Annotated in this window: 56 protein-coding genes and 1 pseudogene (1 of these 57 running past the window's edge); 28 read left to right on the top strand and 29 right to left on the bottom strand. The window is 70.1% G+C overall.

Going from position 1 to position 54,847, the window contains the following annotated elements:
* Positions 1 to 1,456 carry the 5' portion of a flavin-containing monooxygenase gene (locus tag ACGF7Y_RS03930; protein ID WP_393228885.1) on the bottom strand. Its footprint begins 104 nt before the window's first position, so 1,456 of the gene's 1,560 nt are visible here — the first part of the coding sequence; the start codon lies at positions 1,454 to 1,456; its stop codon lies beyond the left edge, outside the window.
* Positions 1,457 to 1,514: 58 nt separating this feature from the next.
* The gene (locus ACGF7Y_RS03925) at positions 1,515 to 2,747 is read right to left on the bottom strand and encodes a cytochrome P450 (protein WP_393228883.1); all 1,233 of its coding nucleotides are present in this window, start codon (positions 2,745 to 2,747) and stop codon (positions 1,515 to 1,517) included.
* A 169-nt stretch (positions 2,748 to 2,916) separates the two neighbouring features.
* Here ACGF7Y_RS03925 and ACGF7Y_RS03920 point away from each other — a divergent pair, with 169 nt between their 5' ends.
* Both ACGF7Y_RS03920 and ACGF7Y_RS03915 read left to right on the top strand, forming a co-directional pair.
* Complete coding sequence (locus ACGF7Y_RS03920; protein ID WP_393228880.1) at positions 2,917 to 4,146, top strand: MFS transporter; 1,230 nt, start codon at positions 2,917 to 2,919, stop codon at positions 4,144 to 4,146.
* A gap of 225 nt (positions 4,147 to 4,371) precedes the next feature.
* Positions 4,372 to 4,911, top strand: a complete 540-nt coding sequence (locus ACGF7Y_RS03915) for a GNAT family N-acetyltransferase (RefSeq protein WP_393228878.1) — start codon at positions 4,372 to 4,374, stop codon at positions 4,909 to 4,911.
* Between the two features lie 7 nt (positions 4,912 to 4,918).
* Here the strand turns inward: ACGF7Y_RS03915 and ACGF7Y_RS03910 are convergent, their stop codons facing one another.
* The 3 genes from ACGF7Y_RS03910 to zapE all read right to left on the bottom strand — a co-directional run bounded on the left by ACGF7Y_RS03910 (position 4,919) and on the right by zapE (position 7,602).
* A complete protein-coding gene (locus ACGF7Y_RS03910) occupies positions 4,919 to 5,671 on the bottom strand; it encodes an alpha/beta fold hydrolase (protein WP_393228876.1) in 753 nt (250 codons plus the stop codon).
* A 64-nt stretch (positions 5,672 to 5,735) separates the two neighbouring features.
* Positions 5,736 to 6,518, bottom strand: coding sequence for a tyrosine-protein phosphatase (locus tag ACGF7Y_RS03905; protein WP_393228874.1), 783 nt, complete (start codon positions 6,516 to 6,518; stop codon positions 5,736 to 5,738).
* Between the two features lie 67 nt (positions 6,519 to 6,585).
* Complete coding sequence (zapE, locus tag ACGF7Y_RS03900; RefSeq protein ID WP_357115782.1) at positions 6,586 to 7,602, bottom strand: cell division protein ZapE; 1,017 nt, start codon at positions 7,600 to 7,602, stop codon at positions 6,586 to 6,588.
* A 35-nt stretch (positions 7,603 to 7,637) separates the two neighbouring features.
* On the opposite strand from zapE, the gene ACGF7Y_RS03895 reads away from it, so the two are divergent.
* The 4 genes from ACGF7Y_RS03895 to msrB all read left to right on the top strand — a co-directional run bounded on the left by ACGF7Y_RS03895 (position 7,638) and on the right by msrB (position 11,843).
* Positions 7,638 to 8,399 (top strand): pyrimidine reductase family protein, encoded by a 762-nt coding sequence (locus tag ACGF7Y_RS03895; RefSeq protein WP_393228872.1) that lies wholly within the window; start codon positions 7,638 to 7,640, stop codon positions 8,397 to 8,399.
* Positions 8,400 to 8,430: 31 nt separating this feature from the next.
* On the top strand, positions 8,431 to 9,978 hold the full coding sequence (locus ACGF7Y_RS03890) for an alpha/beta hydrolase (protein WP_393228869.1): 1,548 nt from the start codon (positions 8,431 to 8,433) through the stop codon (positions 9,976 to 9,978).
* A gap of 81 nt (positions 9,979 to 10,059) precedes the next feature.
* Positions 10,060 to 11,403, top strand: a complete 1,344-nt coding sequence (locus tag ACGF7Y_RS03885; RefSeq protein WP_393228866.1) for a glycosyltransferase family 87 protein — start codon at positions 10,060 to 10,062, stop codon at positions 11,401 to 11,403.
* Positions 11,400 to 11,843 carry a peptide-methionine (R)-S-oxide reductase MsrB gene (msrB, locus tag ACGF7Y_RS03880; RefSeq protein WP_357034243.1) on the top strand — a complete coding sequence of 148 codons (444 nt, stop codon included), beginning with the start codon at positions 11,400 to 11,402 and terminating at the stop codon, positions 11,841 to 11,843. The genes ACGF7Y_RS03885 and msrB overlap by 4 nt, the downstream gene beginning before the upstream one ends.
* Positions 11,844 to 11,928: 85 nt before the next feature.
* Here the strand turns inward: msrB and hemQ are convergent, their stop codons facing one another.
* The 4 genes from hemQ to hemE form a co-directional block, all read right to left on the bottom strand.
* Entirely contained in the window at positions 11,929 to 12,624 is a 696-nt protein-coding gene (gene hemQ, locus ACGF7Y_RS03875; RefSeq protein WP_062976055.1) for a hydrogen peroxide-dependent heme synthase, read from the bottom strand.
* Between the two features lie 4 nt (positions 12,625 to 12,628).
* Positions 12,629 to 13,117 (bottom strand): hypothetical protein, encoded by a 489-nt coding sequence (locus tag ACGF7Y_RS03870; RefSeq protein ID WP_393228863.1) that lies wholly within the window; start codon positions 13,115 to 13,117, stop codon positions 12,629 to 12,631.
* Positions 13,118 to 13,286: 169 nt separating this feature from the next.
* Positions 13,287 to 14,648, bottom strand: a complete 1,362-nt coding sequence (locus ACGF7Y_RS03865) for a protoporphyrinogen oxidase (RefSeq protein ID WP_393228861.1) — start codon at positions 14,646 to 14,648, stop codon at positions 13,287 to 13,289.
* A 365-nt stretch (positions 14,649 to 15,013) separates the two neighbouring features.
* The gene (hemE, locus tag ACGF7Y_RS03860) at positions 15,014 to 16,069 is read right to left on the bottom strand and encodes a uroporphyrinogen decarboxylase (protein WP_393228859.1); all 1,056 of its coding nucleotides are present in this window, start codon (positions 16,067 to 16,069) and stop codon (positions 15,014 to 15,016) included.
* 132 nt (positions 16,070 to 16,201) lie between these two features.
* Here hemE and ACGF7Y_RS03855 point away from each other — a divergent pair, with 132 nt between their 5' ends.
* Positions 16,202 to 16,840 carry a DUF3000 domain-containing protein gene (locus tag ACGF7Y_RS03855; protein WP_084499271.1) on the top strand — a complete coding sequence of 213 codons (639 nt, stop codon included), beginning with the start codon at positions 16,202 to 16,204 and terminating at the stop codon, positions 16,838 to 16,840.
* 139 nt (positions 16,841 to 16,979) lie between these two features.
* The gene (locus ACGF7Y_RS03850) at positions 16,980 to 18,218 is read left to right on the top strand and encodes an HRDC domain-containing protein (protein WP_393228857.1); all 1,239 of its coding nucleotides are present in this window, start codon (positions 16,980 to 16,982) and stop codon (positions 18,216 to 18,218) included.
* 19 nt (positions 18,219 to 18,237) lie between these two features.
* On the opposite strand, the gene dxs is transcribed toward ACGF7Y_RS03850, so the two are convergent.
* Complete coding sequence (dxs, locus tag ACGF7Y_RS03845; protein ID WP_393228855.1) at positions 18,238 to 20,136, bottom strand: 1-deoxy-D-xylulose-5-phosphate synthase; 1,899 nt, start codon at positions 20,134 to 20,136, stop codon at positions 18,238 to 18,240.
* A 325-nt stretch (positions 20,137 to 20,461) separates the two neighbouring features.
* Between dxs and ACGF7Y_RS03840 the strand changes: the two genes are divergently transcribed.
* Positions 20,462 to 21,136, top strand: coding sequence for an SIMPL domain-containing protein (locus ACGF7Y_RS03840; protein ID WP_393228853.1), 675 nt, complete (start codon positions 20,462 to 20,464; stop codon positions 21,134 to 21,136).
* A gap of 25 nt (positions 21,137 to 21,161) precedes the next feature.
* On the opposite strand, the gene ACGF7Y_RS03835 is transcribed toward ACGF7Y_RS03840, so the two are convergent.
* A complete protein-coding gene (locus ACGF7Y_RS03835; protein ID WP_357034226.1) occupies positions 21,162 to 21,461 on the bottom strand; it encodes a DUF1330 domain-containing protein in 300 nt (99 codons plus the stop codon).
* A gap of 122 nt (positions 21,462 to 21,583) precedes the next feature.
* On the opposite strand from ACGF7Y_RS03835, the gene ACGF7Y_RS03830 reads away from it, so the two are divergent.
* Positions 21,584 to 22,387 carry an enoyl-CoA hydratase gene (locus tag ACGF7Y_RS03830; protein WP_393228851.1) on the top strand — a complete coding sequence of 268 codons (804 nt, stop codon included), beginning with the start codon at positions 21,584 to 21,586 and terminating at the stop codon, positions 22,385 to 22,387.
* 4 nt (positions 22,388 to 22,391) lie between these two features.
* Here ACGF7Y_RS03830 and ACGF7Y_RS03825 read toward each other — a convergent pair whose 3' ends face one another.
* A complete protein-coding gene (locus ACGF7Y_RS03825; RefSeq protein WP_393228849.1) occupies positions 22,392 to 23,804 on the bottom strand; it encodes a class I SAM-dependent RNA methyltransferase in 1,413 nt (470 codons plus the stop codon).
* Positions 23,805 to 23,823: 19 nt separating this feature from the next.
* The gene (locus ACGF7Y_RS03820; protein WP_391462426.1) at positions 23,824 to 25,812 is read right to left on the bottom strand and encodes an APC family permease; all 1,989 of its coding nucleotides are present in this window, start codon (positions 25,810 to 25,812) and stop codon (positions 23,824 to 23,826) included.
* A 161-nt stretch (positions 25,813 to 25,973) separates the two neighbouring features.
* On the opposite strand from ACGF7Y_RS03820, the gene ACGF7Y_RS03815 reads away from it, so the two are divergent.
* Together ACGF7Y_RS03815 and ACGF7Y_RS03810 are read left to right on the top strand one after the other, a co-directional pair.
* Complete coding sequence (locus ACGF7Y_RS03815; RefSeq protein WP_040867803.1) at positions 25,974 to 26,639, top strand: TrkA family potassium uptake protein; 666 nt, start codon at positions 25,974 to 25,976, stop codon at positions 26,637 to 26,639.
* A gap of 2 nt (positions 26,640 to 26,641) precedes the next feature.
* Positions 26,642 to 27,313 carry a TrkA family potassium uptake protein gene (locus ACGF7Y_RS03810; protein ID WP_357034218.1) on the top strand — a complete coding sequence of 224 codons (672 nt, stop codon included), beginning with the start codon at positions 26,642 to 26,644 and terminating at the stop codon, positions 27,311 to 27,313.
* Between the two features lie 50 nt (positions 27,314 to 27,363).
* On the opposite strand, the gene ACGF7Y_RS03805 is transcribed toward ACGF7Y_RS03810, so the two are convergent.
* The 3 genes from ACGF7Y_RS03805 to ACGF7Y_RS03795 all read right to left on the bottom strand — a co-directional run bounded on the left by ACGF7Y_RS03805 (position 27,364) and on the right by ACGF7Y_RS03795 (position 29,231).
* Positions 27,364 to 27,990, bottom strand: a complete 627-nt coding sequence (locus ACGF7Y_RS03805; protein WP_357034216.1) for a sigma-70 family RNA polymerase sigma factor — start codon at positions 27,988 to 27,990, stop codon at positions 27,364 to 27,366.
* A 167-nt stretch (positions 27,991 to 28,157) separates the two neighbouring features.
* Positions 28,158 to 28,850 (bottom strand): DUF3159 domain-containing protein, encoded by a 693-nt coding sequence (locus ACGF7Y_RS03800; RefSeq protein ID WP_393228846.1) that lies wholly within the window; start codon positions 28,848 to 28,850, stop codon positions 28,158 to 28,160.
* Between the two features lie 3 nt (positions 28,851 to 28,853).
* On the bottom strand, positions 28,854 to 29,231 hold the full coding sequence (locus ACGF7Y_RS03795; protein WP_040867807.1) for an OB-fold nucleic acid binding domain-containing protein: 378 nt from the start codon (positions 29,229 to 29,231) through the stop codon (positions 28,854 to 28,856).
* A 132-nt stretch (positions 29,232 to 29,363) separates the two neighbouring features.
* On the opposite strand from ACGF7Y_RS03795, the gene ACGF7Y_RS03790 reads away from it, so the two are divergent.
* Positions 29,364 to 30,059 carry an alpha/beta fold hydrolase gene (locus ACGF7Y_RS03790; protein WP_393228844.1) on the top strand — a complete coding sequence of 232 codons (696 nt, stop codon included), beginning with the start codon at positions 29,364 to 29,366 and terminating at the stop codon, positions 30,057 to 30,059.
* A gap of 10 nt (positions 30,060 to 30,069) precedes the next feature.
* On the opposite strand, the gene ACGF7Y_RS03785 is transcribed toward ACGF7Y_RS03790, so the two are convergent.
* Positions 30,070 to 30,939: a DUF3710 domain-containing protein gene (locus ACGF7Y_RS03785; RefSeq protein ID WP_393228842.1), complete on the bottom strand. Its 870-nt coding sequence runs from the start codon at positions 30,937 to 30,939 to the stop codon at positions 30,070 to 30,072.
* Between the two features lie 5 nt (positions 30,940 to 30,944).
* Positions 30,945 to 31,445, bottom strand: coding sequence for a dUTP diphosphatase (gene dut, locus ACGF7Y_RS03780; protein ID WP_393228840.1), 501 nt, complete (start codon positions 31,443 to 31,445; stop codon positions 30,945 to 30,947).
* 79 nt (positions 31,446 to 31,524) lie between these two features.
* Here dut and ACGF7Y_RS03775 point away from each other — a divergent pair, with 79 nt between their 5' ends.
* Complete coding sequence (locus tag ACGF7Y_RS03775) at positions 31,525 to 32,010, top strand: DUF3093 domain-containing protein (RefSeq protein WP_393230927.1); 486 nt, start codon at positions 31,525 to 31,527, stop codon at positions 32,008 to 32,010.
* A 23-nt stretch (positions 32,011 to 32,033) separates the two neighbouring features.
* Here ACGF7Y_RS03775 and ACGF7Y_RS03770 read toward each other — a convergent pair whose 3' ends face one another.
* Complete coding sequence (locus ACGF7Y_RS03770; RefSeq protein WP_014986697.1) at positions 32,034 to 32,336, bottom strand: DUF4193 domain-containing protein; 303 nt, start codon at positions 32,334 to 32,336, stop codon at positions 32,034 to 32,036.
* A 376-nt stretch (positions 32,337 to 32,712) separates the two neighbouring features.
* Between ACGF7Y_RS03770 and cei the strand changes: the two genes are divergently transcribed.
* A complete protein-coding gene (gene cei, locus ACGF7Y_RS03765) occupies positions 32,713 to 33,390 on the top strand; it encodes an envelope integrity protein Cei (RefSeq protein ID WP_393228838.1) in 678 nt (225 codons plus the stop codon).
* On the opposite strand, the gene ACGF7Y_RS03760 is transcribed toward cei, so the two are convergent.
* On the bottom strand, positions 33,391 to 34,323 hold the full coding sequence (locus ACGF7Y_RS03760) for an inositol monophosphatase family protein (RefSeq protein WP_062977981.1): 933 nt from the start codon (positions 34,321 to 34,323) through the stop codon (positions 33,391 to 33,393).
* A gap of 167 nt (positions 34,324 to 34,490) precedes the next feature.
* Between ACGF7Y_RS03760 and ppgK the strand changes: the two genes are divergently transcribed.
* The 3 genes from ppgK to ACGF7Y_RS03745 all read left to right on the top strand — a co-directional run bounded on the left by ppgK (position 34,491) and on the right by ACGF7Y_RS03745 (position 37,826).
* Positions 34,491 to 35,249: a polyphosphate--glucose phosphotransferase gene (gene ppgK, locus ACGF7Y_RS03755; protein WP_393228835.1), complete on the top strand. Its 759-nt coding sequence runs from the start codon at positions 34,491 to 34,493 to the stop codon at positions 35,247 to 35,249.
* A gap of 193 nt (positions 35,250 to 35,442) precedes the next feature.
* The gene (locus tag ACGF7Y_RS03750; RefSeq protein WP_063050143.1) at positions 35,443 to 36,807 is read left to right on the top strand and encodes an RNA polymerase sigma factor; all 1,365 of its coding nucleotides are present in this window, start codon (positions 35,443 to 35,445) and stop codon (positions 36,805 to 36,807) included.
* Positions 36,808 to 37,061: 254 nt separating this feature from the next.
* Positions 37,062 to 37,826: a rhomboid-like protein gene (locus ACGF7Y_RS03745; RefSeq protein ID WP_393228833.1), complete on the top strand. Its 765-nt coding sequence runs from the start codon at positions 37,062 to 37,064 to the stop codon at positions 37,824 to 37,826.
* Here ACGF7Y_RS03745 and ACGF7Y_RS03740 read toward each other — a convergent pair whose 3' ends face one another.
* Both ACGF7Y_RS03740 and ACGF7Y_RS03735 read right to left on the bottom strand, forming a co-directional pair.
* Positions 37,827 to 39,011 carry a cation:proton antiporter gene (locus ACGF7Y_RS03740; RefSeq protein ID WP_393228831.1) on the bottom strand — a complete coding sequence of 395 codons (1,185 nt, stop codon included), beginning with the start codon at positions 39,009 to 39,011 and terminating at the stop codon, positions 37,827 to 37,829. It abuts the gene before it with no gap.
* A gap of 3 nt (positions 39,012 to 39,014) precedes the next feature.
* Entirely contained in the window at positions 39,015 to 39,497 is a 483-nt protein-coding gene (locus tag ACGF7Y_RS03735; RefSeq protein ID WP_040867823.1) for a cation:proton antiporter regulatory subunit, read from the bottom strand.
* Positions 39,498 to 39,590: 93 nt separating this feature from the next.
* Between ACGF7Y_RS03735 and ACGF7Y_RS03730 the strand changes: the two genes are divergently transcribed.
* Both ACGF7Y_RS03730 and ACGF7Y_RS03725 read left to right on the top strand, forming a co-directional pair.
* On the top strand, positions 39,591 to 40,781 hold the full coding sequence (locus ACGF7Y_RS03730; RefSeq protein ID WP_393228829.1) for a sensor histidine kinase: 1,191 nt from the start codon (positions 39,591 to 39,593) through the stop codon (positions 40,779 to 40,781).
* A pseudogene (locus ACGF7Y_RS03725) lies at positions 40,778 to 41,426 on the top strand (response regulator). The gene ACGF7Y_RS03730 and the pseudogene ACGF7Y_RS03725 overlap by 4 nt, the downstream one beginning before the upstream one ends.
* On the opposite strand, the gene ACGF7Y_RS03720 reads toward ACGF7Y_RS03725, so the two are convergent.
* Positions 41,427 to 41,786: a DUF952 domain-containing protein gene (locus tag ACGF7Y_RS03720; protein ID WP_393228827.1), complete on the bottom strand. Its 360-nt coding sequence runs from the start codon at positions 41,784 to 41,786 to the stop codon at positions 41,427 to 41,429. It lies immediately after the preceding pseudogene.
* Positions 41,787 to 42,062: 276 nt separating this feature from the next.
* Here ACGF7Y_RS03720 and ACGF7Y_RS03715 point away from each other — a divergent pair, with 276 nt between their 5' ends.
* Positions 42,063 to 42,257: a hypothetical protein gene (locus ACGF7Y_RS03715; RefSeq protein ID WP_036538000.1), complete on the top strand. Its 195-nt coding sequence runs from the start codon at positions 42,063 to 42,065 to the stop codon at positions 42,255 to 42,257.
* A gap of 106 nt (positions 42,258 to 42,363) precedes the next feature.
* On the opposite strand, the gene ACGF7Y_RS03710 is transcribed toward ACGF7Y_RS03715, so the two are convergent.
* Entirely contained in the window at positions 42,364 to 43,080 is a 717-nt protein-coding gene (locus tag ACGF7Y_RS03710; RefSeq protein ID WP_393230925.1) for a TetR/AcrR family transcriptional regulator C-terminal domain-containing protein, read from the bottom strand.
* A 158-nt stretch (positions 43,081 to 43,238) separates the two neighbouring features.
* Here ACGF7Y_RS03710 and ACGF7Y_RS03705 point away from each other — a divergent pair, with 158 nt between their 5' ends.
* On the top strand, positions 43,239 to 44,996 hold the full coding sequence (locus ACGF7Y_RS03705; protein ID WP_393228825.1) for a DEAD/DEAH box helicase: 1,758 nt from the start codon (positions 43,239 to 43,241) through the stop codon (positions 44,994 to 44,996).
* Positions 44,996 to 45,550: an SWIM zinc finger family protein gene (locus ACGF7Y_RS03700; protein ID WP_393228823.1), complete on the top strand. Its 555-nt coding sequence runs from the start codon at positions 44,996 to 44,998 to the stop codon at positions 45,548 to 45,550. Before ACGF7Y_RS03705 ends, ACGF7Y_RS03700 begins: the two co-directional genes overlap by 1 nt.
* A gap of 246 nt (positions 45,551 to 45,796) precedes the next feature.
* Here ACGF7Y_RS03700 and ACGF7Y_RS03695 read toward each other — a convergent pair whose 3' ends face one another.
* Positions 45,797 to 46,366 carry a class I SAM-dependent methyltransferase gene (locus tag ACGF7Y_RS03695; protein WP_393228821.1) on the bottom strand — a complete coding sequence of 190 codons (570 nt, stop codon included), beginning with the start codon at positions 46,364 to 46,366 and terminating at the stop codon, positions 45,797 to 45,799.
* Positions 46,367 to 46,421: 55 nt separating this feature from the next.
* Here ACGF7Y_RS03695 and ACGF7Y_RS03690 point away from each other — a divergent pair, with 55 nt between their 5' ends.
* Positions 46,422 to 47,189 carry a helix-turn-helix domain-containing protein gene (locus ACGF7Y_RS03690; protein ID WP_393228819.1) on the top strand — a complete coding sequence of 256 codons (768 nt, stop codon included), beginning with the start codon at positions 46,422 to 46,424 and terminating at the stop codon, positions 47,187 to 47,189.
* Here the strand turns inward: ACGF7Y_RS03690 and ACGF7Y_RS03685 are convergent, their stop codons facing one another.
* A complete protein-coding gene (locus ACGF7Y_RS03685) occupies positions 47,190 to 47,930 on the bottom strand; it encodes an SDR family NAD(P)-dependent oxidoreductase (RefSeq protein ID WP_393228817.1) in 741 nt (246 codons plus the stop codon).
* A 105-nt stretch (positions 47,931 to 48,035) separates the two neighbouring features.
* Between ACGF7Y_RS03685 and ACGF7Y_RS03680 the strand changes: the two genes are divergently transcribed.
* Positions 48,036 to 48,632 (top strand): TetR/AcrR family transcriptional regulator, encoded by a 597-nt coding sequence (locus ACGF7Y_RS03680; protein WP_393228815.1) that lies wholly within the window; start codon positions 48,036 to 48,038, stop codon positions 48,630 to 48,632.
* Positions 48,633 to 48,638: 6 nt separating this feature from the next.
* On the opposite strand, the gene ACGF7Y_RS03675 is transcribed toward ACGF7Y_RS03680, so the two are convergent.
* Positions 48,639 to 50,390, bottom strand: a complete 1,752-nt coding sequence (locus ACGF7Y_RS03675) for a DEAD/DEAH box helicase (RefSeq protein ID WP_393230922.1) — start codon at positions 50,388 to 50,390, stop codon at positions 48,639 to 48,641.
* A 192-nt stretch (positions 50,391 to 50,582) separates the two neighbouring features.
* Here ACGF7Y_RS03675 and ACGF7Y_RS03670 point away from each other — a divergent pair, with 192 nt between their 5' ends.
* On the top strand, positions 50,583 to 51,743 hold the full coding sequence (locus ACGF7Y_RS03670) for a YihY/virulence factor BrkB family protein (protein WP_393228813.1): 1,161 nt from the start codon (positions 50,583 to 50,585) through the stop codon (positions 51,741 to 51,743).
* A 3-nt stretch (positions 51,744 to 51,746) separates the two neighbouring features.
* On the opposite strand, the gene ACGF7Y_RS03665 is transcribed toward ACGF7Y_RS03670, so the two are convergent.
* Complete coding sequence (locus tag ACGF7Y_RS03665) at positions 51,747 to 51,983, bottom strand: DUF3039 domain-containing protein (protein WP_040867979.1); 237 nt, start codon at positions 51,981 to 51,983, stop codon at positions 51,747 to 51,749.
* Between the two features lie 239 nt (positions 51,984 to 52,222).
* On the opposite strand from ACGF7Y_RS03665, the gene ACGF7Y_RS03660 reads away from it, so the two are divergent.
* Positions 52,223 to 52,576, top strand: coding sequence for a DUF3099 domain-containing protein (locus ACGF7Y_RS03660; protein WP_040867981.1), 354 nt, complete (start codon positions 52,223 to 52,225; stop codon positions 52,574 to 52,576).
* 19 nt (positions 52,577 to 52,595) lie between these two features.
* Here ACGF7Y_RS03660 and ACGF7Y_RS03655 read toward each other — a convergent pair whose 3' ends face one another.
* Positions 52,596 to 53,906 carry an MFS transporter gene (locus tag ACGF7Y_RS03655; protein WP_393228811.1) on the bottom strand — a complete coding sequence of 437 codons (1,311 nt, stop codon included), beginning with the start codon at positions 53,904 to 53,906 and terminating at the stop codon, positions 52,596 to 52,598.
* A 182-nt stretch (positions 53,907 to 54,088) separates the two neighbouring features.
* Here ACGF7Y_RS03655 and ACGF7Y_RS03650 point away from each other — a divergent pair, with 182 nt between their 5' ends.
* Entirely contained in the window at positions 54,089 to 54,832 is a 744-nt protein-coding gene (locus ACGF7Y_RS03650; RefSeq protein ID WP_393228809.1) for a VOC family protein, read from the top strand.
* Positions 54,833 to 54,847: the final 15 nt, after the last annotated feature.

The following is a 54,847-nucleotide window of genomic DNA, read 5'->3' as shown; positions in this document are numbered from 1 at the left end:
CCAGTCCCCGGTAGGACTCCGGCTTGATCCGGCGGAACACCTGCGCCAGACGCGTGTGCAGGGGCAGACGGAACTTCAGGTCGCCGAGCATCTCGTCGATATTCTGGATGGAGAACGGGACGACCGCCGTGCCGTGTGCGTGGTGGCCGGGCGTACGTTCCTCCATCCAGCGCAGGCGGGCGTCGATCTGCTCGTCGAGTTTCTCGGCGGGCGGCAGATCGAGCCTGCCGGTGAGCAGCGCGGCGGTCCAGTGCGCGGCGACCTCGGCGTTCAGCGTGCTGATGACCGACGAGTTGTAGCCGGCGAAGGTGAGGTTCGGGACCTCGAGCGGCAGGATCTGGCGGTGCAGGCGGAAGTTGCCGTGCTCGTCGGTGAGCCTGCGCTGGATATACGGCGTGAGGAAGGGCACGCGCTGCTGGAATCCGGTCGCGCAGATCACGACGTCGGCCTGCAGCACCTGCCCGGTGGACAGCCGGAGCCCGGGCGCCGCCTTCGGACCGCCGCCCATCTCGGTGATCGTCGTGTCCCGGTGCACCGTGATGCGCCCGTTGGCCACCTGCTCGTAGAAGCCCTCGCTCACCAGGCCGACGGTGCTGTCGGCGATCTCCTCGAACCGCCCGCCGGGCACCAGACCGAGTTCGCGCAGGTGGGAGTGCTTGGTGACCAGCTCCTGGATCAGGTCGAAGTTGCTGATTCGCACCGATTCCCCTGGTCCGTCCAGGAATCGGTCCATCCAGCGCGGCCGCAGGTAATGGAAGTGCGCCTCACCGAAGCGAGTCAGCATCAGCCGTTCGTAGTCGATCACCCGGGCCAGCTTGCGCGGCATCTTCCACAGCAGCCGCCGGGCCACCACCGAGGTGGAGGCCGCGACCTCGCTGACCGCGGTGGCGATGTCGCAGGCGGACTTGCCGTAACCCACCACGACGACCGACTTGCCGCGCACCGACTCCAAATCGGTGAACTCCGAGGAGTGGCACAGGCGACCGCCCGCCGCGCGGAACCAGTCCGCGCCGCGATACTCCGGCATCGCCGGGTCGCTGAAGATGCCGTTGGCGATCACCAGGTGGTCGCACGAGGCCCGATGAATTCCGCTCTCGTCGCGAATTTCCAGCAACCAGCCACTGTCCACCGGATCGGCGGCCACCACTTCGGTGCGCAACCGCAGGTGCTCGGTCAGCCCGAAGTGCTCGGCGTAGGCGGCCAGATAGGCCTGCATGTGCGGCCCGTCGAGGACGCGCGGGTAGTCGGCGGGCATGGGGAAGTCGGAGAAGTGATACGTGTCCTTGGAGTTCTGCGTTTGCAGTCCCGGGTATCGCCGGGTCGCGCTCCACACGCCACCGATATCGGGTGCGCGGTCGAAAATCTCGACCGGAAAACCCTCCTGTTTCAGCACTTTCGCGCAGGCGAGACCTGCGATACCCGCACCGACGATCCCGATGCGGCTTCCGCTTGTCATGCGCAGGAGACTACGTCGCCCGCGGCGCGCAGCAAAGTCGGTCGACCGAATCCGCTCTTCAGCGTACTGCGGGCGCACTCGCCGCAACGACGGGAAGCTCGAGCAGCCCGCGGATCAGGATGCTCTCCCGCCACCGCAGGTCCATGTCGTCGAAGGCGGGCCGCAGCAGCGGATAGTGCCGCACCAGACTGGTCAGCGCGACGCGGGCCTCGAGCCGGGCCAGACCCGCCCCGAGGCAGTAGTGGATGCCGTGGCCGAAGGCCAGGTGACCGTTCGCGCCGCGATCCGGGTCGAATGCGCCGGGCGCGGTGAAGTGCTGTTCATCGTGATTGGCCGAGGCCACCGAGACCAGCACCAGCTCCCCCGCCGGGATGACGCTGTCACCCAGCCGCACCGGCGCGGTGGTGTACCGCAGGGTGGCCACATTGACCGGTCCGTTGTAGCGCAGCATCTCCTCCACCAGCGGTGCGACGCCCGCTGGGTCCTCGCGCAGGGCCTGATAGCGGGACGGATCGGCCAGAAGTTCCAGCACGCTGTTGCCGATCAGGTTCACCGTGGTCTCGTGACCGGCCACCAGGATCAGGAAGGCCATGGAGATCAGCTCGTCGTGGCTGAGCCGGTCCCCCTCCTCGGTGACGAGCAGCAGCTGCGAGATCAGATCCTCGCCCAGACCCTCCGCGCGCCGTCGGGCGATCAGCCCATCGAAGTAGTCGACGATGGCGTCGGTCGCGGTGCGCATACTCTCCGGCGTGGACATGGGACTGTCCACCACGGCCGCCGACCACTCCCGGAACCGCGCGCGGTCCTCGACCGGCACGCCGAGCAGTTCGCAGATCACGGTGATGGGCAGCGGGAAGGCGTACTCCGCGAGCAGGTCGACGGGCCCTGCGCCCGCGGTGCGGTCCATCGCGTCGAGCAAATCCTCCGCGATCGCCACGATCCGTTCCGCCAGGGCCTCTGTTCGCGCGGGTGCGAACGCCGGGGTGACGAGTTTGCGCAGCCGCGAGTGCCGGGGCGGGTCGGCGTTGAGCAGATGGTGGCTCAGGCGCTGGTTGACCGCGGTGAGGCCGCTGTCGCCCGAGGCTGATCGCCGTGCGTGGGCGCCCACCGGAGTGCGCGGGTCCTTGCGGACGTCGGGATGGCGCAGTACCTGCTTGGCGGCGTCGTAGTCGACCACCAGCCAGGCGCGAACGCCGGTACGCAAGCGGATCCGGTGCACCGGCCCCTCGGCGCGCAACTGCTGGTAGAAGGCATGCGGGGTGTGAAAGAAGTCCGCGGGCAGCTCTCTCATCCGGTCGGTTCCCCCTCGGTTCGCGAGTGTTGTTGCGGCCCTTCGATAGTGACACCGATCACCGGCGGCGGCCAGGCCGCGCGCCCGGACGTGCCGTCCGATCACCGTGGCCGATCGCCCCGGCCGGGGTCGCCGCGCGCCGTCGCCACTGCCCGGCTACCCTGCGCCCATGAGTTCGATCGCGCCCGTCCTGCGGCGCGCCCGGATCGCGAACTCGCTCGCGTTCGGTTCGCAGGGCTTCTTCCTCGCCGTCGTGCTGACCGAATTGCCGCAGCAGAAGGAGCATTTCGGCCTTTCGGACGGGGTGATCGCCGTCTCGGTGGTGCTGATCTCGCTGCTGGCGGGCGGCGGCAGCGTGCTGGCGGAGCGGCTGGCGCTGCGCTGGTCCAGCCGCGCGGCGGTGCGGATCGGGCTGCTGCTCGTGGCCGTCACCGGCTCGGCGGCGGCGTTCGCCCCGAACACGGCCCTGCTGGTGGCAGCGCTCGGCTGCTACGGGACCGCGGTGGGGATCGTCGACGCGGGCACCAACATGCAGGCGGTGTTCATCCAGCACGGGTACGGGACGTTCATCCTGTCGTCGTTCTACGCCGCGTGGAGCGCCGGGACCATTGCCGGGGCGCTGTTCGTCTCGGGGTGCGAGGCGCTGGAGGTGACGCTGCGGGAATCGCTGCTCGTCGCAGCGGCGATCGTGCTACTGCTCGGCTGGGCGCTGGGGCCGAGGCTGCTCGGCGCGCGGGACGCGGAGACCAGTCCCATCGAGACCGCCGCACCCGGGCCGGCCGTCGCGTTGCGCGCGTATCTCGCACTCGGGATCGCGGCGGCGTTCGTCTTCGCCGTCGACCTGGCGGTGGGCAACTGGTCGGCCCTGTACCTCACCGATGACCTGCTCGCCGGTTCGGCGACCGCGGCACTCGCCTTCGCGGCGTATCAGGGGACGTCGCTGGTCGCCAGGGTCGCGGGCGATGCGCTTGTGCGCCGTTTCGGCCCGCGCAAGGTGGTGCGGACCGCGGCGGGCATGGGGGTTTTCGGCCTGGCGCTCGTGGTGGCCGCGCCGAGTCCGGCCGTCGCGATCGCGGGCTTCCTCGTGGCGGGTGCCGGGCTGCCCGTGATCGCGCCGTTGTGCTTCAGCGCTGCCGGGCAACTGGCGACGGGGCGGGAACTCGACGCACTGATCGCGCGTCTCAACCTGTTCAACTATGCGGGGACCCTGCTGGGCGGCGGCGTGGTCGGTGCGGTCGCGGCGAGTGCCGGGCACCGCGCGGGCTTCGTGATCCCGCTGCTGTTCGCCGTGGCTTTGATCGCCCTGTCCCGCGTCTTCCACTCCCAGCGCGTCGCGAGCGCGCCTACCGCTCCCCGCCCGGAGACGCTGGACCAGCCCACCGAGTCCGGCGCGGGGTAGGCCGTGGCGGGCGTCGTCGGCGCTGATCGGGTGGCCGCGGGTGGATTCCGCGTGACGCTCAGCGGTGCAGGTACCGGCCTTGTCGCCCGCCACGAATCTCGGCGTCGATCGCCCCGGCACCGCCGCGGGCGCATCACACCCTGCGGAAGCGACCGGATCACGTGAGGGCGAACGCGGTGGCCATGAAATGACATTCTCATCTGGTCATGTGCTCTGATGGAGGGTATGAGCAACCTCCCCGTCATCGTCGACCGGGCCGGGCTGTGGGACGCGGAAGCGCTCAGCGACGTCGCGGCGGCGACCTTTCCGCTCGCCTGTCCGCCCGAGGCGACGCCCGACGACATCGATGTCTTCGTCGGCGAAGCGCTGTCGGGCGAACGCTTCGGCGAATACCTCAACGACCCGGCCAGGATCGTGCTCAAAGCCGTCGCGGACGACGAGATCGTCGGATACGCGATGCTGGTCACGGGCGACCCGGCCGACCCAGCGGTGGTGGAATCGGTCAGGCTGCACCCGATGGTGGAGATCAGCAAGATGTACGTGCTACCCGGCCACCACGGCACGGGGGTCTCCACCGCGCTGATGAAGGCCGCGCTGGACTGGGCGCGCGCCGAGGGGCATCCCGGCGTCTGGCTCGGCGTCAACCAGGAGAACGCGCGCGCCCGGCGCTTCTACGCGAAGCACGGCTTCGCCGAGGTGGGCACCAGGACATTCACCGTCGGCAACCAGGTGCATCACGACTACGTGCTGCGGCTGGTCTTCTAGTTCCGGCTCAGCGCAGGAAATCCACGAGCGCGGTGTGGAACGCGGGGTTCATCACCGCCATCAGGTGATCGCCGGGCACCACGGCGAGCGCGCCGTTCGGCAGCGCCGCGGCGAGGCGCTCGGGTTCGGCGGCGAACGGGTCGTCGGCACCCGCCAGCACCAGTGCGGGCACGGTGACGTCCGCCAGGGTCTCGATGGGTCGGTCGTCGAGACCCGTCGCCACGGCGTGGATGGCGTCCACGTCGGCCCCCACCGCGTCGGCCAGCACCCGGAACATCTTCGCGGTCGGTGACGCGCCCGCGCCGTCGCCGGTCATCGCGGCCTGCAGGTCGGGCAGGTCGATCACGCGGCGGTCGACGCCGCCGCAGTCCAGCACACCCGAACCGATGCCGCCGACGGCCAGCCGCCGCACCCGCCGGTCGGTCGCGGCCACCATCAGCGAGATCACTCCGCCCATCGAGTATCCGACCTGCGCGACTTCGTCGAAGCCCAGCTCGTCGTAGAGCGCGCGCACGTCACGCGCCATGGTCTGCCACGAGTACCGCGCCGCCTCGTGCGGCTTGCCGGAGCGACCGTGGCCCCGCGCATCCAGGGAGACCACGGTGCGCCCGGCGGCTTGCAGGGCCCCGACCACGCCGGTGCTCATCCAGTTCGCATTGGTGTCCGCGACCACCCCGTGCTGCAGCACGACCGGGACGCCCTCGCCCTCCCAGACCCGGTAATTGAGTTCCAGGCCGTCCCATGTCTCAAACTTCGCCATGCCGGGATCGTAGTGCACGCCACGCCCCGGGACCGCCGAAGTGAAGGTTCGGCCGAGACGCCGCTCAGCCCAGCAGTCGGGCCCGCAGGGCGCCGATCTCGCCGTCGGTGAGCCTCAGTCCGTTCCGGACGTAGGCGTCGAAACTGCCATAGGTCTGGTTCGCCTGGTCGAAGGCGGCGTCGAGCCAGGACTCCTGGACACCGTTGAGCGGATCGTCCTGGCTCGCGTTGCGGAACCGGTTGGACAACAGGAAGTCCTCTGTGACGGTGGCCCGATCCACCCCGAGCAGGGTGAGCAGCACCGCCGCCGTCCAGCCGGTGCGATCCTTGCCCGCGGTGCAGTGGAACAGCACCGCCCCGTCTGCGCCGGTGATGTCGCGCAGCACCGACGCGAACGCCTCGTTCGCGCCCGGCGCGGTGATGAACGCGCGATACAGCCCATCGCCTCCGGTGAGCGTGGTGGCGATGACCTCCGGCGGAGCATGGCCGATCACGTCGGCCCAGTGCGCCGTCGCGCCAGCGGGTAGCCGGTCGGGCCCGAGCGCCCGCTCGTAGACCGTGCGCAGGTCGTGAACGGAGCGCACACGGCGATCGCTCAGCGCGGCCAGATCCTCCGGCGTCGCGTTGTTCAGCTGCCCGGTGCGAAACACCAGACCGGTGCGCACGATCCGGCCGACGACCGTGCGGTACCCGCCGATGTCGCGGGCGTTCTGCACCCCCCGCAGATGCAGGGCGGGATCGGCTACGACGGCCGCGGGCGGGTCGGCCTGTGCGATGCCTGCTACCGGTCCGAAGGCGACCGCCAGACCGGCTGCCATCGCGACCGGGGCACGGAAACCAGGGGTCATTCGGCTGCTCCGATCATCGGTTCTCGGGCTCGCATCCGTCGTTCTCGTCGGAGGGTCGAGGTCGGCGTCAGGCCGCGACTTCGAACCGCGACAGCGCGAGAAGGCGCGAGATGGCGCGCAAGTACTTCTTGCGGTAACCACCCTCGAGCATCTCTGCGGAGAAGATCTCGTCGAGTTTCGCACCCGACACCGTCACCGGGATGCTCGCGTCGTAGAGCCGATCGGCCAGCACCACGATGCGCAGCGCCACGGCCTGATCGGTGACCGGATGCACGTTCGAGACGAACACCGACGACACTCCGGAGATCAGCGCGCCGTACTTCGACGGATGCAGCGTGCTGAGGTGCTTCAGCAGCGCGTCGAACTCGTCGAGGGTGGCGCCCGGTGTGCTCGCGGCCCGCTCGGCAAGCACCTCCGGCGCGGTGGGCGCCGGGGCGGGCGGCAGGTCGCGGTGGCGGTAGTCCGGCCCGTCGACGCGCACCGCCTCGAAGATGGCGCCCAGCTTCTTGATCTCGCGCAGGAAATCCTGTGCGGCGAAACGTCCTTCGCCGAGCTGACCCGGCAAGGTGTTCGACGTGGCCGCGATCGAGACGCCGGCGGCGGACAGTTCGGTGAGCAACCGGGATACCAGCATGGTGTCGCCGGGATCGTCGAGTTCGAATTCGTCGATGCACAGCACGCTGTTGCCCGACAGACGCTCGAGAGCGTTGGCGAACCCGAGCGCGCCGACCAGATTGGTCAGCTCGCCGAACGTGCCGAACGACTTGGGCGCGGGCGAGCTGTGGAAGATCGAGGCCAGCAGGTGGGTCTTGCCGACACCGAACCCACCGTCCAGATACAGGCCCGCGCCGCTGACCTGCTTCTTCTTACCGAAGAAGCTCTTCTTGTTGGCGGCCTTGCTGATCTTGGCGACCTGCCCGGCGAACTCCTCGGCCTTGCCGACCGCGGCCGCCTGGCTCGGTTCCTTCGGGTCTGGGATGTAGGAGGCGAAGCTCACCTCGTCGAACATGGGCGGAGGCACCATCTGGGCGACGAGCTGATCGGCCGGGACCTCCGGGTGGCGATCGACGAGGCGTTCTTGCATGAACGAAGCCTAGAGACGTGGTGTGATCTGGTCTCATGCAGCGTAGCCAGAATGCGATCCAGCTCACAGGACTCGGCCCCGACGACCTCGCGCAGTTGTACGCCTTCCCCACCGCGCTCGACGCGCCTTTGGTCAGGGCCAATTTCGTCTCCAGCATCGACGGCGCGGCGACCAGCGGGAACCTCACCGAAGGACTGGGCACGCCGGCCGACCGGACAGTGTTCATGTTGCTGCGGGAACTGGCGGAGGTGATCGTGGTGGGCGCGGGCACGGCGCGCGCGGAGAACTACGGCGGGGCGCGTACCGATCCGGCGCGCAGGCGCGCGTTCCACGAGCGCGGCATCGGGGGCCATCCCGACGGCGCCCCGCCGCCGATCGCGGTGGTCACGGCGAGCGCGGCGCTCGACCCGGGCGCGCGCCTGTTCACCGATACCCAGGTGCCGCCACTGATCATCACGACGGTCACCGCACCCGCCGACCGCAAACAACGCTTGGCGGACGCGGGCGCCGAGGTGATCGAAGCGGGTGACATCGCGGTGACGCCGGCCGGCCTGATGCGGGTACTCACCGAGCGCGGCCTGCTGCGTGTGCTCACCGAAGGCGGCCCGCACCTGTTCGGCGAGCTGCTGGAGGCCGACGTCGTCGACGAACTCTGCCTGACCACCGCACCACTGCTGGTCGGCGGCGCGGCGCGGCGAATCTCGCTGTCCGCCCACGAGTTCCGCGTCCGTATGACGCGCGCGCACGTGCTGCTGGACGACGACGGCACGATGCTCACCCGGTGGGCCCGTCGATGAAAGAACCACCCGAACCTGGCAGGCTGTAGCAATGCGCTGGACTCGGGCCGCCGTGCTTGCCGCCACCCTCTCGATCGTGACCGCCGGTTGCGGCGCGGGACCGTCGGATCGTCCCGGTGTCGCGGTGCAGCGCCCGCCCGTCGCGGGCACCGCGACGACCTCCGCCGCACCCGCGCCGCCGCCGAGCGCCGAGCTGCCCAAGACCGACCTCAGCTGGCGTGAATGCACCCAGCCGACCTTGGATCAACTCGGGCTCGGTCCCGCGCCCGCGGGGCTGGTGCTCGACTGCGCCGAGTACTCCACCCCGATCGACTCGACCGGCGCGGTGCTGGGCAGCTTCCGGGCCGGCGCGTTGCGCGCCAGGCTGGCGCAGACCCCCGCCGACGCGCCGCCGCTGGTGCTCACCTCCGGTTCGGATCGCTCTTCCTCCGCGACCCTGGCCGGATTGGCCGCGGGCCCGGCCTCCGCGCTGCTGGCCGCCCGCCCGATCGTCGCGGTGGACCGGCGCGGCATCGGCACCTCACAGCCGATCGACTGCCTGCCTGCGGACATCCGCCGCGGTCTGGCCGAGAATGCCCAGTCCGCGGGCGACCCGGTGGCGCGGATGACGAAGCTGAGCCAGGACGGCACCATCGCCTGCCGCGACTTCCTGCAGCCCTACGAGGGCGCCTTCGACGCGCCGCACGCCGCCGACGACATCGAACAATTGCGCAGGCAGTGGCAGGTGGAGCACATCTCGCTACTGGGCACGGGCAACGGGGCGAAGGTCGCGCTCAGCTATGCCCGCAAATACGGTGACCATCTCGCCCGGCTGACACTCGACTCCCCCGAGCCGGTCGGGACCGACTCCGTGACCCGTGCCGAACAAGCCGTGCAGGGCGCCGAGGCGGCCCTGACGGCGTTCGCGCAGCGCTGCGTCGGCGTCGGCTGCTCGCTCGGCGCCGACCCGCGCGCCGCGGTCATCGATCTGGTGAACCGGGCCGCGAGCGGTGGCCTCGGCGATATCTCGGCGAACGCCCTGCTCACCGCGGTGTCGGGCTTTCTCGGCAGCCCGCGTGCCGACCAGGCCGCTCGGGTCGCCGAGCTGTCCGACGCGCTCGCCGCGGCCGGACGCGGCGACCGGGGCCCGCTGGACGCTCTGATCACCCGTGAAAGCGCGGCTATCGCGAGCGACGGCCAGTTCGTCAACCGGTGCACCGACACGCAGCTGCCGCCGACGCCGGACAAGGCCAACGAGCTCGCAGGCACCTGGGCCGGCAAATATCCCGTCTTCGGCAAAGCGGCGGCCATCGGACTGATGGAGTGCGCCGCCTGGCCGGTGTCGACCGCACCACCGATGCCGGAGAAGCTGGATATCCCGGTGCTGGTACTCGGCGGGGTCGCCGACCCGGTGGTCGGCAACGGTGGTCAGTCGTCGGTGACCGGCGCGCTCGGTTCCGCCGGTGCCCGTCACGCGGCGCTGTCCTGGCAGGGCTTCGGCCATCCGGTGGCCACGCACTCGGGCTGCGCGCAGCGGGCGGTCGTCGACTATCTGAAGGACGGCAAACTCCCCGCAGACGGTACCGCCTGCCCGGCCTAGCGCCGCTCGAGCGGCTGATCGAGCGGCGAGTCGGGCAGGTCCGGCCAACCGCCGGTAACCGATCCGGTGTACCGTGCCCCAGTGTTCCTTCGACCGCTCGAGCCCCGGACCGCTCGCACCACCGCCGAGGTGATCAAGTTCGCACTCTGGCCCCTGGCGGTCATGACCGTGCTGAACCGGGTTTTCATCAAGGCTGTCAACGGCTTCATCACCGACGACTACCGGCCGGTCTACCAGGCGTCGCTCGACTTCTTGAACGGGCGTCCGGTGTACACCGCGAACTTCGACTCGGTGGACCCGCATTATCTGTACCCGCCCAGCGGCACCCTGCTGATCGCGCCGATCGCGGCCATCGACTACGAGAAGTCGCGCTGGCTGTTCATCGCCCTGAACGCGATCGCGATTCTCATCGCCTGGTACCTGCTGCTGCGGCTGTTCCGCTACACGCTGAACTCGGTCGCCGCGCCCGCGCTGCTGCTGGCGATGTTCACGTCCGAGACCGTGATCAACACACTCGTGTTCACCAACGTCAACGGCTGTGTGCTGCTGGCGGAGCTGATCTTCATCCACCTGCTGCTGAAACGGCGCGACCTGTGGGCGGGCGCCGCGCTCGGATTGAGTATCGCGGTCAAACCGACACTCGCTCCGTTGCTTTTGATCGCGCTCGTGCGCGGGCAGTGGAAGGTGTTCGTCACCGCGCTCGGCGTGCCGCTGGCGTTGACCGCGATCGCCTGGCCGCTGTCGAAGGATCCGGAGAAGTTCCTCACCCGCACCGCGCCCTACATCTTCGAATCGCGCGACTACTTCAACAGCGCGATCGTCGGCAACGGCGAGTACTACGGGCTGCCGCCGTGGCTGACCTGGGGTATGCGCGTGGTGCTCGGTGTGCTCGTGCTGATCTCGCTGTGGCTGCTGTACCGCTACTACCGCGAGGACGAGCTGTTCTTCGTCTGCACCGCCTCCGGCGTGCTGCTGACCGCCTCGTTCCTGCTCAGCTCGCTGGGGCAGATGTACTACTCGATGATGCTGTTCCCGTTCCTGATGACGGTGGTGCTGCGCAACTCGGTGCTGCGCAACTGGCCGGCCTGGCTGGCGATCTTCGGGTTCATGAGCTACGACAAGTGGCTGTCGGACCGCTGGCAGCACATCGGCCGCAACCTGGAATACCTGCGCATCACCTTCGGCTGGGGTCTGCTGCTCATCGTGGTGTTCTGTGTGCTCGGCGACCGCTATCTGGCCGCGCGGCGGGAAGGCAGGCTGCCGTTCGGCATCGATCCCGCGTGGATGAGGTCCGCGCCGGACCCGCGCGGCGAGGCGCCGCAGCGTTCCGTCCCGGCGGCCGACCCGGCCCCGGCCGCGGAAACCCCCAGGCCACACAACGGCTCGGCGCCGGTGGAGCAGAATCGTATTAGCGTGGAACCATGAGTTCCGAAGCCGAGACGTCCCTGCCCGCGCCGCGCATTCAGCTCACGCCGCAGGAATGGCGAGTGAAGCTGGATCCCGAGGAATACGCGGTGCTACGCGAGGCCGCCACCGAGCGGCCGTTCGTCGGCGAGTACACCGACACCAAGACCGAGGGCGTCTACGTGTGCCGGGCCTGCGGCGCCGAGTTGTTCCGCAGCACCGAGAAGTTCGACTCGCACTGCGGCTGGCCGTCCTTCTTCGATCCGGCGGCGTCCGACGCGGTGATTCTCCGGTCGGACGACTCGCTCGGCATGCACCGGGTCGAAGTGCTGTGCGCGAACTGCCACAGCCACCTCGGCCACGTGTTCGAGGGCGAGGGGTACAACACGCCCACCGACAAGCGCTACTGCATCAACTCCATCGCCCTGCGACTGCACCCCTCGGACAGCGCAGCGGAGTAACAGCCCGACGCTCACCGGCAGCGTACGGAGTCCCAGCCGCTCGGCGCATGCCCCGAAAACTCTGGGCAAGCGGTCCGGTGCCGCATCAGGGCAGAGCGGCGATCAGTTCCTCCACCTCGACGCGGGGGCCGGTGAAGAACGGGATCTCTTCGCGCACGTGCCGCCGGGCGTCGGTGGCCCGCAGATCGCGCATCAAATCGACGATGCGGTGCAGTTCGGGCGCCTCGAACGCCAGGATCCACTCGTAGTCGCCGAGCGCGAACGAGCTGACGGTGTTGGCCCGCACGTCCGGGTAGTCACGCGCGGCCTTGCCGTGCTCGGCCAGCATCCGGCGGCGTTCCTCGTCGGGCAGCAGATACCACTCGTAGGACCGGACGAACGGGTACACGCAGATGTAGGCGCCCGGCTCCTCGCCGGCCAGGAACGCCGGGATGTGGCTCTTGTTGAACTCGGCGGGACGGTGCAGCGCCGCGTTGCTCCAGACCGGCGCGCTGGCCCGGCCCAGCTCGGTGGTGCGGCGGAAGTCGGCGTAAACGGCCTGCAGGTCCTCGATCCGCTCGGCGTGCGTCCAGATCATGAAATCGGCGTCGGCGCGCATCCCTGCCACGTCGTAGATGCCGCGGACCACCACATCGCGGTCGGCGAGACCATCGAAGAACGCCTTGGCCTCCTTGGTCGCGGCGTCCCGGTCCTCGCCCAGCACTCCGGGTTGCACCTGGAAAACCGAGAACATCAGGTAGCGGATGGTGGAGTTGAGAGCTTGATAGTCGAGTCGCGCCATAGCACTATCGTGCCACTCGCTCCGGAGCGCCCGCGTCGCCGGGCGTGAACTGCTCGATGTGCACCCGGGCGTCCGGGATCCCGGCGGCGCGCAGCTGACGCTGGATATCGCGCAGGAACATGGGCGGACCGCAGACGTAGACGTCGGCGTCGTCGGGCAGGCTCACTGCCGAGAGATCGATCCTCCCGTGCCGCGCGCCGGGAGCCGGTTCCTCGTACCAGATTTCGATATCGGCCTGTTCGAGCCGGGTAGCGAGTTGCCGGAGCCGATGGCGCAGCGGATGGGTCCCCGGTCCACGATCCGCGTGCACGATCAGGGTGCGCCGCCATGGGACGTGGGCGGCGAGGTATTCCAGGAAGCCGATCGTCGGGGTCACGCCGATTCCGCCGGAGATCAGCACCAGGGGCGTCGTCGCGGCGGTATCGACGACGACATCGCCGAACGGGAGAGTGATCTGTAACGGTCGCCGGGGCGCAGACGCTGGTGCAGCCACGAGGACACCTCGCCCGTTGGGCAGCCATCGGCCGCCTCGACCCGTTTGACGGCGCCGATTCGTGCGCCTTTTCAGCGGGAATTGACGCGCGGGCCCGGGAAAATCGGAGAATCACACCGGCGGTGTCGCACTGCCCGGCGTGCACGAGCGGGCGCGAGCCGGGGTCCACTCAGCGTGCGCTGCCCGCACCGACCGTCGCCGCGATCCGCCGCGCGGCGGCCGTGCCGGAGGCGACGCACGCGGGCACTCCGACGCCGTGCAGGTACGCGCCCGCGACCGCCAGCCCGTCGAGCGCCGCGACCTCGGCTTCGACGGCCGCGATGCGGGCCGGATGGCCGGGCGCGTACTGGGCGAGGCCGCCCGGCCAGCGCCGCACGACAGCCCCGATCGGCTCGATGGTTGCCCCGGTGACGGTAGCCAGGTCCTCGGCGGCGGCCGCGACGAGTTCCGCATCGGGCCACGACAGCGGGGAGTCGTCCCCGAACTTGCCGAACGAGACGCGGACGAGGGCCGTTTCGCGTTGTGCGAGATGCGTCCATTTGCGGCTGGACAGGGTGAACGCCTTCGCGCGCAGTGGCTCTCCGGTGGCCACCAGGATGCCGGAGTTCTGCGGCAGCGCCGTCTCGCGGGGCAGCGCCAGCGCGACCACCGCCGACGAGGAGAGTTCGACGCCCGCCAGTTCCGCCGCGGCGGCGGGCGCGACGGTCTTCAGCAGTCGCGCGGTCACCGGCGCAGGGGTAGCGAGCACCACCGCGTCGACGGCGCCGATCGGGTCGACCACCCAACCGCGCAGCCCCCTGGCCAGACGCGTCCCCGGGGTCGCGGTGACGAACCTCGCCTCGGAGCGTTCGGCGAGTGCCTCGAGCAGCACGCGGTACCCGTCGCGGAGGGCACCGAAGACCGGTGCGCTCGAAGGCGGTGGCAGCGCGGCGGCGACGGCGGCGGTGAGGCTGGTCGCGCCGTTGTCCAGCGCGGCGGCGAGGGTGGGCAGCGCGGCACGGACACCGATGGATCGGGAGCTTCCCGCGTACACGCCACCGAGCAGGGGGTCCACGCTGCGCTCGGCGACTTGCGTGCCGAAGCGGTCGGCGACCAGATGGTAGACGTCGATATCGGAGCCCGGCTCCCAGGTCAGCGGCCGGTCGGGTTCGGCGGCGATCCGCCGCAGCGTCTCGGCGTCGACCAGATCGCGCATCGACTCGGCGCTCGACGGAACACCCATCAACGTGCCCTCCGGAAGCGGATGGGCGGCTCCGGAGGACCACACCAGCGGCCGCAGACCGGCAGGCGTCACCAACTGCGACTCGAGCCCGAGTTCCCGCAGCACCGCGGGTACCTCCGGCCGTCGGCCGACGAACGCTTCCGCGCCGAGATCCAATGGCTCTCCGGCCAGTTCACCGGTGTAGAGGATGCCACCGACCCGTTCGGCGCGATCGAGCACGACCACGTCGGCATCCGGCCCGAACAACGTCCGCAATCGATACGCGGCCACCAGTCCGCTGATCCCACCGCCGACCACCGCGATACGCATGCCTCGACCGTATCGTGTCCCGCCACGGCGACCGTCCGACGGTCGGCCGCCCGATGACCCGGGACACTTCGTGTCCACGGCGACAGCGGCCGTGCCGCCCGCGGCTTCCATTCGGACCGGAACCTGCTCGATCGGACGAGCCTCGCGGCAGGCGGACACGCGTCGACACCGGTGGACAGCAACCTGGACCATCCGTGTCTGGGTGACTCGGCCGTCACCGGGGCGGCCGAAAAACGCAGCGGTGCGCCGCGCAAGTTCCGTGGCGGAACCGTGAGCAGACGCGTGCAGCGGGAGGCAGCAGTGACGCAGCCGATCGCCGCATATTCGATGTTCCTGATGGCGGGCGGTTCCCCGCCTTCCCTTCCCTACAGCTCGTGCACGAGTTCCACCAAGGCGGTCAGCACGCCCGGATCGGTCTCCGGAAGCACCCCGTGGCCCAGGTTGAAGATGTGCCCGGTGGCGCCGAGCGTGATCGCCTCGTCCGCTTCGCGCGCGATCCGCCGGGCATGCGCCTCGACAGCGGCGGCGCCCGCGAACAGCACGGCGGGATCGAGGTTGCCCTGCAACGCCTTTCCGGGCCCGACGCGGCGGACGGCCTCGGTCAGCGGCACCCGCCAATCGACACCGACCACGTCGGCGCCCGCCTCGCCCATGGCGCCGAGCAACTCGCCGGTTCCTACCCCGAAGTGGATGCGCGGCACCCCCGCCTCGGCGATCTCGGCGAACACCCGCTCCGAATGCGGGAGCACGAAATCGCGGTAGTCGGCCAGCGAGAGCGCGCCCGCCCAGGAGTCGAACAACTGCACCGCGTCCACGCCGGCCGCCAACTGGGCCTGCAGGAACGCGATGGTGATGTCGGTGAGCGCGCCGAGCAGCGCGTGCCAGGTCTGTGGGTCGGCGTACATCATCGCCTTGGTGCGCTCGTGGTTCTTGCTCGGACCGCCCTCGACCAGGTAGGAGGCCAGGGTGAACGGCGCGCCCGCGAAGCCGATCAGCGGCGTCTCCCCCAGCGCGTCGACCAGCAGTCGCACGCCGTCGGTGACCGCCCCGACCTCCTCGGGGCGCAACCGGGGCAGTGCGCGCACGTCGCCGACCGTCCGCACGGGCGCGGCGACCACCGGTCCGACGCCGGGCACGATGTCCAGATCGATCCCCGCCGCTTTGAGCGGAACGACGATGTCGGAGAACAAGATCGCCGCGTCGACCTGGTGCCTGCGAATCGGCTGGAGGGTGATCTCGCACACCAGCTCCGGGTCGAAGCAGGACTCGAGCATCCCGACGCCCGCGCGCACCTCGCGGTACTCGGGCAGCGAGCGTCCGGCCTGGCGCATGAACCACACCGGACGCCTGCTCGGCGTCGCGCCGGTAGCGGCGGCCAGGAACGGGGCATCGGTCAACCGGCGGCGGGTATGAGTGCTCATCACGGCTATCGTATGCGGGCCCGGCAGGAGGGGCGGACGCGGAGGCGGCAGCGATGACAGCGCAGACGCCGCCCGGCCCGTAGCGGCGCGCCTCCGACCGCGCGGGGGGCACAAGGTCTACCGTCAGCAGTCGTGACACCGCTCGACTTCCGCGACGGCGCCGCACCGACCGAGGGACCTCATGGCGAGCCAGCTCAATTTCGCGCCGCGGTCGAGGCGATGGGCACCGCAACCGTGCACCCTCGGATCGAGCTCGCGCCCATCCGGCCGCCGCAACGGCTCGCCCCGTACTCCTACGCCATCGGCGCCGAGGTCGCCCATCCGGAAACCCCTGTCGTGCCGATCGATTCCGAGGGCGACGCGTTCGGCAGATTGATCCTGCTGCACGATCCGGACGGCGACGACACCTGGCACGGCACCCTCCGTCTGGTCGCCTACATCCAGGCCGACATCGACGCCGCGCTCGCCACCGACCCCCTGCTACCAGAGGTGGCGTGGAGCTGGCTGGTGGACGCGCTGGAGTCACGAACCGAGCCGTTCACCGCGCTGGGCGGCACGGTGACCTCGACCAGCTCGGTGCGCTATGGCGACATCGCCGGGCCGCCGCGCGCCCATCAGCTGGAACTGCGCGCCTCGTGGACGCCCGTCACCACCGATCTGCGCCCGCACCTGGAGGCGTTCTGCGAGGTGCTGGCCTACGCGGCGGGACTACCCCCGGCCGGGGTGACCCAGCTGCGGGTACCACCCGGCTTGTCCGGCGATCGTCCCTGAGCACGCCCGCCGGTGTGGCGTGACCTGCGCCGGAATCACGGTCGCCCGCTCCACCGGGCACATCGCGCCCGATCCGTCGACACACTTATGCGCCGATAGGACGGCGGCGCCGTAGAGGCGGCACGTAGAGTTCAACACCATGTCCGTACCAGACCAATCCGAACCCTCGGCCGCGACGCCGCTGCTCGCGCCGGTGGAGGGCGTGCCACCGGTACTGGACACCGCCGCCGAGATCAGCGCAGCCGCCGCCCGGCTGGTGGCGGGCACCGGCCCGCTCGCCGTGGACGCCGAGCGCGCCTCCGGGTTCCGCTATTCGGCGCGCGCGTATCTGATCCAATTGCGCCGCGCGGGCGCGGGCACGTTCCTCATCGATCCCATCCCGGTCACCGACGCACTCGGCCCGCTGGCCGACGCGATCAACGGCCTGGAGTGGGTACTGCACTCCGCCGACCAGGATCTCCCGGGGCTGGCCGAACTCGGCTTGCGCCCGGCCCGGCTCTTCGACACCGAGTTGGGCGGACGCCTGGCGGGTTTCGAGCGCGTCGGGCTGGCCGCGATGGTGGAACGGCTGCTGGGCCGTGCGCTGCGCAAGGGGCACGGGGCGGCCGACTGGTCCACCCGGCCGCTGCCCGCCGACTGGCTGAACTACGCCGCCCTGGATGTCGAACTGTTGCTGGAACTGCGCGACGCCGTGGCCGATGCTCTCGACGAGCAGGGCAAAATGGATTGGGCGGCACAGGAATTCGAGCACATTCGCACCTTGGACCCGCCCGCACCCAAGGCCGAGCGCTGGCGGCGCACCTCGGGCATCCACACGCTGCGCCGCACCAGGCAGCTCGCGGTGGTGCGCGAGCTGTGGACCGCCCGGGACGCGCTGGCCCGCGCCCGCGATGTGGCGCCCGCCCGCATCCTGCCGGACGCCGCGATCATCGCCGCGGCCACCGCGGAGCCCAGAAACATCGCGCAGTTGCGCACCCTGCCGGTGTTCGGTGGGCCACGGCAGCGCCGGTACTCCCGCGAATGGCTCGCCGCGATCGAGCGCGGCCGCACCTTGCCGGACAGCGACCTGCCGCCGCTTACCCAGCCGTTCGACGGCCCGCCGCCGGTCAACCGCTGGGAGCGCCGTGATCCGGCCGCGGCGGCCCGCCTGACCCGGGCACGAGCCGCCATGGGTGATTTGTCGACCGAACACTCGATCCCGGTGGAGAACCTGCTCGCGCCGGACCTGGTCCGCCGCCTGTGCTGGGACGGGCTGCCCGACTACGCCGCGGTCGACCCCTCCGCCGTCGACGGATTCCTGAAGTCCGGCGGCGCCCGGCCGTGGCAACGAGAGCTGGCCGTTGCGCGGCTGGCCGCGGCGCTGCCGCCCTCGGACTAGCCCCCGCTCGCCTCCGGCGTCAGCGAGCGGCGAGCCACCCGCTGATCCGCCGGGCGATATCCGGGCCGGTGAGGCCGAGTTCGGCGTGCACTTCGCCGCGTGCGGCATGGTCGAGGAACTGCTGCGGAACACCGAGGTCGCGGGCCGGGATGTCCAGCCCCGAGTTGCGCAGGCGAGCCGACACCGTAGAGCCGATGCCGCCGTGCAACCCACCGTCCTCCAGCGTGACCACCATCCGGTAGTTCTCCGCGAGCTTCAGCAGGGTGTCGGAGACCGGCAGCACCCAGCGCGGGTCGAGGACGGTGACCGAGATCCCTTCGGAATCGAGCATGTTCGCCGCTTCCAGGGCCGCACCGGCGAAGGAGCCCACCGCGACGAGCAGGACATCGCCGTGCACCGCCTGCACCGAGCCGCCGTCCGGCTCCGCCATCCGCAGCACATCGATGCCGTCGAGTCGTTCGACCGCCGAGATGCCCTCGGCCACACTCCCTTTCGGGAAACGCAGCGCCGTCGGCCCGTCGTTGACGGCCAGCGCCTCGGCCAGTTCCTCCCGCAGTGTCGCGGCGTCGCGCGGAGCGGCGACCCGGATGCCGGGAATGATCCCGAGGACCGAAAGGTCCCACATGCCGTTGTGGCTGGCGCCGTCGGAGCCGGTGATGCCCGCGCGGTCCAGCACCACGGTGACCGGCTGCTTCAGCAGCGCCACATCCATCAGCAACTGGTCGAAGGCGCGGTTGAGGAACGTCGAGTAGATAGCCACCACCGGATGCATGCCGCCGAGCGCGAGCCCCGCGGCGGAGGCCATGGCGTGCTGTTCGGCGATGCCGACGTCGAACATCCGGTCGGGGAAGCGCTCGCCGAACGCGGCCAGCCCGGTCGGGCCCGGCATCGCCGCGGTGATGGCGACGATGTCGGCGCGGCGCTCGGCGTGCGCGATCAGCTCCTCGGAGAACACCGAGGTCCAGCCGCGCGCCTTCGGACCGCCGACGGGAACGCCGGTCAGCGGATCAATGGGGTCGCAGGCGTGCATCTGGTCGGCGACATGGTTCTCGGCGGGCGCGTAGCCGCGGCCCTTCTGCGTCACCGCGTGCACCACGACGGGGCCGCCGAAGTCCTTGGCCCGGCGCAGCGCGGACTCCAGGGCGACGACGTCGTGGCCGTCCACCGGCCCGACGTACTTGAGGCCGAGGTCGCTGAACAGTTCCTGCGGGCTCACCGCGTCCTTGATGCCCGCCTTCACCGCGTGCACCATCGAGTAGGCCGATTCGCCCACCCGCGGAATGCTCTTCAGGATGCGCTTGCCCGCGTCGAGCGCGTGCTCGTAGGCGGGCTGGGTGCGCAGCGCGGTCAGCCGTTCGGCCAGGCCGCCGATGGTGGGCGCGTAGGAGCGGCCGTTGTCGTTGACCACGACGACCACCGGGCGGTCCGGGGCGGCGGCGATATTGTTGAGCGCCTCCCAGCACATGCCGCCGGTGAGCGCGCCGTCGCCGACGACCGCCACCACGTGCCGGTCCTGCCCGCTGAGCGCGAACGCCTTCGCCAGACCGTCGGCGTAGGACAACGCAGCGGACGCGTGCGAGGACTCCACCCAGTCGTGGGCGCTCTCCGCTCTGCTGGGGTAGCCGGACAGGCCGCCCTGCTTGCGTAGCGAATCGAACTGATCCTTGCGCCCGGTCAGGATCTTGTGCACGTAGGCCTGGTGCCCCGTGTCGAAGATCAACGGGTCGGCCGGTGAGTCGAAGATCCGATGCAGCGCGATGGTGAGTTCGACCACACCGAGGTTCGGACCGAGGTGCCCGCCGGTCGCGGCGACTTTGCGCACCAGGAACTCGCGGATCTCCTCCGCCAGCTCGCGCACTTGCGGCACGGTCAGCCGGCGCAGATCATCGGGCGTGTCGACCCGGGAAAGCACTCCCACCTGAACTAGCTCCCTCCGGATAGCGCATCTGATCCGATCAGTCTACGGAGCGGCGGCTGATGCTCCCGCACGAGAACGATCACACCAACCGACCTGGCGTCGAAATGTGAGCCTCGACATACGGTACCCGGACGGAGTGACAAGGTGGACCGGGCCGAGCAAGTGGCCTCGCCGGCAAACGGATCCCGAGTGGTGGCGCGGATCGGCGGCGGTGTCCACCCGGAGCGACTCGTCCCGGAGCCTCGCGCCGAGCGAGGACCGCGGCACCCCTCGAAGCAGGCACGATGGTGCGGTACGCATCGACAGCGAGCGACGAGGAGACGTTGTGGGCAAGAAGACCGATTCGCGCGCGGGCACCGTCACGACCTACGGGCACGGCACCGCCCGCGCCACCCCCGACCTGATGCGGGTGACCATCTCCGTCGAATCGCGGGCGAGCAAGGTCGCGCTCGCCTACAGCCGGGCCGGCGAGCGCGTCGCCGCGGTCGCGCGGTCGCTGCGCTCCGACGGCGTGGACGGCTCGGACATCGCCACCAGCGGCCTGTCGGTGCAGACCGAGACCGTGTGGACCGAGGGGCAGGGCAACCGCATCACGGGATACCTCGCGAGCACATCGCTGACGATCGCGTTGCGCGAGGTCGGCGAGGACGCCGATCCCGCGCCTGGCACCGTCGTCGCGAACTGCGTCGAGGCGGGCGGTGACGACGTCCGCCTCGGTGGACTCGTCCTCACCTTCGCCGACCAGGAGGCCCTGCTCACCCGCGCCCGCGACGCCGCATGGGAGAACGCCCTCGCCAAGGCCGAGCAGTACGCGCGGCGCGCGCAGCGAACGCTCGGCAAGGTCGTGGCGATCACCGAGGACACCGCCTCCGCGCCGCCGGTGCCGCGCGCGCAGTCCATGTCGGCTCCGATGGAGGCCTACCGCGCCGCCGCCATCCCGGTCGAGCTGGGCGAGAGCGAGATCTCCGCGGGTATCCGCATCACCTGGCAGTTGGACTGACGGCGGGTCCCGCGGGGGCCCGCGTTCACGAACCGTGACCGAGACCGCGCACCAGCAGGCTGACCGTATCCGCTCCGGCGTGCCGATCCTTCGAGATCTCTTGATATTCCGGCGATTCGGCCCAGGCGCGGAAGGACGGTTCGTCGGGGAAGGACATCAGGACCACCTTCTCGCGGTCGGTGACGCCCTCGATGGTCTGCGGGGACTCGTCGGCGGCCAGCAGCGTACCGGAGTAGCGGAGGAAGACGTCCAGGAAGCGCGCCTGGTAGCGATCGTAAGCGGCGCGATCGGTGAACTTCAGTTGCGCAATTACGTACACGGTCATGGTGGTGACTCTAATTGGACGGCCCGGCGGCCCGGCTCGGATCCCGCGGCGGCGCGCTCGATTTCGTCGCCGCGCGGGGCCCGCCGTGCCTATATTGAGGTCGTCACCGATCGGGAGGTCGCATGTCGTTCGTGCTCATCGACACACCGCGGCCGCACATCGCCCTGGTGACGCTCAATCGGCCCGAACGGATGAACGCGATGGCGTTCGACGTGATGATTCCGCTGCGCGAGGCGTTGGAGCAGGTGCGCGCCGACAACGACGTCCGGGTCGTCGTGCTGACCGGCGCGGGACACGGTTTCTGCTCGGGAGCCGATCTGACCGGCGCGGGAAAGGTGCCCAACGTCGACGGACTGACCGTCACCAGCGTCGCGCGGCGTTCGATGGATCTGCTCAACGACGTGTTGATCACGCTGCGGCGGATGCACCAGCCGGTGATCGCGGCGGTCAACGGCGCGGCCATCGGCGGCGGGCTGTGCTTGGCCGTCGGCGCCGACATCCGGCTCGCCGCCGAGGACGCGTATTTCCGCGCCGCGGGCATCAACAACGGCCTGACCTCGGCCGAACTGGGCCTCAGCTATCTACTGCCCCGCGCCGTCGGCGCGTCGCGCGCGTTCGAGATCATGCTGTCCGGCCGCGACGTCGACGCGACCGAAGCCGAGCGCATCGGTCTGGTCTCGCGCACGGTTTCGGGGTCCGAACTGCTGAACACGTGCTACGACCTGGCCGAACGCATCATCGGCTACAGCCGGGTCGGCACCGAGCTCACCAAGCGCATGCTGTGGAGCGGTATGGAGGCGGCCGGCTTCGAATCACACATGCAGCACGAAGGCACGGCTCAGCTCTACGTGCGCCTCACCACCGGCAATTTCGACGAGGCGATGCGCGCCCGCCGGGACCGCAGGCCACCGGTCTACGAGGACTGACCGCTCAGCGCCGCAGCAGCGCAAGGCATTCCACATGGTGCGTCGCGGGGAAGGCGTCGAAGGCACGCAGATCGGTCAGCCGGTAGCCCGCGGCCTGATACAAGCCGAGGTCGCGGGCGAACGCGGCGGGATCGCAGCCGACGTGGACGATCCGCGCGGGCCCACTGGCGGTGACGGCGCCGATCACCTCTTTGCCCGCGCCTGCTCGCGGCGGGTCGAGTACGACGACATCCGGGGCGGCCCCGCCCACGTGCTCGAACACCCAGCGCTCCACCCGCTGGGCCCGCAGCTCCACCCAGGGCAGATCGCGCAAGGCGGCGGCGCCGTCGGCCACCGCGGGCCGGGCGGATTCCACCGCGAGCACCACACCGGTCCGCCCGGTCTGCTCGGCGAGGCGCGCGGCGAAGACCCCCGCGCCGCTGTACAGATCCCAGGCCCGCCCGCCGGGCCCGAGTTCCGACCATTCCGCGATCAGATCCGAATAACGTTGCGCCGCACCGTGATGCGCCTGCCAGAAGCCCGTAGCCGCGACCTCCCAGCGGCGGCCCGCCACATACTCGACCGCGCGCCCGCTGCCCTCGAACACCCACTCGTCGCGCGCCGCGTGGGCCGCCGCACGCCGCGCGGACGCCGCGCGGCGGTCGTCTCGGCGGGTGGAGTCCGCGGCGGTCCATTCTCCGTCGCGCCTGCCCCGGCTGTGCGGCCGATCACGTCGGCCGCTTGCGGCGCCCCCGCGCCGATCCCGGCCACCTGCCTGCCGACCACTCGCGCCCGGGCCGCGACGATCCGCGCCACGGCTTCCCGGCTCGGCCTCGGGCGGGGCCAACTCGACGACATGCCGGATCCCGTCACCGTCCACCGCGATCACCAAGTCGGCGCCGGGCGTCCACTGCCGGGCCGCGATGCCGTCCAACGCCCCCGCGACCGGTTGCGGGCACCGCAGATCCGCGATCACGCCGGTGCTGCGATACCGGTGCACGCCCGCGCGTCCGTTGGCGTCGACCGCGAGCCGCACGCGCGTGCGCCACCCGCCGATCGCGTCAGCGGATCCGATCGGCTCCACCAGCACGTCGCGCTCGATCCCGGCCAGCCGACGCAACTGTTCGGCCACCACCGTGGCCTTCAGCGCGCGCTGGGCGACCGGCGTGGCGAAGGAGAAATCGCAGCATCCCGCTCCACCGGGACCGGAGACCGGACAGGTTGCCTGCACCCGGTCCGGGGACGCCTCGAGCACCTCGACCGCATCGGCTCGGCAGAACGAGCCGCCGCGATCCTCGGTGACCCGGACGCGCACCAGTTCACCGGGCAGTCCGTGCCGGACGAACACCACACGTCCCTCGTGCCGTGCGACACAGAAGCCGCCGTGTCCCGGCGGCCCGAGCCGCACCTCGAACGTGCCGGTCCGCCGATCGCTCATCCCGAATGCTCCACTGGCGTCATGTCCGGTCCTCGTACCCGCGCCGGAACGCGCCGGGCGCGTTCACCACCCCGGGCGTCTTCAATCGCGCCGACGAACTCAGTTGCCACGGCACGCTGGTCACCATCACGCCCGGTTCGAACAGCAGCCTGCCCTTCAACCGCAGCGCGCTCTGGTTGTGCAATACCTGCTCCCACCAATGGCCCACGACGTATTCGGGGATGAACACGGTCACCACGTCGCGCGGGGCGTCCTTGCGTACGCGCTTCACATAATCGAGCACCGGTTTGGTGATCTCGCGGTAGGGCGATTCGATCACTTTCAGCGGCACGGTGATATCGCTGTTCTCCCACTCCCGCACCAGCGCCCTGGTGTCGGCCTCGTCGACGTTCACCGTCACCGCCTCCAGCGTGTCGGGGCGGCTGGCGCGCGCGTAGGCCAAGGCGCGGCGGGTCGGCAGATGCAGCCGGGAGACCAGCACGATCGAGTGCGAGCGGCTGGGCAGCACACCGTCCCACTCGTGCTCGTCCAGCTCACGCGCGACCGAATCGTAATGCCTGCGAATCAGCTTCATCACCACGAAGATCGCGACCATGGTGAAGATGGCGATGTAGGCGCCTGCGAAGAACTTGGTGATCAGCACGATCACCAGCACCGCTCCGGTGGCGCTGAGACCGACCGCGTTGATCACCCGCGATCGCTTCATCCGCGCGCGCTGCGCCGGGTCGGTCTCGGTGCGCAACAGACGGGTCCAGTGCCGCAGCATGCCGGTCTGGCTCAGCACGAACGACACGAACACACCGACGATGTACAGCTGGATCAGCTTGGTCACCTCGGCGCCGAAGAGCACCACGAACGCGATGGCCGCGCCGGAGAGGAACAGGATGCCGTTGCTGAACGCCAGCCGATCGCCTCTGGTGTGCAGCTGGCGCGGCAGGTAGCGGTCCTGCGCCAGGATCGAGCCGAGCACGGGGAACCCGTTGAACGCGGTGTTCGCGGCGAGCACGAGAATCAGCGCTGTCACCGTCGTGATGAAGAAGAAGCCCACCGGGAATCCCTCGAACACCGTCTCGGCGAGCTGCGCGATCAGCGTCTTCTGGTGGTAGTCGGACGGGGCGCCGGTCAGGTCGGCGACGTTGTGCGCGTACACGACTCCGATCTTCTGAGCGAGGATGATGATGCCCATCAGCAGCACGATCGCGATCGTCCCCAGCAGCAGCAGAGTGGTGGCGGCATTGCGCGACTTGGGTTTGCGGAACGCGGGCACGCCGTTGCTGATCGCCTCGACACCGGTCAGCGCGGCGCAACCGGAGGAGAACGCCCGCGCGACGAGGAAGGCGAACGCCAACCCGTAGAGGTGCTCGTGCTCGGCGTTCAACCCGAAGCCCGCCGACTCGGCCCGCAACTCCTCCCCCAATACGAAGATCCGGAACAGGCCCCAACCGAGCATGACGAACATGCCCGCGATGAACGCGTAGGTCGGAATGGCGAACGTGGTGCCCGATTCCCGCACACCGCGCAGGTTCATCGCGGTGAGCAGGGCGATGGCCACGACGGCGAACAGCACCTTGTGGGTGGCGACGAAGGGAATGGCCGAGCCGATGTTGGACGCGGCCGAGGAGATCGACACCGCGACCGTGAGCACGTAGTCGACCAGCAGCGCGCTGCCCACGGTCAGGCCCGCGGTGGGCCCCAGGTTGGTGGTGGCCACCTCGTAGTCGCCGCCGCCGGACGGGTAGGCGTGCACGTTCTGCCGGTAGCTGGCCACCACCACCGCCATGACGAAAGCGACCGCCAATCCGACCCACGGCGCGTACAGGTACGCCGTCACTCCGGCGGCCGACAGCACGAGGAAGATCTCTTCCGGGGCATAGGCCACCGATGACATGGCATCGGAGGCGAACACCGGGAGGGCGATTCGCTTCGGCAGTAGCGTATGGCCCAGCGAGTCGCTACGGAAAGGCCTGCCCAGCAGCACTCGCTTCGCTGCCGTCGTCAACTTGGACACTGGAGCGAGCATAGGCCCCCGCACGGTGGATCGCGCGCGTGGCTCGCAGGTTTGCCCGCCGGCTGGAGGGGGAACGTGGCCGGTGGAATCATTCGACGGGTAGCGTTCGACCGAACAGCAAACCAGACCGAACACCATGGTTCCAGGAACGAGGTTGCACGGTGTACGTAGTGATCATGGGGTGCGGGCGCGTCGGCTCGTCGCTGGCCCAGGCCCTGGTCCGCGTAGGTCACGAAGTCACCGTGATCGACCGGGATTCCAGTTCCTTCCTGCGCCTGGGATCCGATTTCCCGGGTGAGCAGGTCACGGGTGTCGGATTCGATCGAGATGTGCTGATAAAGGCGGGAATCGAGCGGGCGAACGCGTTCGCGGCGGTCTCCTCCGGCGACAACTCGAACATCATCTCCGCTCGGGTCGCCCGGGAGATGTTCGGGGTGGAGCGCGTGGTCGCCCGCATCTACGACGCCAAGCGCGCCGCGGTCTACGAGCGGCTCGGCATCCCGACCATCGCCACGGTCCCGTGGACCACCGACCGCTTCCTGCGCGCGCTCATCGGCGATACCGGCACCACCACCTGGCGCGACCCGACCGGAACGGTTGCCGTGACCCAGCTGACGCTGCACGAGGAGTGGTACGGCCGCACCGTGCGCGACTTGGAGCAGACCGTCGCGGCCAGGGTCGCGTTCATCATCCGGTTCGGCCAGGCACTGCTTCCCGACAGCAAGACCATCATCCAGGCCGACGACATCGTCTATGTGGCCGCCGCATCCGGCGCCGTGGGCGAAGCCGTCGCCTTGGCGACGAAGCCCCCAGCGAGCGAGGACTGAACATGAAAGTGGCCATCGCCGGAGCAGGCGCCGTCGGCCGATCGATCGCCAGGGAGCTGCTGCGTGGCGGCCACCGGGTCATGCTGCTGGAGCGCGAAGTCGAGCACATCGATTCCGCCGCGATCCCGGACGCGGTCTGGGTGCATGCCGACGCGTGCGAACTGGCCCTGCTGGAGCAGGCCGGGCTGGAGACCTACGAGGTGGTCATCGCGGCCACCGGTGACGACAAGGCGAACCTTGTACACAGCCTGCTGGCCAAGACCGAGTTCGGCGTGCGCCGGGTGGTTGCGCGCGTGAACGACCCGCGCAACGAGTGGCTCTTCGACGGTTCCTGGGGTGTGGACGTCGCGGTGTCCACACCCCGGCTGCTCGCCTCCCTGGTCGAGGAGGCGGTGTCGGTCGGTGATCTGGTGCGCCTGATGACGCTGCGCCAGGGTCAGGCGAATCTGGTCGAGATGACGCTGCCCGCGGACACCGCGCTGGCGGGCAAACCCGTGCGCACGCTCACCCTGCCGCGCGACGCCGCCCTGGTGACCATCCTGCGCGGCGGTCGCGTGATCGTGCCGCAGCCCGACGACGCGCTGGAAGGCGACGACGAGCTGCTGTTCGTGACCTCGGTGGAGGCCGAGGAAGACCTCCGGCTGGAACTCGCCAACCACGGCATCAGGCCATAACTCCCCGAATACGGCCGGACGCGGGTTCGCGGCGAAGCACCGCCGGAGAGTCACGCGGCCGGTTTCAGCTGCGCGCGCAGCTTGTTCAGCGCGCGGTGCTGCATCACCCGGACCACGCCCGGGCTGGTGCCGATGGCCTCGGCGGTCTGCGCTGCCGACCAGCCGAGCACGATGCGCATCACCAGCACCTCGCGGTGCGCGGGGGCCAGCACCTTCATGAGTTCTTTTGTGGCGGCCCGTCGTTCGGAGGCCAGCGCCCACTCCTCCGGCCCGGCGGCGGAGGACGCGTAGTCCGGCACATCGGCCATCGGGTAGGCGGGGTGCTGCTGCGAGCGGCGGAACGCGTCGGCGACCTTGTTGGCCGAGATGCCGTAGACGAAGGCCAAAAACGACTTGCCCTGGTCGCGGTAGCGCGGGATGGCGTTGACGGTGGCCAGCAGGATCTCCTGCACCACGTCGTCGGCGGTGACCTGCAGGTGAGCCGTATTGCCCAGACGCGCGCCGCAGTAGCGTCGCACCAGCGGATGCACGATCCGGATGATCTCCGCGACCGCCCGGCGATCGCCCGCCGCCGCAGGCCCGATCAGCTTGTCCAGCTCGGCCGACACCCGCCTGCTCTCCGAGAGAGCGGGGTGGTGGTTCTTGGGCAGCGCCGCGGTGTTGTGCTCGGTAGCCACGTCCGAGTCCTTTCTTGCCGATCAATACGTGTTTTTCGGTACGCATAGATCGTCTGAGAAACTCGGAGGGGCGACCAGGCACCCCAGGGTGGGGAAGCACCCACCTCCGCGGTGGGACTTATCCCACCCCTGTGCATTTCGCCTGGCGGCGGCGGAGGGTTAACAGCTCAAGCCGGTCCGGCCGCGACCACCGACTTGGTGGGCAAGTGGCCGGCCCGCCGCACCGCCCAGACGGTGACGCCCAGCGCCACCGCGGTCAGCGGCCAGCCCATCGCGATGCGGGCGAAGGCGAGCCAGCCGGTGCGGTCGGTGTCGTAGAGCTGCGACTGCACCAGGTAGCGGGCCCCGAACACCACGATCCAGGTAGCGGTGGCCAGGTCGTAGAGGCGCACCGAGCGCGGATCGGACCGCCAGTCGGAGCCGTGCCCGTTCAGCACGCCCCAGATCACGCCGACCAACGGCCGACGGACCAGCATGGACGCGAGGAACACACCGGCGTACACGAGGCTGGTGTAGATGCCGAAGAGGAAGAAACCCTTGGCCTCGCCCATCCGGTAGGCGATGAAGGCGCAGATGCCGACGCCGAAGAAGCCGGAGATGGCGGGCTGGATGGGATCGTGCCGCACCAGGCGCCAGACGAGGATGGCGGCGGCCACGCCGAGGGCCGCCCAGATGGCGGCGGTCAGCCCGGCGAGGCTGTTCACGGGAACGAACACGACCACGGGAAGCGTCGAGTAGATCAGGCCGCTGAAGCCGCCGAGTTGTTCGAGGAGGGTCTGTTCGGCACGTTCCTCGTCACGATCGGGCCCATTCGGCCCGGTGCGGTCGTCCGATCCTGCGTTGTCGTCGCTCAATGGCATACGTCAGCTGTTCCCGCGCAATTCGTAGTAGGGGTTGAAGATCACTTTGCGGCCGTCACGGTCGCCGACCCGGCCACGGACGAGGATGCGCCGCCCCGGCTCGATGCCGGGAATGCGCCTGCGCCCGATCCAGACCAGGGTGATCGCGTCGGTGCCGTCGAAGAATTCGGCCTGGACGCTGGCGCCCGCCGACTTGGGACATGCTTCGACACTGCGAAGCCTACCGAGCATGGTGGCCTCGTCACCCCGCCGACACTCCGACGCGCGCGACGCGCCCGAGGCCTCGGAGGTCTCGGCCAGTTCTTCGGCGTCCAGCTGATCGAGGTCCTGGGTCAGCCTGCGGCCCAGACGTCGAAAATACCCTGAGGCTGCGGATGACATTGTGCACGCTCTCCTGCATAGAGCAGATGGCGTGGGTCGCACACCATCGTGAGGGATCCGATCCGCACGACCCGCTGAGGCCGTACAACGCCACTGTAGATGGGCGGGGCCACCCCCGCTACGCTCGGACCGATGTTCGACTCCCCACACCCCGCTCGCGTCGTGGCGCTGCCCGGCACCGGATCCGACGCCGATTTCGCCCGGCGCGCGTTCGGGCCCGCATGCGCCGCACGCGGCTGGGATTTCGTCGCGGTGGAACCGGACCCCCGCCGGGTGGTGGCGAGCTGCCTCGCCGCGCTGGAGGCGGCGTCCGGCTCCGGCCCGGTGCTGGTCGCGGGCATCTCGCTCGGTGCGGCGATCGCACTGGAATGGGCCGCCGAGCATCCGGATCGCGTCGTGGGAGTCGTGGCGGCGCTGCCCGCCTGGACCGGACCCGATACCGCCGCCTGCCCAGCAGCACTGAGCGCGGCGGCCACCGCCGCGCAGCTGCGCACCGACGGTCTTGCCGCGGTGACCGACCGGATGCGCGCGAGCAGTCCGCGGTGGCTGGCCGACGCGCTGACCCAGTCGTGGCGGGCGCAGTGGCCGGATCTTCCGCAGGCACTGGAAGAGGCCGCCGACTACAAGTGGCCCGCCGCCGAGTTGCTTGCCACGTTCGAGCCGCCGCTCGCGGTGGTCACCGCGGTCGACGACCCGGTGCATCCGCACGCCGTCGCCGAGGAGTGGGCGGCGCTGGCCCCGCGCTCGCGGCTACACCGGATCACCCTCGACGAACTCGGCGCCGACCCCGCGATCCTGGGACACGCGGGTATCGGCGCCTTCTGGTGAGTTCGTCGGCTCAGTTCAGGCCGAGCTGCTGCATGGCCGACCCGTCCGCGCCGCGACGCGGGCCCTGCGGCATCCGCGGCACCGCGGGCTGCGCGCCGGTCTGCGCCGCCACCTGCGCGGCCATCGCCTGCTGCTGAGCTTCCACCTGCTGTTGATGGGCCGCGGCCAACTGCTCGGCCAGCTGCTGGGGCAGCACCACCGGTAGCGGCTCCCGTACCGGCAGCGGGTCCTCGCCACGCCGCACGACCGTCTCGCTCAGGATGGCCCGCGCCGCCTTGACCAGCGGGGTGCCGTCGTTCGCCGCGCCCGAGGGGCCGGCCGCGACCAGCCGCACCATCCAGCGATAGCCGTCCACACCGATGAAACGCAGATCCGCGCCTTCGGTCAGCGCCAGCAATTCCCGGCCCCACGGGCCGTTCTCGACCGACACCCGGGCGCCGTCCTTGCGCAGCGAGTCGGCCAGATCCGCGGCGACCAGCCGCCATTGGCCCGTGGTCTTCGGCGCGGCGTAGGCCGCGACGGTGATCCGGCCGTGCTCGGTGGCCAGGTGCACCGCTTGCGGCTGCCCCTCCGGCGTCATCTCGACCTGCAACTGACCGCCCGGCGGGACCGGCAACAGCACCGACCCGAGATCCAGCCGCTGCTCGGACACCTCGTCCAGCAGTTCGGCGACCTCGTCGTAGTCGTACGGGCCCGGCCGGCCGTGCGGCCGGTCGGCGTTCAGATCCACGCCCTCGTACGAGCGTTCGTCGGTGGGGGCGTCGTCGTAGAACTCGTCGTCGTACTCGTCGGCGTAGGCGGACTCGTAGTCGGCGTAGTCGTCCGCCTCGTCGTACCGGTCGTCCGCGGCCCGGCTCGCGTTCTTTCTCTTCCCGAACATTCCCGTCATGCCTCCTTGCCGGTCGTCCGGCCCACCCCGTTCGTCGGTGCGGTCAGGCTCGCGTGCCCACCGCTGGAGCCGTACCCGCCCGCCCCCCGGGTCGTCTCGTCGAGCGTGTCGACCTCCACGAAATCCACCAGTTCCACGCGCTGCACCAGCAGTTGCGCGATCCGGTCGCCGCGACGCAACTCGATCGGCGTGCGCCGGTCGTGGTTGATCAGGCACACCTTGATCTCGCCCCGGTACCCCGCGTCGACCGTGCCCGGGGTGTTCACCACCGACAGCCCGGTCTTGGCCGCCAGACCCGAGCGCGGATGGATCAGGCCGACCGTGCCGACCGGTAGCGCGACGGCGACACCGGTGCCGACCAGCACCCGCTCCCCCGGCTCCAGGATGACGTCTTGCGTGGTGCACAGATCCACGCCCGCGTCGCCCGCATGGGCGCGCGTGGGCACGGGGATGCCGGGGTCCAGCCGCAGCAAGGGTATGGGTGAAAGTGCGCTCACGTTGGACGAGCCTACGCGTAGGCTGTTTGCCCTCGTGACTTAGTGTTGACTCGTGTCGGACCAGCCCAATCCCATGACCATGGACGAGAAAAAGCAGCCCGCGCAGCACTACCGGGAGCGCCTGTGGGTGCCGCTGTGGTGGTGGCCGGTGGCGTTCGCCGTCACCGGATTGCTCGCGGCGGAGATCCACATGGGCGCGCCGGGTCTGCGGGCGTGGCTGCCCTATGCGCTGTTGTTCCCGGTGCCGGTCTGGGTGCTGCTGTGGTTGAGCCGGCATCGCGTCGAAGTGGCGCCGGACGCGAACGGCACACCGGAGCTGCGCGCTGATCGCGCACATCTACCGGTGAACTTCGTTGCCCGCGCGGCCGCCGTCGCCCCCACCGCGAAAAACGCGGCGCTGGGTCGCCAGCTCGACCCCGCCGCTTATGTCCAGCATCGCCCCTGGATCGGGCCGATGGTGTTGCTCGTGCTCGACGACCCGGACGATCCGACGCCGTACTGGCTGGTCAGTACGCGGCGGCCCGAACGGGTCCTTGCCGCGCTCGGTCTACCGAGCGCGGGCTGACACTCTGCTCGATCTCGTCGAGATCAGGCGGCGCAATCCATGCAGATCATCTGGCCGCCCTTCTCACTGGCCAGCCTGCTCCGGTGATGAACCAGGAAACAGCTGGAACAGGTGAACTCGTCGGCCTGCTTCGGGATCACCCGAACCGTCAGCACTTCCTCGGACAGGTCGGCGCCGGGAAGCTCGAACGACTCCGCGGTATCGGATTCGTCGATATCCACGACGGCGGACTGTGCCTCGTTACGACGAGCCTTCAGCTCCTCCAGCGAATCCTCCGACACGTCGTCGGTTTCGGTGCGCCTCGGTGCGTCATAGTCGGTTGCCATGTCGTCTTCCCCTCGTCCTAACTCCGTATATCCCGGACCGGTCCGCTCACACCCGATTCCTGCCGGAATCGGCGCGACCGGTACCGCCCCGCCGGTGGTGCACGTCACACGTACACCGGTCGCCTATCAGGGCGGATCGTGTCGATCCACTCCCGATAGCGCTGGGTAAACGCAGGACATGCCCTTCTTGTTCCCGCGACCGACCACTGATTTCCGCACCGGTGATTCGATCTGGGCCGCCAGACAATAGCGGACCCCGGAGGAAAAGTCGCAATCAAAACACAGCCGAGTCGAAAATGAGGGCCAATCGACACCATCCGGGGAACGCACCGAGACCTTGCGCGGGGTCGCCGTCAGATTTTCGTAGAGTGTGCTGGTGGTTTCACTGATCACCGAAGGTACCTCGACGGATCCGCACGGGCGGCCGTTCCTGCGTCGCCGCCCCCAGCCCTGGCTCATCATGCTCGGCGTTCTCGCTCTGATCTGCGGGATCGTCTGGGTCAAAGCCCTCACGACGCACGACGCCGACCACACCGCGATGGCGTGCAACTCGCCCAGCCCCGCGTCGGATCCCGGTGCGCCGCAACCGGCTCCACTCGGCCAGCGGGTCGGCGCCGGCCGGCTGCAGGACGTGGAACCAGCGCCGCTGGCGGCGAGCAAGGTGCGCGTGCTCAACGCGAACAACCAGCGCGGCCAGGCCGCGCACGTCGCCGCCCAGCTCGGCGACCTCGGCTTCGCGAGCGCACCCGGAACGCAATACGGCAACGATTCGATATACGTCAACGGCGACCTGGAATGCACCGGGCAGGTCCGCTTCGGCGTCAACGGCCGTCCGGCCGCCGCCGCCGTGCAGTTGGTCGCGCCGTGTGCCGAGTTGATCGAGGATCAGCGCGGCGACGACACCGTCGATCTGGTGCTCGGCTCCCTGTTCCGGGACATCCGGCCCAGCAACGACGCGGAGGAAGTGCTGCGTTCGCTCAAGAACCCGGCGCCGGGCAACTCCACATCCATCGATATCAAGTTGCTCGACGCCGCGCGGCAGGCCCGCTGCTGATCAGCGGTCCGGAATCGGCTCGGTAGCACCCACCCGGGCCAGCAGTTCGCCCAATTCCTCGGCGATGCCGGGCGCGGCGGCCACCACCAGGTCGCCGTCGGTGCCCGGCGCCGTCGCGGGCGGAAGCGTCAGCCGCGCGCCCGCCTCCGCGGCGATCAACGCGCCCGCGCCCCAGTCCCAGGCGTTCAATCCGTGCTCGTAATAGGCGTCCACCCGGCCCGCCGCGACATGACACAGATCCAGCGCCGCCGCGCCGAACCGGCGGATGTCGCGCACGTGCGGCAGCACCTGCGCGACCAGCTCGGCCTGCCTGGTCCTGCGCTGCCTGCCGTAGGCGAATCCGGTGGCCACCAACGACATCGCGACCGATTCGACGGGCGTGCAACTCAGGTGCTCCACCACGCCGTCGGCGTCGACCCGCAGCGCACCGAGCCCGAGCCCGGCGCTGTAGGTGGCCGCCCGAGCGACGTCCACCACGGCGCCTGCGACCGGTCGCCCGCCACGCAGCGCGGCCACCGACACGGCGTAGCCGGGGACGCCGTAGAGGAAGTTGACGGTGCCGTCGATCGGATCCACCACCCAGTGGACGGTGTCCGCGCTCGCGTCGTCGAGACTGCCGCCGCCCTCCTCGCCGAGGATCGGGTCGCCGGGACGCTGTTCGGCGAGCAGTTTTCGGATCAGATCTTCGGTCTCGGTGTCCACGATGGTCACCGGGTCGGTCTCGTGGCTCTTGGACTGCACGGCCCCTTCGGCGTGCGCGCCCGCGGGCCCGAACACCTCGGGGCGGCGGGCACGGACATGGGCGGCGGCCGTCTCGGCGATGTCGACCGCGACGCGACGCAGGTCGGCTTCGTCGCCACGCGCGACGATCGAGACGAAGGAGTCGGGGGTGTAGTCGGACACTGGCGATGAGGTTTCCGGCACGCCCTCCATCGCATCACACATCCTCGCCGAACGCCCAGCCCCGTGGTCCCATTACTCTTGTCGTGCACGACACAGCGCCGTCGTCGGGCATCCCATTCGCAGCGCCCGCAGTGGCGTCGTGGGCCCCGTGCAGCGCTGTCATCACACCGGCCAGCACAGGGAACGAGGGGTTAGTCATGTCCGCTCGGGGGCACGCATTCGGCATCGATATCGGCGGCAGCGGTGTCAAAGGCGCCGCGGTCGATCTGGCCACCGGCGAGTTGGTCCACGAGCGGATCAAGATCGCGACGCCGCACCCCGCGACACCGGGTGCCGTGGCGGAGGCGGTGGCCGAGCTGGTCGCCGAGGCCGGGTGGACCGGGCCGGTCGGCCTCACGCTGCCCGCGGTGGTGACCGGCGGAGTGGCGCGCACCGCGGCGAACATCGACAAATCCTGGATCGGGACCGACGCGCGGGCGCTGTTCTCCACCGCGCTCGGCGGTCGTCCGGTCACCGTGCTCAACGACGCGGACGCGGCGGGCATGGCCGAGGACCGCTACGGCGCGGCAAGCGATTTCGCCGGTCTGGTGCTGCTGCTGACCTTCGGCACCGGCATCGGTTCCGCGTTGCTCTACCACGGCACGCTGGTGCCCAACACCGAGCTCGGCCACCTGGAGGTCCAGGGCATGGAGAGCGAGCACCGCGCGGCGGCCTCGATCAAGGAACGCGACGGCCTGAGCTACGAGCAGTGGGCAGCGCAGGTCAGCCTGGTGCTGACCACGCTGGAGGACCTGTTCTTCCCCGTCGTCTTCGTCGCGGGCGGGGGCATCAGCCGCGACGCCGAGCAGTGGATCCCGCTGCTCACCAATCGGACCCCCGTCATCCCGGCCCGCCTGCGCAACACCGCGGGCATCGTCGGCGCCGCCATGGCGATCGCGGGAGGAGTCGCACCGTGAGGCGCGCGGGTACGGCGAGGATGCCGCCACCGACATCGTGCCGTAGGTACCCTGGTTAGATCGTTACAATGGAACGTGCCCGGCTGAGCCGGAGAAACCCCGACCGGCCCTCCGCCGGTGAAACCCGACAGATCGCTCCGCCGGAACACTACTCTGGCGTGACGCCGCACGAGACCGTCACGAAAGGGCGTACGTGGTAGCCACGAATACCCGTCAGACCGCCGACTCGGCCGATGCCGACTCCGCAGATGTAAACGCAGCACGGCCGGTCCGTAAGGCTGCCGCGAAGAAGGCTCCGGCGAAGAAGGCCGCCGCCAAGAAGGCGCCTGCCAAGAAGGCCGCGAAGGCGACCAAGGCTCCGGCGAAGAAGGCCACCACCAAAAAGGCGGGCCCGGACGGCGAGCCCGGCACCGACGAGGCGATCGAGGACGAGTCGCTCGATCTCGACGATCTCGGCGATCTGGAAGTCTCCGAAGAGGACCTCACCGAGGGCGACGATCTGGTCGACGTGGCCGAGGAGGCGGAGACCGAGGAAGCCGAGGAACCGACGCCCGCGGACAAGGCCTCCGGCGACTTCGTCTGGGACGAGGAGGAGTCCGAGGCGCTGCGGCAGGCCCGCAAGGACGCCGAACTCACCGCCTCGGCCGACTCGGTCCGCGCCTACCTCAAGCAGATCGGCAAGGTCGCGCTGCTCAACGCCGAGGAGGAGGTCGAACTCGCCAAGCGGATCGAGGCGGGCCTCTACGCTGCGGAGAAGGTGCGCGAGTTCGCCGAGCAGGGCGAGAAGTTGCCGGTCGCGATGCGCCGCGACTACAACTGGATCGTCCGCGACGGCAACCGGGCCAAGAACCACCTGCTCGAGGCCAACCTGCGCCTGGTCGTCTCGCTGGCCAAGCGCTACACCGGCCGCGGCATGGCTTTCCTCGACCTGATCCAGGAGGGCAACCTGGGTCTGATCCGCGCGGTGGAGAAGTTCGACTACACCAAGGGCTACAAGTTCTCCACGTACGCCACCTGGTGGATCCGGCAGGCCATCACTCGCGCCATGGCCGACCAGGCCCGCACCATCCGCATCCCGGTGCACATGGTGGAGGTCATCAACAAGCTCGGCCGCATCCAGCGTGAGCTGCTCCAGGATCTCGGCCGCGAGCCGACGCCGGAGGAACTGGCCAAGGAAATGGACATCACGCCGGAGAAGGTGCTGGAGATCCAGCAGTACGCGCGTGAACCCATCTCGCTGGACCAGACCATCGGCGACGAGGGCGACAGCCAGCTCGGCGACTTCATCGAGGACTCCGAGGCCGTGGTCGCCGTGGACGCGGTGAGCTTCACGCTGCTGCAGGACCAGCTCCAGTCGGTGCTGGAGACGCTGTCAGAGCGCGAGGCGGGCGTTGTCCGGCTGCGCTTCGGGCTCACCGACGGCCAGCCCCGCACCCTCGACGAGATTGGCCAGGTCTACGGGGTCACCCGTGAACGCATCCGCCAGATCGAGTCCAAGACCATGAGCAAGCTGCGCCACCCCAGCCGCTCCCAGGTCCTGCGGGACTACCTCGACTAGCTCGCATCGCCTCGACGCCCGTATTCGTCGCGCCGCTCGATTCCTCCAGCGGCCCGGCGGATGCGGGCGTCGTGCTTCGGGTGACCGGGTCGCTCGTGTGAGCGCGATCGGATTCCGGATCCCTCGCTACGGCCCCCTGGACCGATCGTGGGGCGACTTTCGCCGAGTTCGTACCGACGACCCTCGCTCGTGCCGTGACGCAGCGCACACGGGGCCTCACGGCAGGCGTACGCCCGGCGCGGCACACTTGCGGGGTGGTTGCCCCGCCCTCGACTTCGCCCGTACCGCGGTCGCCGTGGACGCAGACCGCCGACCTGCGCGCCGAACTGCGTGACACCTGGGTATGGCTGCGCCGTCCCGAATCGCCGCGCCGGATCCTGCCCGCGATCCGAGGGCATCTGGGCGCCGCGCCCGCGAGCACCGCGTACGCGTTCACGCTGTTCGTCACATGGTGGACGTTGCGCGGGGTCGGAGACTCGGTCGAGCGCAGGCTGATCTTCTCGGCGTCGACCAACCTGTACAACATGCGGCACAACCCGGTTCAGGTGCTGGTCGCCTCGGCGTTCTGGACCGAAGGCGGTTTTCCCTGGGCGACCATCGCCGGTTTCCTGGTCGTCATGGCCTATGCGGAGCGCTGGCTGGGCACCGGGCGCTGGATTCTGCTGTTCGCGACCGGCCACATCGGGGCGACGCTGCTGACCGTCACCGGCATCGCCCATGCCATCGACCGCGGCGTCATTCCCTTGCGGGTGGCCGTCGCCGCGGATGTCGGCACCAGCTACGGGTTCTCGGCCGTGCTCGCGGCGCTGGCGTTCCGGTTCCGTGGCCGGGTGCGAGCGGTGTGGGCCGGGACGATCCTCGTGGCGCTCGGCGCGGCGCTGTGGGTGGAACCGACCTTCACCGACTACGGCCATCTGTGCGCCGCCGTGATCGGGCTGGCGGTCGGCGCGACCGCGAGCCTGTTCTGGCACCGGCTGGAACGGACGGCCGCGCGCAAGGCCCGCTGGGCGCGGAGCTGATCAGGACACCGAAGGCTCGGGACGGCCGCGGTTGCGCAACAGCCCGACCACCGGCTCGACCACCCGCGCCGCGATCGGACCCAGCACCGCCATCAGCAGGACGTAGGTCGAGGCGAGCGCGGTGAGCTGACCGTCCATCGCACCCGCGCTCACGGCCAGTCCCGCGATGACGATGGAGAATTCCCCCCGGGCGACCAGGGCCGCGCCCGCGCGGGCACGGCCGAGGTGCCGGATGCCCTCCCGCGCCGCGGCCCACCACCCGGTCGCCACCTTCGTCACGACACTGACCACGGCGAGCACGATCGCCCACCCCAATACCGGGGGGATCGATCGAAGGTCGGTGCTCAAGCCGAACGCCACGAAGAAGATGGCCGCGAACAGGTCGCGTAGCGGTTCCAGCATTTTCACCGCCGCGCGCGCGGTCGAGCCGGAGATCGCGATGCCGAGCAGGAACGCTCCGACTGCCGCCGACACGCTCAGCGCCGAGGAGGCGCCCGCCACCAGCAGCGCCGCGCCGAGCAGGGTGAGCAGGAAGACCTCCCGATCGGCGCTGTCCACGATCGCCGACACGTACCGTCCGTAGCGCAGGGCCACCACGAGGACCAGCGTGATGGTGACCAGCGCCACCGCCAGCGCGCGCAGCCCGCTGACCCAGCTCAGCCCGGCCAGCACCGTGGTGAGGATCGGCAGGTAGACCGCCATCGCCAAGTCCTCGAACACGAGGATGGACAGGATGACCGGTGTCTCCCGGTTGCCGAGGCGCCCGAGGTCGTCGAGGACTTTCGCCACGATGCCCGAGGACGAGATGTAGGTGACCCCCGCCATCGTGATCGCGCCGTTGAGGCCCCAGCCCAGCATCAGCGCCACTACCGCACCGGGGGACGCGTTGACCACGATGTCCATCAGACCGGCCGGCCAGGAACGGCGCAGCCCGGTCACCAACTCCACGGCCGTGTACTCCAGACCGAGCAGCAACAGCAGCAGCACCACGCCGATCTCGCCCGCGACGTGGCCGAAGTCGTAGGCGGCCCGGAGTTCGATGAGACCGCCCTGGCCGAAGGCCAGACCGCCGAGCAGGTACAGCGGGATGGGCGACATACCGACTCGGCCTGCGACACGCCCTAGCATGCCGAGAACGAAAAGAACCGCTCCGAGCTCGATCAGGGCGAGCGCGGTGTCCGTCACGGCTCAGCCGTGCGTCAAGATCTTCGCGGCGGCATCCAAGCCCTCCGGCGTGCCGACGACCACGAGCAGATCGCCCGCGGTGAAGGTGAAATCGGGACCGGGCGAGGGATGCAGCTGCCCGGCCCGCATGACGGCGACGATGGAGACCTTCGTGCGGGTGCGCATCTCGGTCTCGCCGAGGGTGCGGCCGTCGTACGGGGAGTTGTCCCCGATCGGCAGCTGGCGCGTGGTGATCCCGGGCAGGTCCCGGTGGTCGTCGTTGAGTTTGGCGACCAGTTGCGGCGCGCCGAGCAGGTTGGCCAGGACCGCCGCTTCATCGGTGGTCAGCGGAATCTGGGCGGCACAGGCGTCGGGGTCCTCGAGCTTGGAGACGATCAGGTCGATATCACCGTCGCGGTGGGCGACCACGCCGATTCGGCGACCGGAGCGCACTTCGAAGTCCTTGCGGACACCGATGCCGGGTAGTGCGGTGACGTCGACGTTCACACCCTCCAGACTAACCGGATCCCCCGGCCCGCGGCCCGATCGGTCATCACTTCGGCCGATGGCGCGTCGCGGGCGCTGTGCTGTGATGGAGGCGTGCGGCGTTGGTCGGAGGTGCCGGAGCGGACACGGGATGCGCTGGGCGCGGTGATCGCGTTCGCCGGGGGCGCCGCGCTGTACCTCTCCGGCCTGTCCACGATGACCGAGCGGGGCGAGCAGGTGTCGTTGTGGGTGCGTTTCGGCGTGCTCGCCGCGCTGTGCCTGGCGACCTTCGCCCGGCGCCGGACGCCGGTCGCGGCCATGCTGGGTGGGCTCCTGCCCCTTTCGGTGGACATCCTGCTCGGCGCCACGGTGTCGGTGTGGATCATCTACGCCGACCTGATCTACGCGGCTGTGCTCTACGGCGGGCGCCGGACGTCACGGATCACGGCCCTGTCCTGGTCGGTGCTCTGCGGCATGGTCGTGGTGTCGGCTCTCGCGCTGACCGGCGACCCGCGCGCAGTCGCGTTGGCGTTGGTAGGGGCGTTCAGTTTCGTCGCGACGCCGATCTGGTGGGCGAGTTCGGTGCGCACGCACAAGGAGGTCGCGCATGCCGAGCGCAGCCGGGCCCAGGCGCTCACCCTGGTCGCCGAACTCGACCGCCGCGCGGCCATCGCCGACGAGCGCACCACGATGGCGCGCGACCTGCACGACGTGATCGCCGGGCATCTGTCGGCCATCGCGCTGCACTCGGAGGCGGCGCTCGGGGTGCTTGCCCGCCGCGACGCCGACCCCGCGGTGGCCGGAATCATGCGATCCATTCGTTCCAACAGCGTCAGCGCGCTGGAGGAGATGCGCGCCATGATCGGGTTGCTGCGCAGCGACGACACCGCGGCGGAGGTCGCCGCACCGCGCACCCTCGCCCAGTTGCCGATCCTGGTGGACGCCGCACGCGCGGCGGGCATCTCGGTGCGAGTGCGCGATGCGCTGGACGGCGCGTCGCTGCCCAGCGCGGTCGACCAGACCGCCTATCGCATCGTGCAGGAGGCTTTGACCAACGCTATGAAACACGCACCGGGACAGGAGGTCCGCATCGACGTGCGGGCCGAAGACGAGATGCTGAGGATATCCGTCCGCAACCGGACCGTATCGGCGCGGCCGCACCCGGCGGCCGCAGCCACGCGGCGCGGTCTGCCGAACATGCGCGAGCGCGCCGGAGCGCTCGGCGGAAGCTTATGCGCCGGAACGGATTCCGGTCATTGGGAAGTCGTGGCCCGACTGCCGCTCGGCTCCGACGGTGCCGCATGACGATTCGGGTGGTGATCGCCGACGACCACGCCGCGATCCGCGCGGGCCTGCGGATGATCCTGGACGTCGAGGACGACATCGAGGTGGTCGGCGAGGCGGCCGACGGCGATGTCGCGGTGGCACAGGCCAAAGCGCTACGGCCGCAGGTGGTGCTGATGGACGTGCGGATGCCCGGGGATGGACGGGATCGCCGCCACCGAGCGGATCACCGCCGACGGCCTGGCGAAGGTGCTCATCCTGACCACATTCGATGTGGACGAGTACGTCTTTCGCACACTGCGCGCGGGCGCCTCGGGATTCGTGCTGAAATCCACGTCGGGGCGGGCACTGGTCGAGGCGGTGCGCGCGGTGGCGGCGGGTGACGGCGTGCTGGCTCCGGAAGTGACGCGAGCGGTGATCTCGGTATTCGCCTCGTCGAATCAGGCTGCCGCGCAACCGGCTCCCGCCGGGCTCGACGAACTCACCGACCGGGAACGCGAAGTGCTCGATTGTCTCGGCGACGGCCTGTCCAACGCGCAGATCGCAGGTCGGCTGTTCATCGGCGAAACGACCGTCAAGACGCATGTCTCCCGGGTGCTGACGAAACTGGGTGTGCGGTCGCGGGTTCAAGCCGCCATCGTGGCGCGCGAGATCCGGGAGCGATAGTCACTCCGCACGGGGGGCGAAGGTCCCGTCCGCCTCGGGCAGGTACTCCTCGACGCCCGTGACCGCTGCCACCGGCAGAGGCCCGTACAGGTGCGGGAAGAGCATCGCTGCCGGATCGGTCGGCACCCCCGGCTCCCATTCGATCGGCGACCCGACCCGACCGGGATCGATACGCAGCAACACCAGATCGCGCCGTCCTCGGAACAACCGGTTCGCGGGCAGGTGCACCTGCTGCGGCGACGAGAGGTGGATGAATCCCGCTTCGGCGAGCGAGGGCGCACGGTACTCCCCCGTTTGCCGAGCGGAAAGCCATTCCTCCGAAGTGCATAGGTGAACAAGCGTGTGAGTGTCATAGGTCACGGGTAATCTCCCGGTAGACAACTGGATCGGCCGATCGAGAGTGTGACGCAGTGCACATCGACGACATGACCTGTGGCGTTCGCCCGTAGCGAAATCCCTGGTCGTGTTATCGAAAACACACTGCTTCATACGCGGGAACAAAGTCCCCCGTCCCGAACGTCTGACAGAGTAGTCATACCCCTGCTGGGAAGTAGCGGTAGCGAGCTCGTGGTGAGTGACCACGGGCCCCACACCAGGTGAACGGTCGTCGGGACCGGGAGCCAGGACGGAGGAGTCATGCCAGGAACCCTGACAAGCACCCCACTGACCGCGGTCGATCGTTGCGACCGCTGCGGGGCGGCTGCCCGAGTGCGTGCCGTACTGCCCGCGGGTGGAGAGTTGCTCTTCTGCCAGCACCACGCGAACGAACACATGGATCGGCTGCGTGAGCTGGACGCCGTGATCGACACGGAGTCCGCTCCCGCACTCTGATCTGCTCCTCGCGTCCTGACACAACAGCATCGGACAACAGAACACCGTTTCCACCGGCAGCGGGCGACCCACAGGTCGTCCGCTGTCGGCGTGTCCGGGGCGGCGATCAGTCCCCGGACACTCCGGCGAGGATGCCGTCCAACAGCCGGGCCAGGCCGTATTCGAACGCGCCGTCCGGGTCGGCGGGCGCCTGGTACAGCTCGCCGACCGTCGCCCCGACGCGCGACGAGAGCGGGAACCGGCTCGGCGGCATGACCTCGGCCAGCAGCGGCCCGTGCACCTCCCACCACTCCGCGTCGCTCATCCGCCCGGTCTCGCGGGCAGCGGCCACCGCCATGCGCGCATTCCCGGCGGCGAACTCCGACAGCACGGCGATCACCCGGTCCATCACCACGTCCGGCATGCCGAGCCCCTCGATCGCGGCGAGCTGCCGCTCATAGCGGCGCATCCGTCCCGGCCCGAGCACGAGCCGCCAGGGCGGCACCTCGAGCAGCCAGGGGTGCGCCACGAACTCCGCGCGGACCCGGCGGGCCACCGCGGCCAAGCGCTCACGGGGCGGTAGATGCGCAGGTATCGGCGGGTCCTCGTCGGCCACCGCGTCGACCATGAGGACCGCCAGGGCGTCCTTGCTCGGCACGTACGTGTACAAACTCATCGGCCGCAGGCCCAGCTCGGCGGCGACCGTGCGAATGGAGACCTTCTCGTAGCCCTCCCGGTCGGCGAGCGTGACCGCCGCCGCGACCACCGCGTCGACGGTGACCGTCTGCTTCGGGCCGCGCCCCACCGGACGCGGTGGAAGTTCGTGCCGCCAGAGCAGGCCCATCAGCTGCCTCGCCTGGTCGGGTGCGATGTCGTCGTTCACCTACTCCTCGGAACAAACTCGGTACGGTGTACGTTGTCACTTTACTCCGTACGCCATACGTTGATTCAAAGGGGTGCGTTCTGCCCAGCACACATGCCACTTACCTACCGGATCGGCACATGTTCGCACTCTGGACCTGGATGGGACACGCTACGGGTCCGGCCCCGGCGGGTCCGGGTGACCGCGAGACCCTCGAGCTGGCCGTCCCGGCCGCCGCGGGCGGAACCTTGGAAGTCACCGACGTCGACGCCGTCCTGGTGGACCCCGTGACCTTCGCCGACTCGACGATCGAGCACTCCGGAGAGTCCGTCTCGGCCTGGCAGCGCATCGTGCGCTCCGCACTGGCCGGGGAGCCACCCGGCACGGATACCGACGCGCTGCCCATCGCCGCGCACGCCGTCCCCGACGCGTCCGGCACGGCGATCGTCTCCGCGCACCGCGCGCAGCGCGTACTGCACGACACCGAGGCCATCGCCGCGGAGCTGCGGGCGACGCTGAAAGCGCGCCTGCGCCCCTACCAGGCACGCGGAATCGGCTGGCTACGCGAGACCGTGGCCGCGCACGGCGGCGCGGTGCTCGCCGACGAGATGGGACTCGGCAAGACCGTGCAGGCCATCGGCTTCCTGCTCGATCGCGCCCCGAGCGGTCCACAGCTGGTGGTGTGCCCGACCTCGCTGGTCGGCAACTGGGCACACGAGATCGGCCGGTTCGCGCCGGGGCTGCGGGTGGCCGTCTGGCGCGGTGGTGGCCTCGACGCCGACGCCGCCACCGTCGTCGTCACCGGCTATCCGACCTTGCGGCTGCACGGACGGCTGCTGACGCAGCACGCCTGGGCGACGGCCGTCTTCGACGAGGCGCAGGCGCTGAAGAATCCTCGCACCCAGGTCGCGAAGGCCGCGCGCGCGATCGACGCGGCCGCGACCGTCGCGCTGACCGGCACGCCGGTCGAGAACCACCTCGAGGAGCTGTGGGCGCTGCTGCACCTGGTGGCGCCCCGGCTGTTCGGGCACCGGACGCAGTTCCGGCGTCGTTTCGTGCGGCCGATCCAGGAGGGTTCGGCGGCCGCCGCGGCGCGTCTTCGCGACACCATCGAACCCGTGGTGCTTGCCCGCACAAAAAGCCAGGTCGCCGCCGCCCTACCCGCGAAGATCCACAGCGACCTGCTCTGCGACCTCACCGACGAACAGGAGCGGCTCTACGACCACCTGCTCGACAAAGCCGTCGAGGACGGATTCGGCGCGGGCATCGAGCGCCACGGCCGCGTGCTCGCGGCGCTGACCGCTCTCAAGCAGGTGTGCAACCATCCCGGGCTGATCACCGGCGAACTCCACGAACTGGCCGGCCGCTCCGGAAAACTCGACCTGTGCACCGACATCGTCGCCTCCAATCTCGAAACCGACAGTCCGACACTGATTTTCACGCAGTACCGCCAGACCGGTGAGCTGCTGGTGCGGCACCTGAGTGAACAGTTCGGGGTGCGGGCGCCGTTCTTCCACGGCGGGCTCTCCCAGGCCGAGCGCGCCGAGATCGTCACGCGGTTCCAAGCCGAGGACGGACCGCCGGTGCTGGTGCTCAGCCTGCGGGCGGCGGGCACGGGGCTCACGCTGACCCGCGCCGCCGACGTCGTCCACTTCGATCGCTGGTGGAACCCCGCGGTGGAAGCCCAGGCCTCCGACCGGGTCCACCGAATCGGGCAGACCCGCACGGTCACCGTCACCACACTCACCTCGGCCACCACCGTGGAGGAGCACATCGCGGGCATGCACGACCGCAAGGCCGCGCTGCGCGACCTGGGCGACGCGGCGGGCATCGCGGCCCTGGCCGCCCTGGACGACGACCGGCTGATCGAGATCCTGCGGCGCAAGAGGGAGAATTGATGGCGGACAACGAATTCGGCTACACGGCGTGGGGCATGGACTGGGTGCGGCTGGCCGAGCCGCTGCGCCAGACCCGGCCGGACCCGCTGCTGCCCCGCGCGCGCAGCATCGCCCGCAACAACGGCGTGCGAGCCACCGTCGAGGGCCGGGTGGTGCGGGCCACCATCCACCGCGGCGGCGAGGCGTCGCTGACCCACGTGGAGGTGGCGCCGCTGTCCCGGCAGACGATCACCGCGATAGCCGCGATCGCGCCGGACCCGACCCTGCTGACCGACGACACGCACCGCGCGATCAGCGCGGCCGGAATCGCGCTCGGGCCGCAGCTCGCGGGCACCGACTGCTCGTGCACGGCACGCAAGGCCCGGTGCGTCCACGTCCTGGCCGTCTACTACGAGATGGCGCGTCGAGTCGACGAGGATCCGCGCCTCGCCTTGGCGATCCAGGACTATTTCGCTGCCACGCCGATGGATTCGGACGAGCCCGCACCGCAGGCGCGGTGGACCCCGATCAGTGCGCTGGACCCGCGGCGATTCTTCACAACGACGACTGGCTGAACGGCCGGGCGACAGCTGACGCGTCCCTGCCGCCGGGGTGCGGGCCACTGGCAAGAGCGACATAGCCGTGAGCCGGCGTGGTCGGCGCAACGCAGCCCAGCCAACCGGCTCGCCTCGATTTCGGCTTTCCTCCGATCCCGGACCGCAGCCACCGTCCGGCTGGTTCCGCACCCCGACCTTCCCGCCGGGCACCCGACGGGGAGGAGCCCGCGACCCGCTCGTACCGGCCGCTTCCGGGCTCGGACCTCACTCAGGCCGTCTGGCCCGGAAGCGGAAACTCGAAGCGCCGGTGTCGATCCGCACATCGGTGAAGCCGATCCGGCGCAGCCGGTCGGCTGCGGTCTCCGGCGGCACGGGCACACAGGTGTCGCCGAGGTGCATGAGCCGGAACAGGCGGCCGTCGAGCCCGTCGCTGCCCGCGAACACCCCGCCCGGGCGCAGGACCCGCAGGGCTTCGGCGAACAGCGCGTCCTGCCTGTCGGGTGTCGGCACGTGGTGCAGCATGGTGAAGCAGACCACGGAGTCGAATCGCCCCGGCGGCAGAGGCATGTCGGCGCCGTCGCCGTCGATCACCGTCATCGCCTCGCCGTGCCGCTCGCGTAACCGGGTCGCCAGCGCCGGATCGATTTCGACACCGGTGAGCGCCGATGTCCGGGCCAGTAACGCGGAGACGTTGGCGCCGTAGCCGGGACCGATCTCCACGGTGTCGGCGCCCAGGTCGAGGCCGGACAGCGCCCACGGCACGATGCGCGTCGCGCTGGTCTTCTCCCACATCGACGAGCGGCACAGCAATCGGTGAAATATGTTCATCGCCATGCCTGTGACGCTAGGAACGGATCGCGCCGGGCACGACAGGCTACGGTGACAAGTTGTGTCGCAGAACGGCCACGCCGTAGTCCATCCCGCTCCGGCGGGCGCGACCGCCATGGTGTTCGGGGTCGGAGTGCTGCCCGCCAGGCACTGGTTCGACCGGCACGAGCATCCGCAACACCAGATCGCCTGGGCCTCGCGCGGCGTCCTCGCGGTCGAGGTGGACGACAACCGCTGGGTGCTACCGCCGACCAGGGCGCTGTGGATCCCCGCGGGCGTCGCGCACCGAACCGGCACCTCCGACGGCGCCGCGATGCGCGGCATCTTCCTCGACCCCCGCCGCTGTCCGGTCGAGTTCGCCGCGCCGACCATGTTGCGCGTGACCCGGCTCCTGCATGAACTGTTCGACCTGCTCACCACGACCGACACCGGCCGGGAGCAGCGAACGCGGGCCGAGGCGGTCGTGTTCGATCTGCTCGAGCCCGTCCCGGTGATCCCGATCGGTGCGCGATTGCCCAGCGATCCCCGGGCACGGCAGGTGGCCGACGCGCTCACCGCCGATCCGGCCGACCCGCGCACGCTCGCCGAGTTCGCCGTCCACGTCGCCGCCAGCCCGCGCACGCTGGCCCGGTTGTTCGTGTCGCAGACCGGTCTCGGCTTCGGCCAGTGGCGCACGCAGGCCAGGCTGGCCGCTTCGCTGCCGCTGCTCGCCGCGGGCCTGCCGGTCGCCCGGATCGCGGGCCGGGTCGGCTACGGGACGCCGAGCGCTTACGTCGCGGCGTTCCGGCGGGCGGTCGGAATTCCGCCGGGACGGTATTTCTCCGGCTGATCAGGCGTTGGTGCCGCTGTCCACGGTGAGGAACGCGCCGGTCACGCTGCGACCGGACGGCCCGGCCAGGTAGGCCACCGCGGCCGCGACATCGTCGGCGGCGCCGAAGCGGCCCAGCGCGGTGAGGTCACGCTGGCGCTGCGCGTGCGCGCCGTCGCCGGGGTTCATGTCGGTGTCGGTGGAGCCCGGCTGGACGAGGTTCACCGTGATCGCGCGCGGGCCCAGTTCGCGCGCCAGCGCCTTGGTGAAGCCGCTGAGCGCCGACTTGCTGAGGTTGTAGAGCGTCAATCCGTCGAACGGCGCGTGATCGGTGAGGTTGGTGCCGATGCTGATGATCCGGCCGCCGTCGGTCATGTGCGCGACCGCGGCCTGCGCACCGACGAACGCGGCACGGGCGTGCACGCCGAGCGCGTTGTCGATCTCCGCGAGGGTGAACTCCTCGAACGGCTTCGCCGGGAAGATCCCCGCGTTGTTGACCAGGATGTCCAGCCCGCCGAGTTCGGCCGCGGCGCGGTCCACCGCGGCGCGCACGGCCGTGGCGTCGGCGCTGTCGGCCTGGATCGCGACGGCTCGGCGGCCGAGCGCTCGCACATCGCCGACCACCGTCTTCGCCTGGCCTTCGGCGTGCTGGTAGGTCAGCGCCACGTCCGCGCCCGCCGCGGCGAGGCGGCGCGCGATCGCCGCCCCTATCCCGCGACTGCCCCCGGTGACCAGCGCGACCTTGCCCGTGAGGTCCGACATCGGTACTCCTCCAATTTCTGTGTCGATCAATACATAAATAGCCAAGCGCATCGTCCACCCGGGTGTCAAGGGGTATATTTAACGATCGACACAGAAAGGTCCGGCATGGCTGAACGGGGACGACCGCGCGCTTTCGATCGCGCCGAGGCGTTGCGCTGTGCCATGGAAGTGTTCTGGGAGCACGGCTACGAGGGCGCCTCGATGAGCGACCTCACCACCGCGATGGGGATCAACTCCCCCAGCCTGTACGCCGCGTTCGGGAGCAAGGAGGCGCTGTTCCGCGCGGCCGTGGAGCTCTACGGGCACACCGACGGCGGCTACACCGCCCGCGCGTTGCGGGAGGAGCCGACCGCGCGGGCGGCTGTCGAGGCGATGCTGCGGGACAACGCGAGGGCTTACACCGAGGAGAACAAGCCGCACGGGTGCATGGTCGTGCTGGCGGGATCCACCTACACCACCCGCAACACCGGCATCCGCGACTTCCTTGTCGACAAGCGCCGCGAGACCATCGAAGACCTCCGGCGGCGGCTCGATCGCGGCCTCGCCGAGGGCGACCTACCGGAAGGCACCGATACCGCGGCGCTGGCCGGTTTCTACACCACGGTTCTCTACGGCCTGTCCATCCAGGCACGCGACGGCGCGTCGGCGGCGGAGCTCACCGCCTCCATCGACTGCGCCATGACCGCCTGGCCCGCCGGCTGACGCGGGCTATTTCCGGCGCAGCGCGGCGATGCGCTCACCGAGCTGCTCGGCGGAGGCCAGCGCGGTCGGCGGCCCTCCGCACTCGCGGCGCAACTCGCCGTGGATCACCCCGTGCGGTTTCCCGGTGCGGTGGTGGTGCATCGCCACCAGGCTGTTGAGTTCACGTCGCAGCTCGCCCAGCCGATCGGCTGTGGCCACCCGCTCCGCGGCTCCGGCCACCTGCGCGCCCGGATCGGGGACAGGTGCGGGCACACTGCGCTCGGAAACCTGTTTGGCCTGCCGCTCGCGCAACAGCGCGCGCATCTGCTCGGCGTCCAGCAGGCCCGGAATCCCCAGGTAATCGGCCTCCTCGTCGCTACCCGCGAAAGTCGCGGTACCGAAGGAGGACCCGTCGTAGATCACCTGGTCGAGTTCGGCGTCGGCGGCCAGCGCGACGAAGGACTTCTCCTGCTCGCCCGGCTCGTCCTGCTGCTTGTTCGCTTCGATCAGCAGGTCGTCGTCGAGACCGTTCTTCTCCCGGTGCGGCTTGCCGATGACGTGGTCGCGCTGCAACTCCAGCTGCGCGGCCAGATCCAGCAACACCGGCACCGACGGCAGGAACACGGTCGCGGTCTCACCGGGCTTGCGGGCACGCACGAACCGCCCGATCGCCTGCGCGAAGTACAACGGGGTGGAGGCGCTGGTCGCGTACACCCCGACGGCCAGGCGCGGGACGTCGACGCCCTCGGACACCATGCGGACCGCGACCATCCAGGGCTGGGTGCTCTTGCCGAATTCGGCGATGCGGTTGGAGGAGGCCGGGTCGTCGGAGAGCACCAGCGCGGGCTTCTCACCCGAGATGTGCTCGAGCAGTTCCGCGTAGTCGCGGGCACGGTCCTGGTCGGTGGCGATCACCAGACCGCCCGCGTCCGGCATACCGGAGGCGCGCTTCTGGCGCAGCCGGATGTCGGCGGCGCGCAGCACGGCGGAGATCCAGTCGCCCGCCGGGTCCAGCGCGGTCCGCCAGGCGCGGGCGGTCTGTTCGGCGTTCAGCGGCTCGCCGAGACGCGCGGAATACTCCTCGCCCGCGCTGTCGCGCCAGTGCGCCTCGCCGGAATAGGCCAGGAAGACCACCGGCCGCACCACGCCGTCGGCGAGGGCCTCGGCGTAGCCGTAGGTGTGGTCGGCACGGGACTTCGGGAACCCGGACTCGTCGGGTTCGTAGACGACGAACGGAATCTGGCTGTCGTCGCTGCGGAACGGTGTACCGGTCAGCGCGAGGCGGCGGGTGGCGTCGCCGAACGCCTCGGCGGTCGCCTCGCCCCAGCTCTTGGCGTCTCCGGCGTGGTGGATCTCGTCGAGAACGACGAGCGTCCTGCGGTTTTCGGTGCGTACGCGGTGGCGGAAGGGATGCGCGGCGACCTGCGCGTAGGTGACCACGACGCCGTGATAGTCACCCGAGGTGCCGCCGGTGGAGTTGGAGAACCGCGAGTCCAGCGCGATCCCGGCGCGTGCGGCGGACTGCGCCCACTGATGCTTGAGGTGCTCGGTCGGCGCCACCACGGTGATCTGGTCCACCGTGCGGTCGGCCAGCAGCTCGGCGGCCACCCGCAGCGCGAAGGTGGTCTTGCCCGCGCCCGGGGTGGCCACGGCGAGGAAGTCCCGCGGCCCGGTGGCCAGATACTTCGTCAGCGCCCGTCGCTGCCAGGCGCGGAGCGAGCCGCCGACGACGGTACTCGCCGCTGTCGAATCGCCCGGCGTCTCCGCTTCTCCCGCCACAGCGGCGCCACCCGACCCAGTCACGCAGACGACCCTAGCGGCCCGCCACGGTGTGTCGCCAAACCGACGCGGCGGGCGCGACGGGCATCACACGGCCACCAGCCAGGACGCCGGCAGTTCACCCGATGCGCATCGACACGTCCCGCGCACAGTCCGATGCCGATCGCCGAAGTGCGCGATGCTGTAAGCACGATGACCGAGCACCGCGCCCTCCCGGGCGATCCGCCGCGGACCGACGCACCGTCGCCCCGCGCCGCCGCCGCGCGCGCACCCACCTGGACCGACCGCGCCGGCGCGCGGGCGGCGGTGCTGAGCAACGGCGCCGCCGCGCTGATCGTGCGGGTGGCACGGAAGGCCTGGGACGATTCCATCTTCGCCAAGTCGGCCGCGGCGGCGTTCTGGCAGACGCTCTCCCTGGCGCCGCTGTTGCTCGGGGTACTCGGCAGCCTCGGTTACGTCGGCGGCTGGTTCGGCCCGGACACGGTGCAGATCGTCGAGACCAAGATCATCGCGTTCAGCCAGGACCTGTTCAGCGCGAACGTGGTCTCCGACCTCATCGAGCCAACGGTGCAGGACGTCCTCGGCCGCGGGCGCGGCGCGGTGGTGTCGGTGGGCTTCGTGCTGTCGCTGTGGGCCGGGTCGTCGGCGATGGCGACCTTCGTCGACTCGATCGTGGAGGCGCACGACCAGCAGGACGCGCGGCACCCGGTGTGGCAGCGCATCTTCGCCCTGTTGCTGTATGTGCTGTTCCTCGTGGCGTCGGTGTTCATCCTGCCGCTGGTGGCGCTGGGGCCGACGCTGATCGGGCGGGTGCTGCCCACCGCGTGGCGGGCGACCGGACTGGGACTGCTGGATTTCTTCTACTACCCGGGCGTCGGCCTGCTGCTGATCGTCGGGCTGACCACGCTGTACAAGCTGGCGCTGCACACCTCGCTGCCCTGGCACCGGCTCTTCGGCGGGGCCCTGGTGGCCGGGGTCTTCTTCATGGCGGCCAGCGACGTGCTGCGCCGCTACCTGTCCTGGGTCACCCGCACCGGCGTCACCTACGGCGCGCTGGCGACGCCGATCGCGTTCCTGCTGTTCACGTTCTTCCTGGGCTTCGCGGTGATCCTGGGCGCGGAGTTCAACGCGGCGGTACAGGAGTTCTGGCCCGCCCGGGCGACGCGCATGGAGCAGGTGAAGGAGTGGATCGCGAGCCAGGTGCGCGGAGAGGGAGAGGGAGAGGGCGGAGCCGACGACGAGGACACGGCAGACCGGAACGAGGCCGCCGCGAGCCCGGACGAGGCCGGGCCCGACGGCTCGCACGTCATGTTCGGTCGACGCGGAGCGGGGTCCTCGTCCGGCGAGTCGTAGGTGTCACTCGCCCTTGCGTAGGCCGTCGTAGACCTTCTTGCACTCGGGGCACACCGGAGAGCCGGGCTTGGGCGAGCGGGTCACCGGGAAGACCTCTCCGCACAGCGCGACCACGTGGGTGCCCATGACGGCGCTCTCGGCGATCCTGTCCTTCTTCACATAGTGGAAGAACTTCGGGGTGTCGTCGCCCGTCGTCTCGTCGGTCGTCGTATCCGGGCGAACCATGGTGTCGGTGCTCACGCATTCCATGATGCCGCATCGCGCGGCACCGGGCCGAGCACGGTGCCGCATCAGCGGTGACCACATTCTCGGAGCGGAAGCCGATCGCGGGATCGCATCGGATGTGCCCCACGATCTCGGCGCGGAAGACGACCGTATGTGCGCGGATCGAGCGCGAGTGGAAGACTCGGGGTATGCAGCAGAACGGCGATTCCCGATCCGCCGACGGCCGCGACCGCGAAGAGCACCCCGACGTGACGATGCCGACGCAGCCCCGCCGTTCCCCCGGATACTTCCCAGGCAATGACGACAAACACCCGGTGCTGATCACCGAGGCGGCGCCCTCTCTCGAGGACCAGCACCGGGCCAGAGTGCGCCGGTACACGATCATCATGGCGTTCCGCATACCGTGCCTGGTTCTCGCCGCGATCGCCTACAGCACGTTCGGCAATCCGCTGCTGTCCATCCTGATCATCGTCGCGTCGATCCCGCTGCCCTGGATCGCGGTGCTGATCGCCAACGATCGCCCACCCCGCCGCAAGGACGAGCCCAGTCGCTGGGACCGTCCCCGTACCGCGATCGAGTCGCGTCCGCACAACGCGATCGACGGCTGAAGTTCCCCGCGGCGCCCACTCACCGCGAGCCGAACCCCCCGCCGGGGGCCGGAGCCCTGCGGATGACCGCCGACATCACCGCGGCGGCCCCGCACAGACCGCCCGCCAGATACCAGGCGAGGTCGTAGCTGCCCTGCAGGTCGCGGATGACACCGGCGCCGGTGGCCGCCACCGCCGAGCCGATCTGGTGGGCGGCGAACACCCAGCCGAACGCGACCGGACCATCGGCGCCGAACAGTTCGCGGCACAGCACGACCGTCGGCGGCACCGTGGCCACCCAGTCCAGGCCGTAGAAGATGATGAACACCCACAGGCTCGGCTGGGTGTCCGGACCGAGCAGCGCGGGCAGGATCAGCAGCGACAGACCGCGCAGCGTGTAGTAGCCGATCAACAGGTAACGCGGGTCCATCCGGTCGGTCAGCCAGCCCGAGGCGATGGTGCCCGCCACGTCGAAGATGCCGACCACGGCCAGCAGACTAGCGGCGGTGGTCGGTGGCATACCGTGGTCGTGCGCGGCGGTGACGAAATGGGTACCGACCAACCCGTTGGTCGACGCGCCACAGACCGCGAACCCGCCCGCGAGCAACCAGAAGCCGGGACGGCGGGCGATGGTGGCGAGCACCGTGAGCGCCCGCGACGCGCCACCGGCGGCCGGTACCCGAAGGCCCACCGTGCTGTCCGGCTCGGCGCCATACGCTCGCACGCCCAGGTCACTCGGATAGTCCCGGATGAACAGCAGCACCAGCGGCGCCACGGCCAGTGCCGCGGCCGCGACGATCAGCGACGGCACCCGCCAGCCGTGCGCGTGGGCCAGCGCCGAAACCAGCGGAAGGAAGACCAGCTGTCCGGTCGCGCCCGCGGCGGTGAGCACCCCGGTGACCAGACCGCGCTGACGCACGAACCACCGGCCGGTGATCGTCGCGACGAACGGCATCGACATCGACCCCACACCCACCCCGACCAGTAGTCCCCAGGTCAGCACCAGGTGCCACGGCCGGGACATGAACACCGTCAGCCCGCTGCCCGCCGCCACCAGCAGCAGCGCGCAGGCCACCACCCTGCGGATGCCGAAACGGTCCATCAGCGCGGCGGCGAACGGTGAGATCAGACCGTAGAGCAGCAGATTCAGCGAAACGGCGGTCCCGATGGTTGCGTGTGACCAGCCGAACTCCTCGTGCAGCGGGTCCATCAGCACGCCGGGCACCGACCGGAATCCGGCCGCGCCCAGCAGCGCGATGAAACCGACGCCCGCGACCAGCCATGCCGGATGCAACCGCCGGCGCGGCGCGGTGTCGAGAGAAATCGGGGGCGGCGTCCGCAGTTCGGTCACCCGATGAGCCTGCCGGAATCATGTTCACGCATCGAGTGGCGGAAATGCCACATACCATCGAATTCGTGCCAATCGGGGGAGCGCCGGTATCTTCTCGACAAGGCGCGCACGCGTACCTAGGGTCGCATGGGACCTCGCGCACCACGATCACCGTTGTTGCGGGCGACAAGACAGGAGTGCACATGATTCGGTGGATCTGGGTCTTCCTGGACCGCCCGACGCAGCGTTTCGACGACTGCGCGAAGTTCTGGTCCACGGTCACCGGCACCGAACTCTCCCCTCGGCGCGGTGCGAACGACGAGTTCCTCACCTTGTTGCCCGACCCCGCGCTGTTCGCCGCGGCGAGCGTCAAGATGCAAGCGGTGACCGGCCTGGGCGGTGTGCACCTCGATTTGGACGTCGACCATATCCCCTCCGCCGTCCGCACCGCCCTGGACCTCGGGGCGGAGCTGGTCGCCAACCATCCGGACTACGCCGTGCTGCGCTCCCCCGGCGGCCAGACGTTCTGCCTGACGCCCAGCGGCCGCGCGAGGAGCACGCCCGCACCCGCCGTCCGGGCTCCGGACGGCACGTTCTCCCGCCTCGACCAGGTGTGCCTCGACATCGGCCCGCTCGACCACGAGGTGGAGACCCGCTTCTGGAAGCTGCTGACCGGGTGGGCTTTCCAGCCCGGCAGGCGGCCGGAATTCGCCCGCCTGCGCTCCGCGGAACAGCAGTTACCCGTGCAGCTGCTGTTGCAGCGCCTCGGTGAGAACCGCCCGACCAGCGCGCATGTCGACTTGGCCGCGAGCGACATCGAAGCCACCGCCGCGTGGCACGAGTCGCTCGGCGCGACCGTGGTGGAGCGTCATGAGCATTGGATCGTCCTGAGCGATCCGGCCGACGCGCTGTACTGCGTCACCGGACGCGATCCCAGCGGAGTCTGATCGGCCTCCGCAACG

Source organism: Nocardia sp. NPDC047654 (genome assembly GCF_043205035.1).
Lineage (GTDB): Bacteria > Actinomycetota > Actinomycetes > Mycobacteriales > Mycobacteriaceae > Nocardia.
The sequence above is the reverse complement of the archived record's forward strand: the minus strand, read 5'-3'. Positions and strand labels throughout refer to the sequence as shown.

Bases quoted from the DNA above. Each gene is read 5' to 3' on its own strand.
- ACGF7Y_RS03925 (WP_393228883.1), bottom strand. From the start codon at position 2,747: ATGAGAGAGCTGCCCGCGGACTTCTTTCACACCCCGCATGCCTTCTAC.
- ACGF7Y_RS03920 (WP_393228880.1), top strand. From the start codon at position 2,917: ATGAGTTCGATCGCGCCCGTCCTGCGGCGCGCCCGGATCGCGAACTCG.
- ACGF7Y_RS03915 (WP_393228878.1), top strand. From the start codon at position 4,372: ATGAGCAACCTCCCCGTCATCGTCGACCGGGCCGGGCTGTGGGACGCG.
- ACGF7Y_RS03910 (WP_393228876.1), bottom strand. From the start codon at position 5,671: ATGGCGAAGTTTGAGACATGGGACGGCCTGGAACTCAATTACCGGGTC.
- ACGF7Y_RS03905 (WP_393228874.1), bottom strand. From the start codon at position 6,518: ATGACCCCTGGTTTCCGTGCCCCGGTCGCGATGGCAGCCGGTCTGGCG.
- zapE (WP_357115782.1), bottom strand. From the start codon at position 7,602: ATGCAAGAACGCCTCGTCGATCGCCACCCGGAGGTCCCGGCCGATCAG.
- ACGF7Y_RS03895 (WP_393228872.1), top strand. From the start codon at position 7,638: ATGCAGCGTAGCCAGAATGCGATCCAGCTCACAGGACTCGGCCCCGAC.
- ACGF7Y_RS03890 (WP_393228869.1), top strand. From the start codon at position 8,431: ATGCGCTGGACTCGGGCCGCCGTGCTTGCCGCCACCCTCTCGATCGTG.
- msrB (WP_357034243.1), top strand. From the start codon at position 11,400: ATGAGTTCCGAAGCCGAGACGTCCCTGCCCGCGCCGCGCATTCAGCTC.
- hemQ (WP_062976055.1), bottom strand. From the start codon at position 12,624: ATGGCGCGACTCGACTATCAAGCTCTCAACTCCACCATCCGCTACCTG.
- ACGF7Y_RS03865 (WP_393228861.1), bottom strand. From the start codon at position 14,648: ATGCGTATCGCGGTGGTCGGCGGTGGGATCAGCGGACTGGTGGCCGCG.
- hemE (WP_393228859.1), bottom strand. From the start codon at position 16,069: ATGAGCACTCATACCCGCCGCCGGTTGACCGATGCCCCGTTCCTGGCC.
- ACGF7Y_RS03850 (WP_393228857.1), top strand. From the start codon at position 16,980: ATGTCCGTACCAGACCAATCCGAACCCTCGGCCGCGACGCCGCTGCTC.
- ACGF7Y_RS03835 (WP_357034226.1), bottom strand. From the start codon at position 21,461: ATGACCGTGTACGTAATTGCGCAACTGAAGTTCACCGATCGCGCCGCT.
- ACGF7Y_RS03830 (WP_393228851.1), top strand. From the start codon at position 21,584: ATGTCGTTCGTGCTCATCGACACACCGCGGCCGCACATCGCCCTGGTG.
- ACGF7Y_RS03825 (WP_393228849.1), bottom strand. From the start codon at position 23,804: ATGAGCGATCGGCGGACCGGCACGTTCGAGGTGCGGCTCGGGCCGCCG.
- ACGF7Y_RS03810 (WP_357034218.1), top strand. From the start codon at position 26,642: ATGAAAGTGGCCATCGCCGGAGCAGGCGCCGTCGGCCGATCGATCGCC.
- ACGF7Y_RS03800 (WP_393228846.1), bottom strand. From the start codon at position 28,850: ATGCCATTGAGCGACGACAACGCAGGATCGGACGACCGCACCGGGCCG.
- ACGF7Y_RS03795 (WP_040867807.1), bottom strand. From the start codon at position 29,231: ATGTCATCCGCAGCCTCAGGGTATTTTCGACGTCTGGGCCGCAGGCTG.
- ACGF7Y_RS03790 (WP_393228844.1), top strand. From the start codon at position 29,364: ATGTTCGACTCCCCACACCCCGCTCGCGTCGTGGCGCTGCCCGGCACC.
- ACGF7Y_RS03785 (WP_393228842.1), bottom strand. From the start codon at position 30,939: ATGTTCGGGAAGAGAAAGAACGCGAGCCGGGCCGCGGACGACCGGTAC.
- ACGF7Y_RS03775 (WP_393230927.1), top strand. From the start codon at position 31,525: ATGGACGAGAAAAAGCAGCCCGCGCAGCACTACCGGGAGCGCCTGTGG.
- ACGF7Y_RS03770 (WP_014986697.1), bottom strand. From the start codon at position 32,336: ATGGCAACCGACTATGACGCACCGAGGCGCACCGAAACCGACGACGTG.
- ACGF7Y_RS03760 (WP_062977981.1), bottom strand. From the start codon at position 34,323: ATGGAGGGCGTGCCGGAAACCTCATCGCCAGTGTCCGACTACACCCCC.
- ppgK (WP_393228835.1), top strand. From the start codon at position 34,491: ATGTCCGCTCGGGGGCACGCATTCGGCATCGATATCGGCGGCAGCGGT.
- ACGF7Y_RS03715 (WP_036538000.1), top strand. From the start codon at position 42,063: ATGCCAGGAACCCTGACAAGCACCCCACTGACCGCGGTCGATCGTTGC.
- ACGF7Y_RS03710 (WP_393230925.1), bottom strand. From the start codon at position 43,080: ATGGGCCTGCTCTGGCGGCACGAACTTCCACCGCGTCCGGTGGGGCGC.
- ACGF7Y_RS03705 (WP_393228825.1), top strand. From the start codon at position 43,239: ATGTTCGCACTCTGGACCTGGATGGGACACGCTACGGGTCCGGCCCCG.
- ACGF7Y_RS03700 (WP_393228823.1), top strand. From the start codon at position 44,996: ATGGCGGACAACGAATTCGGCTACACGGCGTGGGGCATGGACTGGGTG.
- ACGF7Y_RS03695 (WP_393228821.1), bottom strand. From the start codon at position 46,366: ATGGCGATGAACATATTTCACCGATTGCTGTGCCGCTCGTCGATGTGG.
- ACGF7Y_RS03685 (WP_393228817.1), bottom strand. From the start codon at position 47,930: ATGTCGGACCTCACGGGCAAGGTCGCGCTGGTCACCGGGGGCAGTCGC.
- ACGF7Y_RS03680 (WP_393228815.1), top strand. From the start codon at position 48,036: ATGGCTGAACGGGGACGACCGCGCGCTTTCGATCGCGCCGAGGCGTTG.
- ACGF7Y_RS03670 (WP_393228813.1), top strand. From the start codon at position 50,583: ATGACCGAGCACCGCGCCCTCCCGGGCGATCCGCCGCGGACCGACGCA.
- ACGF7Y_RS03660 (WP_040867981.1), top strand. From the start codon at position 52,223: ATGCCGACGCAGCCCCGCCGTTCCCCCGGATACTTCCCAGGCAATGAC.
- ACGF7Y_RS03650 (WP_393228809.1), top strand. From the start codon at position 54,089: ATGATTCGGTGGATCTGGGTCTTCCTGGACCGCCCGACGCAGCGTTTC.